This window comes from Streptococcaceae bacterium ESL0729 (genome assembly GCA_029391995.1).
GTDB lineage: Bacteria > Bacillota > Bacilli > Lactobacillales > Streptococcaceae > Floricoccus.
Map to the genome: position 1 here is coordinate 408,186 of CP113924.1, position 51,815 is coordinate 460,000.

The window sequence follows — 51,815 nt, forward strand, 5'->3', positions numbered from 1 at the left end:
TGGTAATGCCAAGTTTGGTTAATGGTTACGGGGTGGCAGAAGCTATCAGTAGTGGAACCATGCCCTACTGGGATGTCTTTGGTTTACAGGTAGCTCAAGCAGGTTACCAGGGTTCAGTTCTACCGATTGTTGCTGTAGCTTGGATTTTAGCCAAGCTTGAAAAATTCTTCCACAAGAAAATTCCAGCAGCCTTTGACTTCACCTTCACTCCCATGCTTGCCATTATTATTACAGGATTCTTAACCTTCATTCTTGTAGGGCCTGTCATGAGGACTGTATCTGATGCCCTAACTAATGGTCTTATCTGGCTTTATACAACAACTGGAGCCCTTGGATTATCAGTTTTTGGCTTCTTCTATTCACCAATTGTAATTACAGGCCTTCACCAAACATTTCCAGCCATTGAAACCACACTTTTAGCTGACATTGCTAAAACTGGTGGAAGCTTCATCTTCCCAGTTGCTTCTATGGCAAATATGGCTCAAGGAGCAGCAGCTCTAGCCATTGCAGTTATTAGTAAAAATAAAAAGCAAAAGAGTCTTGCTGGTTCAGCCAGTCTGTCAGCCCTTTTAGGGATTACAGAACCTGCCATCTTTGGGGTTAACCTAAAGCTTAAATTCCCCTTCATCTGTGCCATGATTGCAGCAGCAATTGGAAGCCTGATGCTTGGCTTCTTCAAGGTTTTAGCTGTAGCCCTAGGTGCCGCAAGTGTTATCGGCTTCATCTCCATTGCCCCTAAATCAATTCCTGAGTTTATCCTGTCAGGATTAGTGACAATAGTTGTAGCCTTTGTCCTTACATATATTTACGGGAAGAAAACCATGGACTTATCAGTGGCCGATACTGACGAAAAAGTTTCAGAAGCAGAAGCTAGTGTAGCCATCAATGAAGACCCACAAGTAGAAGCAGATGGCGTAAGTGATGAGCTTATCGCAGCACCAGTGAGTGGCTCTGTTATTCCCTTAAAAGATGTTAAAGATCCAGTCTTTGCCTCTGAAATGATGGGTAAAGGAGCAGCCATTAAACCCGAGGCTCATGAAGTTTACGCACCGGTTAGTGGTGAGTTGACCATCGTTTATGACTCAAAACATGCCTACGGCATAAAATCTGATGGAGGATCTGAAATCCTAATTCACATCGGTATCGACACCGTTAAGATGGACGGTCTGGGCTTTTCGACCAATAAAAAAGTTGGTGAGCATGTGGTTAAGGGAGAGCTTCTTGGAAGCTTTGATAGCCAAGTAATCAAAGAGGCCGGTTATGACGATACGGTAATGATGATTGTTACCAATACAGGGTCATATGCAGGAGTTGAAACTCTAGCTAGTGGTAATATTGCTGCTGGAGAAAAACTTCTAAGCCTGGAAAAAACTTATCAGTAAATTTAGCTAAATTTAGTTAATAAGACAAATTAAAAAACCAGCTAGAAAGCCTAGCTGGTTTTTTTAACTATTTTGCTGGAATTTAATGGGTAGTACAATTTCTAGGTCAAATTCCTTTTTGTTTATCTTGTTTAAAAGAGCTGTGATTAGAGCATCAGCAAGCTCTGATATGGGTTGGACAATGGTTGATAGCTTGGGATAAAGAGCCTGGATTAACTTGGTACCATCATAGCCTATGATATTAACATCTGTAAATTCCATGGCAAGGATGGCCGTTATATCATCAGTACAGAAGATTCCCTCAAAGTCATTGTCTTCAATGAAATTTTTGATCCGACTTTTTTTAATGTCAAGGATGACCTCTGGATCAAGCTCAAGGTGCTTGACAGGAATTCCCCTTTGATTGGCAAGCTGGATAAAGGCCTGTGACCTAAGGTCAGTCGGGCTTCCGCTGCTGCTTGCTCCTGATATAAGTCCTAGACTTTTAGCCCCACGCTCAATCAGGCTTTGAGCTGCCAATTGGCCTCCAGCCTGGTTGTTACTGGATACTGTAGCAATCTTTGGACTAAGCAGGCGGTCAAAACTTACGATAGGAAGGTCAATCCGCTCATATTCTTCAATACCCAGATTATGGCTACTTGAAATAATCCCATCTACCTGGTTGGCAGCAAGCATCTGTAGGTAAGTTTTTTCCTTAGCTGGATTACTCTGGCTATTGCAGATAATTACCTTGTAGCCAAGATTAAAGAGCTTTATTTCAAGCTCTTCAATGAGTTCGGCATAGAAGGGGTTTCTAATTGATGGGATAATTAGGCCGATAAGCATGGTCTTTTTACCTTGAAGGCTGCGGGCCAGATTATTGGGCTGATAATTTAGCTCCTCCATGGCCTTATGAACCTTATCAATTGTTTTTTGGCTGAGAGACCCATACTTATTAATCACCCGGCTGACTGTAGTGGGACTTACGCCAGCAAGTTTTGCGACATCAGTAAGTTTGGCCATTACATCTCATACAAGGCTACCTGAGTAGCTCCTTTCGCCTGGAATTTTGTTTGCCCCTCTTCTGGGAAAACGCGACTTGAAAGGACATATTCTCCGTCATTGATAAAGATTTCAATAATACTTGCATCAACGAAGGCATTGACCTTAACTTGGTCGCTTGAAATATTATTTATTGATCTAGTAACTCCGAAGTCTTGGGCAAAAACTTCTCCAAGCTTGCTACGATCAAGTTTAATTTCGCCATTTGCTATGGTAAGTTTTAAAGCTTCCTGGTTGTCATCACTAGCATAGAAGGAAATTTCAGCCCCTTCTTTCATGTCAACTGTAAATTCAGCCTCATAGGTATTTTTGTCAAATACATGCTCGCTTGCTTGAATCTCTTTTTTGCGAAGTTCTTTGATTTCCTCAACTGGATATTGGTATAAGTTTCCGTCCTTAAGGCTAAGTTCTTTAACCAGACTAAGTGAACCTTGGTAGCCAAGATCATTTGTTGGATAATCAATCTCAGGCAGTCCCAGCCAAGAAACTGATAAAACTCGTCCATCAGGTGCATTGAAGGCTTGAGTAGCATAGACATCAAAACCATAATCAAGGTTTTTAATGGCCCCTGGATTTGTAAGTTTAGCCTTTTTAGCATCAAAAGATTCAGCTAGGACATAACTTTGTGGATAGATATTGTCTGAGTCAGTTTCAGCCATTCCTTGAGGGCAGAAGAGGAGAACAGGATGCCCATCAACAAAGACAAGATTTGGACATTCAACCATGTAACCAAGATCAAGGTCACTAAAATGGAGTTCGTCGATTTTCTTCCAGTCTTCAAGATTGTTATCAACAGCCTCATAAAGGACAACCCGTCCCTTAAGGTCTAAATTTTGGGCCCCGATTACTGCATAAAATTGCCCCTTGTCCTTAAAAATCATCGGGTCACGGAAGTGGGCTGTATAACCTGCCTCATCAGAGATTACAGGTCGCTTGCTTTTGACAATCTCACCCTTCTTATTCATAAGGGCAGTCATCTGGTAGGCACTGCGGTTCCAGTCCTTGTCGCGGTAATTACCAGTGTAGAAAAGGAATAGGTCGTCCCCTACAGGATAAGCACTACCTGAGTAAACTCCGTGGCTATCAAATTCAGCTCCTGGTAAAAGCTTGATGTCATCAATTTCCCAATTTACTAGATCAGAGGATGTGGCATGTGACCATGATTTTAGGCCATGCACAGCTCCAAAGGGGAAGTGTTGGAAGAAGAGATGCCATTTTCCATCGAAGTAAGAAAAGCCATTGGGATCATTTAAGAGGCCACTTTGAGGTTCCAAGTGGAAGTGGTTTTTCCAAATTGAAGTTTCTTTTTTGTGGATTAAGTCCTTGATGTAATCTTTATCCCAGTCATTATAGTTTTTGTATCTTAATTCAGTTGTCCATTTCATTTGTGTTAAAAAACCTCCTTAGTTTGCCTTTATGTTATGATAAAAATGTTAGATTGTCAAACCCTATATCCCTTATAAAATGGCCGTTTTTCATAAAAATATTACAATTTATGGTAAACGTTTAACAAATTAAAAAAAACTTTATCAGATTGTAATAAAAACACCCCTAAATTTTATAAAAATACAATTGTCCCTGGCCTTTAATCGTGGTAGAATAGAAAAGGTTCTTAGGAAGACATTGCCTTGTGCAAATTTGATTTCTTAAGGTCTTGGGTTGTTAGTTGAATTTAATAGTTTAGGGGTTAAATTATTAGATTCCATTAATCATCTGAGGTAGAAAATATAAAAGTATAAAATAAGGAAGTGAAGTAAGTAATGAGATTATTTGGTAGTGTAGAAGCTGGTGGAACAAAGTTTATTTGTGCAGTCGGAAATGAAGATTTAGAGATTTTAGAAACCTATCAGTTCCCAACAAGTGGCCCAGATGATGCCCTTGAAAAAGTTATCGAATTCTTTAAGGATAAAAATATTGAAGCCCTAGCTCTTGGAAGCTTTGGACCAATTGATATTGATCGTGATAGTGAAACTTATGGCTATGTTTTAAGTACACCAAAAGCTGGTTGGTCTAAGGCTGACTTAGTATCACCAATTGAAAAGGCCTTAAATGTGCCGGTTTACTTCACTACAGATGTTAATTCAAGTGCTTATGGTGAAATGCTTTTAAATGACTGCAAAAACCTAACTTACTTTACAGTAGGTACAGGTATCGGTGCAGGCTCACTTCAAAATGGAGAATTCATCGGAGGTGTTGGTCACCCTGAAATGGGTCACCAACTTATGAAACGTCACAAGGATGACCTTGATTTTGCTGGAAACTGTCCCTTCCACGGCGACTGCCTAGAAGGTGTAGCAGCTGGACCAAGCCTTGAAGCTCGTCTTGGAATTCGCGGTGAACACATTCCTGCAGACCACGATGTATGGGATATCCAAGCCTACTACATTGCTCAAGCCCTTGTAAATGCAACCGTTTGCCTACGTCCTGACAAGATTGTTGTCGGTGGTGGAGTTATGGCTCAAGATCACATGCTTGACCGCATTAAAGAGAACTTTGTAAGCCTTTTAAATGGCTACCTGCCAGTACCATCTGTTGATGACTACATCTTTGCCCCAAGTGTTGAAAATAACGGTAGTGCAACCATTGGTAACTTTGCCCTAGCAAAAACTTTAGTTGACTAATTAAAGAGAGCTCCCAGAGCTCTTTTTTTATTCCATCTACTTGATGACAAGCCCATTATAAGTTTTCAGCCAAGCTGGACTGATTACCTTAGTAATTCGGGCCAATTTATTGTAAAATATAAGAACAAACTACTAAGAGGAGGTATAAGCATGCAGTGGGCTTTAAATGAAATAAAGAAAAGGGAAATCATTAACTTTGATGAAATCCTTAATTTAGAGGCTGGTTTAAAAAGACGCTTTGAAGAGATAATTGGTCTAACGCCAGTCCATGTGGTAGGTTTTGTATCCTATGAAGATGGTCTTTATCTACTTAACTACAAGGCCACTTACACCCTAAGCTACCCATCAACAAGAAGCCTTAAGGAGGTTGAGCTTAAGTCAAGTATTGATGTGGCTGAGGCCTTTACAACAGAGGCCTACATTCAAGAGGCACGCGATTTGGTAAGTGACGACAACATTTTTATCCTTGAAAAGGACATTATAAACCTTGACGAGTCTGTGGCTGATAATATTATCCTAAGCATCCCAACTCGTGTTTTAACTCCAGATGAGCTTGAAGCTGATAGCATGCCAAGTGGTCAAGGTTGGCAGATTATGTCAGAGACTGACTTTGAAAATCTCGAGCCAGAAGTTCCAGATGAGAAGAAGTCACCCTTTGCAGGACTTGACGGTCTCTTTGACTAAGAGGGTAGACCTCTTGCTAAATTGCTTTTTGACCCAAAAGTGCTATAATTTAAAGAATACTATAAAAAAATCTAATAACTAGGAGAATGTAGATGACACAAGCAAACTTTGGTGTAGTTGGTATGGCCGTTATGGGTCGTAACCTTGCCCTAAATATTGAATCACGTGGCTATAATGTTGCGATTTATAACCGTAGTAGCGAAAAAACTGAGGATGTGGTGAAGAGCTACCCTGAAAAAAACTTTGTACCGAGCTATGACATTGAGTCATTTGTAAATTCAATTGAAAAACCACGTCGCATCATGCTTATGGTGCAGGCAGGTTTTGCGACTGATGCAACTATCCAAAGCCTTCTGCCATTCTTAGACAAGGGAGATATCCTAATTGACGGTGGTAACACTTACTACAAGGATACAATCCGCCGTAATAATGAACTCGCTGATTCAGGTATCAACTTCATCGGTACAGGTGTATCTGGTGGGGAAAAAGGAGCCCTTGAAGGTCCTTCAATCATGCCAGGTGGACAACGTGAAGCTTATGATTTAATCGCTCCAGTCTTTGAAGAAATCTCAGCTAAGGCTCCTGAAGACGGAAAACCTTGTGTTACTTACATTGGCCCTGATGGAGCTGGTCACTATGTTAAGATGGTTCATAACGGAATCGAATACGGTGATATGCAGCTTATTGCTGAATCATATGATCTTATGAAACACCTACTAGATCTTGACGCTAGCCAAATGGCTGAAATCTTTACAGAGTGGAACAAGGGTGAGCTTGATTCATACCTAATTGAAATCACAGCTGACATTCTTACTCGTAAGGATGATGAAGGGGAGAAAGGTCCAGTTGTTGACTATATTCTTGATGCTGCAGGTAACAAGGGAACAGGTAAATGGACTAGCCAATCTGCTCTTGATTTAGGTGTTCCCCTACCACTAATCACAGAATCAGTATTTGCCCGTTACATCTCAGCTTATAAAGATGAGCGTGTTAAGGCAAGTGAAATCTTACCTAAGGCTGATGCTCCTAAGTTTTCTGGCGATGCGGCAGAGCTTGTTGAAAAAATTCGTCAAGCCCTTTACTTTTCAAAAATCATGAGCTACGCTCAAGGATTTGCTCAACTTAGATCAGCAAGTAAGGAATATGACTGGGATCTTCCATTTGGTGACATCGCAAGCATTTGGCGTGCTGGATGTATCATCCGTGCTCGTTTCCTACAAAAAATTACTGACGCATACGATCGTAAGGCTGACCTTGAAAACCTTCTTCTTGATGAATACTTCGTTGAAATCACTAAGAAATACCAACAGTCAGTTCGTGACGTTGTAGCCCTTGCTGTTCAAGCAGGAGTACCAGTACCAACCTTCTCAAGTGCTATCGCCTACTTTGATAGCTACAGAAGTGCAGTCCTTCCAGCCAACCTAATCCAGGCCCAGCGTGACTACTTCGGTGCCCACACCTACAAACGTACCGACCGCGAAGGAACCTTCCACTACGATTGGTATAGTGAAGATAAATAAGGAAGCAAGAAAAACCTAGGAGACTAGGTTTTTTTGCTCCTAGTCAATAACAAAGGCTAAGATTTACTGTTATAATTAAGGGAGAGATGTATATTTAGGATGGTATTATGAGATAGCGATACTTGAATGATACTTGATTTAATGTGATGAAGGAAGGGAGTTTGTGCGTGCTTAAAAATAAATTGGGTCTGACAAGTTCTGCTGAACTTGCCCAGGCAGAAGAGAAGTTAACAAAACAAAAAGCCAAGGAGCTATATGATTCAGGTTATATCGACCTTGTTGAAGTTGGCAATTTTAAGGGACTCTCAGCCATTCACAAGTATCTTTTTGAGGATATTTATGACTTTGCAGGTAAGTCTCGCGATGTTAACCTAGCCAAGGGTAATTTTCGCTTTGCTCCAGTCATGTATCTACAAAATTCCCTGGCCTTTATTGATGAAATGCCCCAGGAAACCTTTGATCAAATTGTTGAAAAATATGTTGAGATGAACGTGGCTCATCCCTTTCGTGAGGGTAATGGTCGAAGTATGCGAATTTGGCTTGACTTAATCTTTAAAAAAGAATTGCAGAAAGTTGTTGACTGGTCAAAGATTGATAAGGATGACTATCTACTTGCTATGGAGCGTAGCCCCATTCGGGATATTGAAATTAAATACCTCCTTGAAAGGTCTCTGGTGCAAGAAGTGGATAGTAGGGATATCTACATGAAGGGAATTGATCAATCTTACTACTATGAGGGTTATACGAGTTATCCGATAGATAGCCTAAACTCTGATGATTTTAAATAAAGAGCCCAGCTGGGCTTTTTTTGTGTTCATTTTAAAAATAAGGAATCATCTTCCCCCACTTTATACAAATATCCATTCAAACTTGGTATAATAGCTATAATAGAGAAGATATGTGAAGTTATTTTGAGAAAAAATCCTTGAGAGGAGCTAAATGGAAAAACAAGATAAAGGTAGTCCCTTTGAGGCTTTTACAGGGGCAGATATTTTAGAAAATGTTATAAGAGAGCAAATGCCTGAAATTTTAGATATTCTTTTGCTGGATAGGACGAAATCAACTGAGAAGACAGCCAAAAATATTATTTGGGCCAACGACAACTATATAAGATATAATCGTAAGCTTTATAATGCAGAAGCTCCCATTCAGGCAGAGTTAATTACAGGTCACATGGGTCAACTTATTAGACCACGAGCCCTAAAGTCTCGCGAGCTCCAAAAATCGCGTACTAAAGCCCGTGCGGAAGTTTTTACGCCCACATGGGTAGTCAAAAAGCAAAATGACCAGGTTGATAAAAATTATCAAAAAGATGATGTAGAAACTTATGTAAAAAGAAGCTGGCTTGAGATAACTTGTGGTGAAGCACCTTATATGGTCAGTCGTTATGATATGGAAACGGGGGATTTTATTCCCATTGACAAAAGGGTGGGATTTCTTGACCGCAAGCTAAAAAGGATTAATCTTGAGGTGGATGATAAGGCGGACTGGCAAAGGCTGGTCGAAGAAGCCTATAAGGCAAGTTATGGCTTTGAATGGAACGGGGACTCCCTCCTTTTGGCACGGGAAAATCTTCTTTATACCTACTGGGACTATTATTTTGACAAGTGGGGCGAGGCTCCCTTATATAGTTTATTTAAAGAAATTGCAAAAATCATAAGTTACAATGTTTTCCAGATGGATGGTCTTAAATATATTATCCCTTTGAGTGAAAAGAGGGAAAAATTAGAGACAGTTCAATTATCTTTTTCTCTTTTTGATGATGATGAAGAAGAGATTGAAGAGGAGTGGATTATAAAACCAGGACGTAGGGTAAAAATTATGAACTGGGAAATTGGTAAAATGGAGTTTTTTGATAAGGGATTAGGTTAGTAGTTGCTGCTAGGGAAAGTTGTGAAGCTTTTAAAAAATTAGAAGGGTTTATAAGGTATGTCGGAAAATTTTACATTTTTACAGGTTGAAAATGCAACAGCAAATCTTTTTACAACAGCCAATATGGCTGAGAAAAATTACACCCAGGAAGATTACGATGGAGTTCTAAGTAAGGGACGTAAATTAGCTGATACTACGGCTAGCCTGATTATAGAACGTGAAGGATTAGAGGAGCCTGCTAGAGCTACTTTTGATGACAAACTTAGGATTATTAAGAAAGTAGTTAATGAGAAGTATATTATTGATGCCTTTTATGATGTTAAGCGTTTGGGAAATCTTGCTAGCCATGAAATCAACTCAAAGGATGCTACCAAGAAAAATGCCCTTAATGTCCTCCATCAAGTTTTCGTTCTTCTAGTTTGGTTCATTAACAAGTATACAGATACAGATATTAAAAAATCTTACATTGATTTTTTAGAACCACAAGCTGAGAAGCTCTATCAGACAGCCGAAAGGAAGCTCATCTATATTCAAACAGCTCTAGCAAGTGAGCCCCATAAAAATACTCAAAAAATTGGTGATACAAGTGTTGCAGAAGATGATCTTGAGGCAGACTGGTCGCCTAACAGTGACTTTTTAAGGGCTACAGCAGCCAAAAGGATAAGCCAGTACATGACGACATCAGGCCTAGACTACGACCTTGGCTGGGCTGAACTTGCCTATAGGAAAGAAGATAAAAGCTGGTTTACAGATCATGAGGTTCACAGGGTCTTGAGAGCCTCAGGCTACAAGCAATCTGAAACACTCAAGGGTCAAGAATGGTATGATGTTGACCTTGAGACAGCAAAAAAGGCCATTCAAGCAGTCAAGGAGGGTCGTGAAACTCTTGAAGACGTTGGTCTTGAATTAGAGACAACAACCAATGGTAGTAGGGTTGAGGAAGCAAACACTAGTCTTACCAGTCCTACTATTAATGCTGCTAAAAATATAATCAAACTTAGGCCAGAACAAGAAGCAGCAGTCAAGCAAACTCAGAAGGTATTTCGTAGTAGCAAGTCTAAGAACAAGAAGCGAATGCTTTGGAATGCCAAGATGCGTTTTGGAAAGACCTTGACCTCCCTCCAACTTATAAAAGAAGAAGGCTATCAAAAGGTTCTTATTTTAAGCCATCGTCCAGTAGTATCCGACTCTTGGGGCAAGGATTTTGACAAGATGGATATGGCAGAAAAGGGCTATCGTTTTGGATCAAAAGATAGCGGAGCAAGCTTTGATGACTTGAAGTCAGGCAATTCCCCCTTTATTTACTTTGTATCTATGCAAAAGCTTCGCTACGGAAATGGTGAAACAAATCTGGAAGAATTTGCTGGTGTGGATTGGGACTTGATAATCATTGATGAAGCCCATGAAGGAACCCAGACTGACCTTGCAGGAACAGTTATGAATTCTCTAATTAAAGATAATACAAGAGTTTTAGAGCTTTCAGGCACTCCCTTTAATATTCTTGATCAGTATGAAGATGAGCAAGTTTATACTTGGGATTATACTATGGAACAAAGAGCTAAGCTTAAGTGGTCTTTAGAAAAGCCAGATTTACCAAATCCTTATGAGAGCCTACCTAAGGTTTCAATGTTTACCTTTGATATGAAAAACAAGGCTAAGTTTGCAACAGATACAAAATTCTTTAATTTCCGTGAATTTTTCAAGGTAGATGCTGATGGTGAGTTAGTCTATAAGGCTGATGTAAAAGCCTTCCTAGATAATATTACTAATAAGGATAGTCATACAAATTATCCCTTCTCGACTGAAGAATATAGAAACTCTCTCCGCCATACCCTTTGGATAATGCCAGGTGTTAAGGAGGCTAATGCCTTTGAAAAACTCCTAAAGGAACATAAAATTTTTGGTCAAGACTATAAGATTGTCAATGTGGTCAAAAATGATAAATCAGATGAGACCACAATAACTAGTGAGAGTGACCTTGAAAAAGTAAGAGAAGCCATTGGTGATCCTAGCCAGACCAAGACCATTACTCTGACTGTAAGAAAGCTTACAACGGGAGTAAATGTTCCAGAGTGGAATGCTGTCCTCTTCTTATCAAATATGAATTCACCCATGAATTACCTGCAAGCTGCCTTTAGGGCACAAACCCCTTTTTCTCACGAAAAATTAGGGGTCAAAAAAGAAGCCTATGTTTTCGACTTTGCACCAGACAGGGCTTTGACCATAATGGCTGAATCAGCTCAGATTAATTCAGGTGTTGGTAAAAAGAATACAGTCGAGCAAAAAGAAGCCATGATTAATCTTTTAAACTTCATGCCTATCCTTGGAACAAAGGATACTGGCATGGATGTGTTTGATGTCGATAAGATGCTTACCCAACTTAAGCGTGTCTATGCTGAGAAGGCTGTCCGGACTGGTTTTGACGATGAGTCCCTTTATAATGACAATCTGCTTACCCTAACGGAAGGTGATGCTACAACATTTAGGGAACTTGATGCCATTGTTGGGAAAACTCAAGGTAGTAAAAAAACTAAGATTATTATTTCAGATAATGGCTTGACTGACTTAGAATATGAGCTGGGCGAGCGTGCCAAGAAGAAGAAGAAAGGCGACCGTAGTAAGGAAGAAGAGGCAGCCCTTGAAAAGTCTAAGGAAGCCCAAAAGGAAAGAAAGGCTATGATTTCCATCCTTAGGGGAGTATCAATCAGGATTCCTATGATGATTTACGGGATGGATGTTGACCTGCAAAAGAATATCACCATTGATGATTTCATTAATCTTGTTGATGCTAAGTCCTGGGAGGAGTTCATGCCCAAGGGCTTCACTAAGCGTATGTTTAAAGATATTGCCAAGTATTATGATCCAGAGGTCTTTGTTGAGGCGGGACAAATTATTAGGGAACGAGCTAGATCTTATGATTACCTGGATTATGTTGACCGGGCTGAGAAGATAGCTGAGCTTTTTGCAAGCTTTAAAAATCCAGATAAGGAGACAGTCCTTACTCCTTGGAGGGTTGTTAATATGCAGCTGGTTAAAAGCCTAGGTGGATTAAACTTTTATGATGATGATTTTACAAGTCCTACAACAGGTGGGGTAAGTAATCTTCATTGGGTTGAAAATGACCGGACAGAGTCGGTATACTCAGGGGATAAAAAGTTCCTCGATATTAATGCAAAGACAGGACTCTACCCTCTTCATGTAGCTATGAGTCTTTACTATAAGGAGATGATGACGCGTGATGACAATCATTTTGATGCAAATCAAGTTTACAGGGATATCCTGAAAAATAATGTTCATGCTATAGCCAAAACACCTATGGCAAAGACTATTACTCAAAGAACTTTAGCTGGGTATAAAGATTATGAGACAAGTGTTGAGTATATTGATGGCCTGGTTGACGCCATGAAAGAAAGTACAGAACTTGGTGTACAAAAAGTTGAGGAGGCATTTAAAGACATGAAATTTGATGTTGTGGTGGGGAATCCGCCGTATCAGGAGAATAATGATTCTAAAAATAATCAATCTATGCCAATATATAATTATTTTTATGATTTAGCAGAAAAAGTTTCTGAAGAGTATATTTTAATTTCTCCAGCACGTTTTTTATCTAATCAAGGTGCTACCCCTAAGGCATGGAATAGAAAAATGCTTAGGGATAATCATATTGAAGTTATATATTTTAATCCTAAAAGTAGTGAAGTTTTTCCAAATACGGATATAAAGGGTGGAGTTATAATTCTCCACAGAGATGAGAATATATGTTTTGAAACTATTGATATTTTTATCCCATTTGGAGAATTAAGAAGTATTTATCAAAAAGTAAGTAGTGTTGACAAACATAATTTGAGTTCTCTAATTTATAGTCCAGATAGCTATAAGTTATCGAATTTATTATTTGAAGAGCATCCAGAGGTTATTGGTAGAACAGATGCATCACATGCTAAATCAATGGCATCTAGCGTCTTTAATAGGTATCCCGAAATATTTTTTGAAGATAAACCTACAGATAAATATGAATACATACAGATATATGGCCGTTTTGAGGGAGAAAGAACTTATAAATGGATTAAAAGAAAGTATGTTGCAGACCATCAAAATTTAGATAAATGGAAGGTATTTATTCCGGGTGCAAATGGATCTGGTGCAATTGGTGAGGTTCTATCTACACCCGTAACCGGGCACCCCGTAACCGGGCACCCCGTAACCGGGCACACTCAAACGTTTGTTTCCATTGGAAATTTTAGTACTCAATTTGAAGCAGAATCACTTCTAAAATATTTAAAAGGAAAATTTTCTAGAGCAATGCTAGGAATAATGAAAACGACTCAAAATAACCAATCAAAGGAAACCTGGTCTAAGGTTCCACTGCAAGATTTTACCCAAAATTCAGATATAGATTGGTCAAAATCCATTCCTGAAATTGACCAACAACTCTATAAAAAATATAACTTGAGCCAAGAAGAAATTGATTTTATCGAAGATAAAGTAAGGGCTATGGAATAGAATGATTTTATTCATTTACAACGTAAATAACACCAATGAAAAAGATTTTAATCTTTTTCATTGGTGTTATTTTTTAACTCGATGTGTGTTTCTTTAGCAACTTTATAGGATGTATATACAACAGTAAATATTATAATAGAGTATATACCATGGGTGCCTGTTACTTCTTCCAAAAATTTTTCTAAAAGAAAATTAAACATCAGTTGAAAAATTACATCATCCTTATAAATATTAAATACTTTATCTTTTATTATTGATAAGGTATTTATATGTTTATCGAGTTCTTTGTCTTTGCCTGTGCTTAATGAATCAATTTCCTCGAAATTTATACCTTCGCTACTAAAAATATTAGTATCAAAATCAAAAGTATATGACTTTTCTGATTCCGTCGTAGCCATACTGTACACATCTGAAGTTATGATATCAAGAATGGGTTTTATTGATTCTATTAGTGAATCAAAGTGATATATATTTAGCTTTAGGTCATTGATTTTAATAATATTAGCCATTGATTCTTTCAATAAATCAGAGTACTGTATATTTGATTCAAGGTTATTACTTTTAATAATATTAGTTATTGATTCTGTCAATGAATCAAAGTACTGCATATTTGGTCCAATATTATTACTTTTGATAACATTAGTTACTGATTCTGTCAATGAATCAAAGTACTGTATATTTAATTCAAGGTTATTACTTTTAATAATATTAGTTATTGATTCTGTCAATGAATCAAAGTACTGCATATTTGGTCCAATATTATTACTTTTGATAACATTAGTTACTGATTCTGTCAATGAATCAAAGTACTGCATATTTGGTCCAATATTATTACTTTTAATAATATTAGTTACTGATTCCGTTAATGAATCAAAGCGATGTGCGCTGGAGATAAGAAATTTATCGTCAATATCAAATATTAGTGTATCTGTCAAAATTCAATTACTTCCTTTATCATAATTTTTTATTATTATACCATAATTGAAGATTTTTTTTGCATATCAAACCACTATATATAGTGGCTTAATAGTTAAAAGATACCATATATTGTATCTTTTAACTATTAAATTAATATATAATATCTCTAAGGAGTAATATAAATGTCCAAATATCGGTCTCAGGTCTGATGTTCCAATTTTTGTTCTGGGGTATTATATACACATGGAAGCGGGTGATGGCTTTACGGTTTTACACTTAGTCAAAACCGTGATTCAATTATCCTCTTCCGTCGATAGTTTGTATTGACTGTCTTATTCCTAGCCTCATGTCGGGTGATATTTGGTTAGGGTGTAAAACTTTTTTCATAAAACTCCATAAGTTCTTAGAACTTATAAAAAACTCCTTAAAAATAAAAAAACTCCTAAAAAACCGAGACTCCACTCGGTTTTTTCTTGTTTATGAATGTTCATAGGTAATATTTATTTTTTAAAATCAATCTTCTTTTCCAGATAACTCGTTGTCCATTCTATCAACCAAAACAAGTTTTGGGATAGAAGTGGCACTTAGTTTTTTCTTGTCCATGAGGGTTTACAGGTAATGTTTATCTACTGGAATCAATATCCTTTTCCAAATAATCCGCTGTCGATTTCGCTAAGCAAACGAGTTTGCAAGCTCAAGTCGCACTCGGTTTTTTTCATGTTTATAGGTATTTTCAGATTGCATATACTTCCTGTTTAATCATCTTTTCCAGATACCTCGTTGTTCATTCCATCAACCAAAACAAGTTTTGGGATAGAAGTGGTACTTAGTTTTTTCTTGTCCATGAGGGTTTACAGGTAATGTTTATCTGCTGGAATCAATATCCTTTTCCAAATAACTCGCTGTCGATTTCGCTAGGCAAACGAGTTTGCAAGCTCAAGTCGCACTTGGTTTTTTCTTGTCCATGAGGGTTTACAGGTAATGTTTATCTGCTGGAATCAATATCCTTTTCCAAATAACTCGCTGTCGATTTCGCTAAGCAAACGAGTTTGCAAGCTCAAGTCGCACTTGGTTTTTTCTTGTCCATGAGGGTTTACAGGTAATGTTTATCTGCTGGAATCAATATCCTTTTCCAAATAACTCGCTGTCGATTTCGCTAGGCAAACGAGTTTGCAAGCTCAAGTCGCACTCGGTTTTATCCGTCCAACTTTTTTTCATATAATCCGCCACCCAACAAAAAAAGAAGGTCGCACCTTCTTTTTAAGCTTTGATGTATTTTTCAAGGGTCTTTTTGTCGATGTTTTCGTCAAAGATGTAGTCGTCCATGATGACGGTTGGGACAAAGAAGACATTGGCTTCGTCGGCTTCCTTGATAATGCTTGCGGCGTCTCTTTTGTCGTCATGGTAGGTCAGACCGAGCTCATTTTTGGCAAAGTCAGCAATCTCATCAAGCTTAAGTGGTTCCCAGGCTTCCTGGCTGGCAAAAACCTTGGCAATATCACTAAGGGCCTTTTGAGGGTCAAGGGGATCAATAAAGGCATGCATGACATTTCCCTTGACCAAGTGCCCCTTTTGCTTGTCGAAAAGCTTAATCAAACGCCTAACTTGTCCCTTTTCAACCTCTTCTCTTAGGAAGCTTTCAGACTCCTCAAACCACAGTCTACTAAAAGGGCAGGCCAGATTCATGAATTCCTTCATGAGTTTACCCTCAGAACCAATATGAATTCCATTGGTCGAGTTGGTCTTATCAGCCTTGATTACACTAATATCCATCGCGTGACTCCTTAATTATATTTTTTTATCATTTTACCATGAAGGAGCCTTTTCAGCAATTATGAGCACCAGTGATCTAATTTTCTAAAATGAAGTGAAAAAGCTAACAAGATATGCTATACTAGCCAAGGTTAGAATCTAGGACTAGATTTACCATCTTGATTATAAATCAATTAATAATAGGAGATTTTAGATGAATTCTTTACAGGAAAAATTTAAGAACCTAGGAGTTCAGGCACGTATTTTGCCAAAGAATCTAAAGATGATTTTTGATAAAGCCCGCAAGCTTGGGTTTGTAGGTATTATCAAATTAGTCTTTGCGGACATCTTTTTGGGTCGCAGCCTGCTTGGTTGGCTTTATTTGCTAGGCCTTTGTTCGGTTCAAATCATTGCCTACATCCTGCGTCCCGACTCACTTATGGGGATGATTGCAGGTCTTACAGGAATAATCTGCGTTATCTTTGTTAATGAGAAAAGAGCTAGTAACTACCTTTTTGGTTTTATCAATGCCTTAATTTACTTTTATATGAGCCTGCAGTCAAACTTTTATGGTGAGGTTCTTACAACAAGCTTCTTTACTATTATGCAGCCGATTGGGCTTTATATGTGGCTTGTGGCTGACCTTAAACCGCAGAGTGATTTTGAAGAGGCCCCTCTTGCCAACAAGTTAAGTCTTGCTGGTTGGCTCAAGAGTCTGGTTCTGATTTTCTTTGTCTGGCTGGGTATGGGTTATGCCAATAAGTCGATTGGAGCTAGTCGTCCCTTTAGGGATAGTGTCGCGGTCGGAAGTAATGTTACAGGGCAGGTCCTTATGAGTGGAGGATATGCTGAACAGTGGATTTTCTGGGGTCTGACCAATATTTTTTCAATCTACCTTTGGTGGGGTCAATCATTCGAGATTGTCATCATGTTCTGGGTTTACCTGCTAAATAGTGTGGTTGGTTGGGTCAACTGGACCATGGATGTCAAACACCTGAAAGGACGCCCTGTTAATGAGATTGTAAAAGGACTTTTTTCATAAAAAATTATTTTAGGAGTTTAGGAGTAGAGATATGAAGAAAAAATGGAATAGTTTAAGTAAGTGGAAGAGAGTAGGTCTCTTGTTTGCCCTTCTTTTTGTTACAGTTGCTGTAGTCCCAGGCTGTGGTTCTAACAGTAAGCAGGTTGCAGAATTAAAATCTGAGTTAAAGAAGGTATCAGAGGAAAAAGATGAGGCCCTAAAAAGTGCTCAGGCAGCGGAGAAAAGGGCTAGTGACGCCGAAGCTAAGTTAAAGGCAGCAGAGGAAGCTAAAAAAGCAGAAGAAGCCAAAAAAGCAGAGGAAGCCAAAAAAGCGGAAGAGGCTAAACAAGCTGAGGAGGCCAAGAAGGCAGAAGAAGCCAAGCAAGCCCAAGAAGCTGCTGCGGCACAAGCAGCTCAAGCCCAGGCTCAGCAAGCTCAACCTCAAGCACAAACACAAGCTCCAGCCTCTGCTGGCGGTTATACGAAAGATTCTAAAGGTAGGTGGCACAGGCCAAATGGGCAATATGCATCAAAAGCTGAAATTGCAGCAGCAGGTCTAGCCTGGTAGAATAAAGCCATCATAGATGGCTTTTTTTTACAGGTTAAATTCTTGTAAATTTACTAGCAAAAAAGATAAAATTCTGCTATAATTATTTCTTGTAGTGGATGGACCCCTTAGTTAAATGGATATAACAAGTTCCTCCTAAGAATTAGTTGCTGGTTCGATTCCGGCAGGGGTCATTTTGAAAGATTCAAAGAAAAATTAAAAACTGTCTAAACCTTATATTTAAAGGACTTAGGCAGTTTTTTTGTTTGTATAGATTTAGAGGAAAATATATTTTTTTGACCAAATTTTGACCAAATAATCTTTACCAGCTACAGCTAATAGTTGTTTAGTCAAATCTAAAATTATATAATTCGTGTAACTACAAAATATAAGGGAGACAAGATGGCAGCAAAAATAGATAATTTTTCTTCAACTGAATCAAAGATTGATGGTTTAAAAATCATAAAAACGAAGACTGCAAAAGATGAAAGAGGTACAGTCAGGGAACTTTATAGGGCAAGTGCCTATTCTGAGGTTTTACCTGAGACCTTAAGACCCTGGCAGCAGATTAATTTAACAAGGACTAAAAAGGGTGCCATTCGTGGACTCCACGGGGAAGCCATGGCTAAGTTGGTCACTGTGGCTTATGGTAGAGCCTTTGGAGTATATGTGGATACAAGACCAGCCAGTAAGACTCTTGGACAGGTTGAAACGGTTGAGCTTAAGCCAGGTGTACAAGTTTTTGTGCCTCAGGGTGTCTGTAACGGATTTCAAGCCCTAGATGATGAGACAGAATACCTGTACTTCTTTGACAATGAATGGAAGCCAGGTATGGAAGGAGTCGCCCTAACTCCTTTGGACAAGGACTTAAATATTGACTGGCCTATTCCAGTATCAATGGATAATTTTGAACAAGTATCGGAAAAAGATTTTAATGCTCCGACTTTGAAGGATATTTTAGGTTAAATTTAAAGGGTTAAGTAGTTAGCCCTTTTTTAATTTTCTAAAATTAATTAAACAAAAAAGAGGGAATTTCCCCTCTTTTACTTATTTTAAACAGATGGTGTTACGTTCATCGGAATGCTTTCGACGAGTTTTGGAGCCTCTTGTGGTGAGGATACATCATAAACATCCATAATCAGCTCAGTTCCACATTTAACAGTATATGAACCAGTTGTCCATTTTCGGTAGGCCTTACCATTTTCAAGGGTCCATTTGTTTTTAGCATCCCACTTATCTGGATCAGCCAGTGAGTTTTCAAAGCCAATTTGCTTGCTTATGGCTTCTGTAATCGGAGCTCTGTACACGGTATTGTCCTTAACCATATAGGCTATTCTGCTTGAGATCTCACTGGTTAGATTGGCAGTACCTGTTGCGACTCCAGTTTTTAAGACCCACTCGACCTTGTAGCTTTTTCCAGCTGGTACAGTTATTACCTGAGCAGGTACATTCCAAGTCTTTGTCGTAAAGCTTGTATTGGAGTGGGAGTTGTTATAGTTGTAGCTGGTTGTAACACTGGTTGAAGCCCCAGCTAGGAAGGGAATATTCAAGGCTACTGAGGCAGAAAGTTCAACCCCTACAGCATTGCTTGTCTGAGTTGTAACCATATCCTGTTGGGTATAGGTAAAGCTTGCCGTACTTAGATTAAGACTGGTTCCCGTCCTATTTCTTAAGGTTGCACTGTGGGCAGCTAGATCATCACCATCTGAGATTTTCATATCATTGTTTGGTTTGGCAACAGAACTTGATGAAAAGTTTATTGGAAAAAGGGGATCCACCATTAAGTTTCGATCAACCCTATGCTCAAAGTCAATTTTACCAGCCTTCCAAAGGTTTATTGATTCAGCCTTGGATAAGGCTCTAAGCTCAGGATCTAGTTTTTCTTTGATAGTCCCAGCCTGGATATCCACTTGACTTTCGCTCACCTGAGGGTTTTCCAGCACATCACTTGCCTGGACAATTTTTGCCAGGCAAAGACTTGAGCAGGTCAGAAGACCTAAGAGGGCAAACTTTTTGAAGCTTGTTTTCGACATATAAATTCTCCTATTTCTAGTCAATAAACTATTTATTGACTCTTTATTTCCCTTATTTTTATAAATAATTGCAATATATTTTAAATTTTCAAAAAACAAGGAAACTTAATTGTAGCATTATTTAATATCGATTAAAAGAATTTTGTAATATTTATCCCTAAATAAAGCAAAAACATTCACAAATGTTCGTAAAAAAAGAAGGTTGCCCTTTCTTTTTTATTTTTTATCAATAAATTTTTGATTTTTAAGCACCTTCTCACTGGTTGTTGTCAGACGTTTTAAATCTTTTTTCTCAATGGGATTAGATAGAAGGGTTAAAACGGTTCCCTCTTTTCCCATGCGGCCAGTTCGACCAGCACGGTGAACATAGGACTCCTCAGTTACTGGCACGTCAAAGTTAATGACATAATCCAGGTTTTCAATATCAATCCCGCGGGCCAAAAGATCAGTCGCAAGTAGAAGGGTGATATCGCCATTCTTAAATTTCTCTAAGAGAACCTTGCGGTATCTTCCACCGATATCACTGGCAAGGCTTGCGGCATTAATGCCCTGATACTGGAGTTTTTCCTCAGCATTTCCTAAATCATCAAGTCGATTGAAGAAGACAAGACCCCGCATACCTGGCAGGTGGGCCAGCTGGCGTAAAAAGTCAACCTTACGGCGGCGTTCAACCTCAGTGAAGATATGGTCAACCTGCGATTCAGTAGCCTGGATGTTGATTTCAAGTAGATTTTTGAGCTTTGAGCTTGCGATTTCTTGAATTTTATCCAGTTGTGAATTTGCTGTAGCTGAATAAAAGGCAAACTGATAATCCTTGGGAGTGCGGTTAATAATCGGCTTTACAAAGTTGAATTGCCCAGCCTCAACCAGCTGATCCACTTCATCAAGGACAATCATGTCAATGGCTGTCATCTTGATTTTTTTGTCCTTAACCAGCTCAAGAGCTCGTCCCGGTGTTGCCACAACAATCTCTGGAGCCTTTTTAAGGCGTTCAATCTGCCTTTTAAGGCTTGCTCCAGCAATAACAAGGCTTGACTTAAGACCAAGAGGTTCAGCCCAAGTCTTTGTTACCTCAAAGATTTGTCCTGCAAGTTCAGAGTTAGGTGCTAAAATTAGTAGCTGTTGCCCCCGTCCCTTTTGGACCTTTAAAAGCAGTGGAAGGAGGTAGGCCAAGGTTTTACCAGTCCCTGTAGGGCTTGTTGCCACCACATTTTGGCCATTACTTAAGGGCTCAAAGCTCTCTTCTTGAATTTGTGTAAAGTTTTCAAAGCCTAAGTCTGTCAGTTGTTTCTGCCAAACTTCGGGTAGTGTTTTTTTGTCAATCATGTATATCTGCCTCAAATTTTATTCCAGCAGCAAGCCTCATTTGGTAGCTAGTTTGGGCTACAATCTGGGCCAACTGCAGTAGTTTTTTATAGTTGTTGTTTTCTTGGATATTATTATCTAAAATAATCTGTGCAAAATCATAAGCCTCTTCAAGCATGGGATTTTCAGTGGAAGTTACCTCTAAATCAAGCCTTTGCCCCGTGTGATAAATAAATTCTGCCCTTCCTATGGCATTAACCCCGTCAAGAACAAGGGTTCCCTCACTGGTATAGATTTCGCTTGGAAGGTTGCTGGTGATATTTTTACCAGTCTTAAGGGCTAGCTTAAAGCCCTCATAGGACAAAATACCCACTCCATTTAGGTCAATTCCCTCTTCGGTGATTACTGCCTGATAGCTTGCTTGATTAGGAGGGCCAAAAAGGTAGCTAGCTGCATAAAGGAGGTAGACTCCAAGGTCTGCTAGAGCACCCCCTGAAAATTTACTGGAAAAGATATTGGGGACTTTCCCGCTAAGAAGTTCTGGCATCTTAGAAGAATACTTGGCATAGGTAAAGTCAGCTCCCCAAATTTCCTTGTCCTTTAAAAAGTCCTTGATTAGGGCTAGGGATTTTTCGTGGATATTTCTTGCTGCCTCAAATAAGAAGACATTGTAATCCTTAGAAAGTTTGATGAGTTCAGCAAGTTCATCTGGATTTGAGCAAGCTGGTTTTTCAAGGATAACATTCTTACGGGCTCTTATAGCTTCCTTGGCCTGGGGATAATGAAGGGAATTTGGGCTTGCAATGTAGACTGTATCAAAGTTAGCCGCGTAAAAATCAGCCAGACTATCAAAAAGTTCAACAGTCCCCTTAAAATCCTGGGTGAATTCTTGAGCTCTTGTTAGCTGCCTTGAGTAAAAGGCTGTAAATTCATATTTATTAGTGGCAAGGGCTGCATCAATGAATTGCCTACTAATCCAGCTACTACCGATAATACCAAGTTTTATCATATCACATCTTCTCCCGTCTAATTAAAAGCTACCTTATTATAACACAAGGCTTGGGCCTGGGCTTAAAAAAAACTGCCCGAAGGCAGTTCTTAGGCAAAGGGGTTATAAAAACGTCCGCCATTAACCTTAAATAATAGGACTGTGAGAACTAAAATAATAAGGGCAAGGCTTAAGACCAAATAATCAGAAGCCTTGAAGGGCTTGTAAGAATACCAGGTTCTTTTTTTCTGACTACCAAATCTTCTAAGTTCCATGGCTGTTGCTACCTTTTCAATCCTATCTAAGCTTGAGAAGATTAGGGGGAGGATTAATTGAACATTGACCTTAATTTTTTGGGTCAACCTAGCCTTTGATGACAGATCAACTCCTCGTGCCTGCTGGCTGATTTTAATATTGTTGAAGTCATTTTGGACATCAGGAATATATCTAAGAGCAAGACTTACAGCATAAGAAATCCGGTAGCCCACTCCGATTTTATTAAGGGAGCTTGCAAACTGGCTGGGGTCTGTTGTCATTAAAAAGATGAGGGCTAAAGGAACAGTACAGAAGTACTTAAGGGCTAGGTTTAGCAGGTAAAAAAGTTCCTCATAGCTCACAAAGGCAAAGATGATTGTCTTTGAACCATAAAGCCTAGGCCCGTAGTTTGGATCAAAGAGGAAGACGATGACCAAATTTAGGAGGGAGAAGACAATGATGAAATTCATGACAAATGAAATTTGCTTCCATTTGATATCAGACATCTTAAAGAGGATAAGGGAGCTAAGGCCCACAGCCAGTAAGAGTCTGGTATCATAAGAAATCATGCAGGCAACGGTTGTAATTACAAAAAAGAGTAATTTGGCCGTGGCATTTAGCTTGTGGATAAAGGTTTTTCCAGCCTTATATCCAATAATTTGTTGGTTGTTATTCATGGCTGACCCTCCTAGTTTTTTCAAGACTGATGAAGTTTTGAATGAAGGATTCAGCATCCGAAATATCAGCCATCTGGGCCAACTTAAAGAGGCTGGTTTTCTTTAGGTGAACCTTTTTGATTAATTCTTCACTTGTTAAAAGCTCTGCTGGCTTCTTATCTGCCAGAAGACCGTGATCTGCAATGACTAGGGTGCGGTCACTATATTCCATCATCTGGTGCATGTCATGGGTGATGGAGATGATAGTAGTACCCTTGCGGTTGAGGCGATCAAGAAAGTCCATGAATTCTGAATAGTGTTCAAAATCCTGCCCTGCCGTTGGCTCATCAAGAATGATTAGGCTTGGTTTTAAAACCAAGATGGAAGCGATAGTTACCCGTTTTTTCTGACCATAGCTAAGAGCTGAAATCGGCCAATTTCTAAACTGGTAGAGACCACAAATTTTAAGGGTTTCTTCAACCTGCTCCCTGATTTCTTGCTCAGGAAGCTTCCTTAATTTAAGACCCAGGGCAACCTCATCAAAAATCATTGATTGACTAATCATGTGATTAGGATTTTGCATGACAAAGCCGATTTTTTCGGCTCTTTCAGCAATATTTTCCTGGGTGATATTCTCTTTTTTCCAAAAAATATCCCCACTTGAATCAATAAAATTACAAATGGCTTTAACAAGGGTTGACTTGCCGGCCCCATTAGGACCAACGATTGAGATTCGCTCCCCTTGATTGATGACTAGATTAACATCCTTTAGGATTAAATCATCCCCGTAACCTGTAGATAGGTTTTCAAGTCTTAGGAGTTCTTCAAAGTGATTTACTTCCTTTTTAGGGCTAAGCTTATGGGCCCAGTCCCTGAGTTTTAGGGTGTCTTGGTCAGTAAGCTTGAGCTGGCTGATATTTTCAAGATTTGTGACCTTTCTAATGTCAATACCTGCGTATTTTAGGGCACTGACATAAAGGGGCTCACGCAGACCATTTTCTTCTAAGAGATCAGAGGTTAAAAGCTCATTTGCTCCGCCATCAAAGAGTATTTGCCCATTGTTGACAAGGATTATTCGGTCAAGGTCAGCTAAAAGAACATCCTCAAGACGGTGTTCAATGATGATACTTGTAGCACCAGTCTTTTTATGAATTTGGTCAATTAAGTTGATGGTGTCCTCGCCGGACCTTGGATCTAAATTGGCTAGAGGTTCATCAAAAAGGATGACGGGTGACTCATCAATCAAGACACCTGCTAGAGTAACCCTCTGCTTTTGACCACCTGATAATTCTTGCGGTTTTTTATTTAAGAATTTTTCAAGACCAACAGCATTAGCCCAGTAGTCGACAGCTTTTTTCATGGCCTCTTGCTTGATTTGATCATTTTCAAGGGCAAAGGCTATATCCTCACCAACTGTAAGGCCGATAAACTGATCATCAGTATCTTGGAGGACAGTGCTGATTGATTTTGAAAGATTAAAGATAGACGAGCCAAAAGGCAAGTTGTTAATTAACAAATTGCCTTTTGCTTCGCCCTTATGTAGGTTTGGGATAATCCCGTTTAATGTCTGTCCTAAGGTTGATTTACCAGAGCCAGAAGGTCCGATAATAAGAACTTTCTCCCCCTTTTTAATACCCAAGTTAATGTCCTTTAAAGTAGGCTCATTTTGGCTACTATAGCGGAAGGAAAAATCTTTTATATCTATAATTTTTTCTTGCATAAGATTTCCTAATCTTTTGTTAAGCTACCTTCTTTAGTGCGACTTTTGGCGTAAAGAACAAGTAGTAGTGTTCCACCAATTCCAATTGTAAGACTATTTGAAATGACAGCGATGATACCTTGGGTGAAAACTTTGTTGCTTGGTTCGCTGTAGATAAGGATGTCTCCTAGTGGTGCTAGAAGACCCCAGATGACAAGGTTTCCAAGAACTTGGATGATGTTGAAGCGGATAATTTGGGCACGGCCAAAGTTACCACCTTCAAGGTCGCGACTCTTAGCAGCATATCCAAGAACGATTCCTAAAAGTCCACTAGCAATAGACCAAGTCCACCAAGGGGCACCGTAGGCGATAGAGTCTTTTAAGGTATGACCGATAAATCCAATGAGAAAACCAGGAATTGGTCCAAAAAGGCCACTAAAGAGGGCTAAAACAGCATACTGCAATTGAACATCAGTATTGGGAAAGAGGGGGATACGGATGTATAAGGCCACGATAACAAAGAGAGCGGCACCGATACCAGTTGCTACGACACTTTTAATTGAGAGTTTTTTCATTGAATTTACCTCCTAATATTCAAAAATTACTTTGGGAGCCTTACGAATTTCAATAATCCAGTTGGTACCAGTTCCGATGTGGTAAAGGTCACTGAATGAATCTTGGTTTACGGCAATCCCAATGTTGACAAGGGAGTTGACATAGGCCAAGGGTTCACCGACATTTACATCAGCAAAGCTTCTAGCAAAGACCATTGTGTTTTGGTAGACTTTTCTGTTTTCATGGTAGATAGTTATCTGCACCTGGTCATCTTGGTCAATATTTTCTTCCTTAGCAAAGGTAAGTGGAATATTTGTCCATAAAGAACCAAAGCGAACATCTAAAACGTCGATTGATCCACGAAGGATATGATTTTCCTTAGTAGCATCGACAATGTCAAGTTTTTCAACGCTATCAAGGCTGATTACCTCACCAAGTTCTTCAAATGTTACCTCCTTACCTGCTAGGCGGGCACCGTTATAGGCATAGATATCACGCCCGTGGAAGGTGTGGCTTTCTTCAGAGTGAGGCAGGCGACTTTTAACCTCATCAATAGCACGGATTTCAGCGATTCCCTCATAGTGGGCAATGTGTGAAATAGACCCATTGTCAGGAGTGATGATGTAGTGGCCACTTAGGGTTTTAACAGCGATACTACGGCGGTCGCTTCCAACACCTGGGTCAACGACACTCACAAACACTGTTCCTTCTTTCCAGTATTTAACTGTTTGGTAAAGGCGGTAGCTTGCCACCCAGATATCATATGGCGGGATTTCGTGGGTTAGGTCAGCTACTGTAATGTCATCACTTACTGAGTATGCCACCCCACGCATGGCAGAAACTGCTCCATCACCAAGACCAAAGTCAGTTTGTAAAACTAAATATTTACTCATTTTTTCTCCTTAAAAATTCGTTATAGGGACAATTTTATCAAAAAATTTTACAGGTGAATATAAAAATTTTTTAATCTAGTCATAAAAATTTTAAATCATGTGTTAGAATAAGATGATATTAAATATTATGGAGCAGAAACTTACAATGAGTAAAAGACCAATCATAATCGGTGTAACTGGTGGAAGTGCCAGTGGTAAAACTAGTGTTTCAAGGGCAATCTTAGATAATTTTAAAAATGAAAAAATTGCCATGATTGAACACGATTCCTACTACAAAGATCAAGGTCATCTTGATTTTTCAGAGCGTTTGAATACCAACTATGACCACCCCCTAGCCTTTGATACAGACTTCTTAATTGAGCAGTTAAAGGAATTATCACAAGGACTTGCCGTTGATATTCCCATTTATGATTATGAAAAACACACCCGAAGTGATAAGACCTACCGTCAGGAGCCTCAAGATGTAATCATTGTTGAGGGAATCTTGGTTCTTGATGATGTTCGCCTGCGTGATATGATGGACATCAAAATTTTCGTTGATACAGATGATGATGTAAGGATTATCAGAAGGATTAAACGTGACATTGACGAGCGTGGTCGGACTCTTGATAGTGTAATTGATCAGTACCTGACAGCAGTTAAGCCCATGTACCACCAATTCATTGAGCCTACCAAAAGGTATGCGGATGTAATTATTCCTGAAGGAGTAAGCAATATAGTTGGTGTTGACATCATAAATACAAAGATTGCAAGTATTTTAGAAAATTCAACCGACAAGTAAGAGGTTAAGGCATGAAATTTCACGGAAGCTGGGAGCCCTTCTTTAATCAAGAGCGGGCCAAAGACTACTATAAAAAGCTTGAGCAGAGGGTAAAAAAAGCCTATGAAGAGGAGATAGTTTATCCAACCCTAAGTAATATATTTAGGGCCTATGATTTGACCGCACCTGATGAGGTCAAGGTGGTTATCTTGGGCCAAGACCCCTACCATAATGGTCAGGCAACAGGCCTTGCCTTCTCAGTTAATCAGGGCGAGAAGCTTCCGCCTAGTCTAAAGAATATCTTTAAGGAACTTTATGATGATTTGGGCATCATAAGGGATAACGGTGATTTGACTGATTGGGCTCGTCAGGGAGTTTTTTTACTGAATACATCCTTGACGGTTTTGGCCCATAAGCCTGCCAGCCATGCAGATATCGGCTGGACCCCCTTTGTCGAAAATACCATTAAGTACTTAAATAGTAGAAATAAAAATATTATTTGGGTTTTATGGGGGCGTCACGCTGAAAAATATGAGAGTCTAATGGACGGGGTAATTATAAAATCTGCCCACCCTAGCCCCTTTTCAGCCAGACGAGGTTTCTTTGGAAGCCGTCCCTTTTCACAAATTAATAATATCCTCAAAGCCAATAAATGTGAGGTAATTCACTTTTAGTAATCGTTTACATTTGTGAAATTATTCTATATAATGAACTTAAGATTATGGTTTGTAAAAATAGATGGAGGAAATGAAATGGATTTATTTGAATCACTAAAGAAAAAAGTTTATGGAAAAAATATTAAGATTGTTTTTCCAGAAGCTACTGACCCAAGGGTTTTGGGGGCTGTTAACCGCCTGAGGGCAGAAGGTCATATCGTTCCAGTTCTTGTTGGTAATAGGGAAGAGATTGCTGCAAACTTTGCGGACAGCGGGATTGTAAACGAGGGCTATGAAGCCTATGACCCAAGGAATTGTGGTCGCTTTGAAGAGTTTGTAAAGGCTCTTGTTGAACGTCGTAAGGGCAAGATTACAGAAGAGGAAGCAAGGGAGCTTTTGCTGGACGAAAACTATTTTGGAATCATGCTAGTCTACATGGGTGTAGCTGATGGTTTTGTTAGTGGTGCCATCCATTCAACAGCAGATACCGTACGTCCTGCCCTTCAAATCATCAAGACCAAGCCTGGTATTTCAAGGACAAGTGGTGCCTTTCTTCTTTTAAGGGGACGAGACCAAGAGAGATACGTTTTTAGTGATTGTGCCATTAACATCAATCCAGATGCCCAAACCCTAGCTGATATTGCTGTAGCGTCTGCTGAGACAGCAAAACTTTTTGACATTGATCCAGTGGTTGGCATGTTGTCATTTTCGACCAAGGGAAGTGCTAAGTCACCTGAAGTTGACAAGGTTGTTGAGGCAACAAGGCTAGCCCAAGAAGCTCGTCCAGATCTTGCCATTGACGGGGAGTTACAATTTGATGCAGCCTACGACGCAAGTGTTGGAAGCTTGAAGGCTCCAGACAGCAAGGTTGCAGGAAAGGCCACAGTCTTTGTCTTTCCAGACCTTGAATCAGGTAACATCGGCTACAAGATTGCCCAACGTCTGGGCAATTATGAGGCAGTAGGACCTATTTTACAGGGCTTAAACAAGCCAGTATCTGACCTTTCAAGGGGATGTTCAACGGATGAGGTTTATAAGCTTGCTTTAATCACGGCAGCTCAAACCTTAATGTAGAAAGCAGGGGAAACCCTGTTTTTTTGTGTCAAAAAGATTAAAAGTCGGTCATTTTTTTATCTTTTTAAAGATTTAACAGCCAAAAAGGTTAAAAAGTGATAGAATGTAGGAGATTGTTAATTATTTATTAACAACAACAATAATCCACTAGATTATAAAAAAAACTATAAAAAAAGAAAAAACCTCTAAGGGAGGAAATGAAATGAAAAAAACAATGGATGGGAATATGGCGGCAGCCCATATTGCCTATGCCTTCTCTGAAATATCAGCAATATATCCCATAACCCCAAGCTCGCCCATGGCCGAATATACTGACGAATGGTCAGCCAAGGGACTTAAAAATCTTTGGGGCCAGCCCGTTAAAATAACTGAAATGCAAAGTGAAGCGGGAGCCGCAGGAGCAGTCCACGGGGCCCTTAAAGCAGGAGCTCTTGCGACTACTTATACAGCCAGCCAGGGGCTTCTTCTAATGATTCCAAGCATGTTTAAGATAGCAGGGGAGCTTTTACCAAGCGTAATTCACGTGGCAGCACGTGCTGTAACGACCAATGCCCTAAATATCTTTGGAGACCATACAGACGTTATGGCAGCAAGGACTACAGGTTATGTCATGCTTGCTGAGTCAAGTGTTCAGGAAGTTATGGATTTATCAGCAGTAGCCCACCTTGCTACCCTTGAAGCAAGTGTGCCCTTTCTAAACTTCTTTGATGGCTTCAGGACCAGCCATGAGCTTCAAAAGATTGATGTCATTGACTACAAGGACTTAAAGGGTCTTATCAATCAAGATAAGCTCAATGAATTTAGACATCGTGCCATGAATCCAGATCACCCCTCTGTTTCAGGAAGTAATCAAAACCCCGATATCCACTTCCAGCAAAGGGAGACCATTAATAGCTACTATGAAAAAACACCAGCTATTGTTCAAAAGTATATGAAGAAAATCAATGAGCTCAGGGGAACTGATTATGACCTTGTAAATTATTACGGTCATCCAGATGCTACTGAAATCATTGTTTCCATCGGAAGCGTTGGTCAAACCATTGAAGAGACAGTTGACCATCTGAATGGTCAAGGACGCAAGGTAGGTTTCTTAAATATCCACCTTTACCGTCCCTTCCCAGTTGAAAATTTCCTTGAAAAGCTACCAAAAACAGCTACAAGTATCGCTGTTCTTGACCGTACTAAGGAACCAGGAAGTGGCGGGGAACCACTATTTTTAGATGTTCAGAATGCTTTGTTTAATCAAGGAATTAAGGTAATCGGGGGCCGTTATGGTATCGGAAGTAAGGATACAACTCCCCAGCAGATTGTTGCAGTCTTTAACGAACTTCAAAAAGATAACAGCAAAAAACAATTTACCATTGGGATAAAAGATGATGTAAGTAATTTATCCTTAGATTTAGGTGAGGTTCTTGATCTTACTCCTGAATCAACCTACCAGGCTAAATTCTGGGGCTTTGGTAGTGACGGAACAGTCGGGGCCAATAAATCAGCCATTAAGATTATTGGAAACAATACAAACAAGTATGTCCAGGGAGCCTTCTCCTATGACTCAAAAAAATCAGGTGGACTGACTGTAAGTCACCTGCGTTTTGGTGATACCCCGATAAAATCAACCTACCTAATCCAGGAGGCTGACTTTATCGCTGTCCACGCACCCAACTACCTCCATCAGTACGATGTCTTAAAGGGTCTTAAAAAAGGAGGAACCTTCCTTTTAAATACCCTTTGGGATGATAATCAACTCAATCAGCACCTACCAAGTAAGTTTAAAAAATATATCGCAGAAAATGATATTAAATTTTATACCTTAAATGCCGTTGATATTGCTCGCGAGGTAGGCCTTGGTCGAAGAATCAACACAGCCATGCAAGTTGCCTTCTTCAAGTTAACCAACATTATGCCTTTTGAGGAAGTCTTAGACATTCTTAAAAAAGATGCTCACAAGTCCTATGCTAGAAAATCAATGAAGATTGTTGAAAGTAATTTTAGGGCCATGAATCTTGCGGCTGAAAGGGTGCATAAGGTTGAAATTCCAGAAAGTTGGAAGGAGTCATCAGCACCTAAGAAGGAAGAAGCCCATAAGGGTGAAAATAGGTATGTCTTCCAAATCGTAAACCAGGTCAATGCCCAAGAAGGGGATGATCTATCTGTCGGTGATCTAGTAGCTAATAATATGACCGATGGACGCATTCCTCTAGGTACAGCTGCTTCTGAAAAGCGGGGAGTAGCCCTTGAGGTTCCCATCTGGAATAGTGAGGCCTGCATATCATGTAACCAATGTAGTTTTGTCTGCCCTCACGCGGCCATTAGACCATTTTTAGCCGATGATGCTGAGATGGATCAAGCTCCTGAAGGATTTATTACTAAGGATTTCAAAGGTGAAGATGGCCTAAAATACAGGATTCAGGTTTCTGTTGAAGACTGTACAGGTTGTGGACTTTGTGTGGAAGCCTGTCCTGCTAAGGATAAGGGAGCCCTTGTCATGAAACCTTATGAAAAAGTCCGGGAAGAAGCTGTTAATTGGGCCTTTGCCATGACCTTGCGTCACAAGGAAAACCCAGTTAAGGGAAGTTCTGTTTTAGCCAGCCAGTTTAATAAGCCCCTCCTTGAATTTTCAGGTGCTTGTTCAGGTTGCGGGGAAACTCCTTATGTTAAACTTCTAACTCAGATGTATGGCGACCGGATGATGATTGCTAACGCAACAGGATGTTCATCTATCTGGGGTGGGGCTGCTCCTGCTACCCCTTATACAACAAATGATCAAGGACAAGGACCAGCCTGGTCAAACTCCCTCTTAGAAGATAATGCGGAGTATGGTTATGGTATGTGGCTTGCAAGTGTTGCAAGACGTGACAAGCTTGCTGATCAAATGAAAGAAGTTCTTGATCAGGCACCAGAAGATTTAGCCCTTTTAATGAAGGACTGGATGGACCATCGTTTCGAGTCTGATGGGACCCGCCAGCGGGCTGAAAAATTGAAGGCAGCCCTTAATGATGTGGCAGACAATCCAAACTTTGCAAGTATCCTTGCAGCAAAAGATCAGTTTGTCAAACCAAGCCAGTGGATAATTGGTGGTGATGGTTGGGCCTATGACATTGGTTACGGAGGAATTGACCATGTTATCGCAAGTGGGGCTGATGTAAACCTTCTTGTTATGGATAATGAGGTTTATGCTAACACTGGTGGTCAGGTTTCAAAGGCAACTCCAGCAAGTGCCATTGAAAAATTCTCAGCAGCAGGTAAGGAAGCAGCCAAGAAGGACCTTGGTTTCATGGCCATGACCTACGGAAATGTCTATGTGGCCCAGATTGCAAGTGGGGCCAACCAAATGCAGACCATAAAAGCCTTTGAAGAGGCCGAGCGTCACAATGGGCCATCGATTATTATTGCCTACACACCATGTATCTCGCATGGTCTAAAAGGTGGTTTGAGTCAAAGTCTTAAAGAAGCTAAGGAAGCAGTAGAGTCAGGTTACTGGCAACTTTACCGCTATAATCCTGACCTTGAAGAGCGTGGAAAGAACCCCCTAACTCTTGACTTTAAGAAACCTAACTTTGATTCAATGGTTGACTTCATGCTTAAGCAGGTCAGATTTACAAGTCTTAAGGCAGTAAATCCAGACAAGGCTGATGAGCTTTTTGGTAAAACAAAGGCCGATGCCCGCCGTAAATTCTTACGCTATGCAAGAATGTCAGGAGATGCTGACAAGTTCCTTGCTAGGGAGGAGAAGGCCTTGGCTAAAGATTCGGATGCAGCAGCTGATAGTCAAGCACCCAAAAGACAAGTAAGAGAAAAACGCGAGCGTGTGGTTGATCCTGAGGCCGAAGCTAAAAAGGCTCAAAGGCGTGCAGAAAGAGCAGCTAAGAGAAAGCAAGCTCAAGAAGAACAAGTCCTTAAGTCTTCTAACTAGTAATTTGAGAGGGCTTTATGAATGAAATAAATCAAATATTTAATCCAGAATTTTGGCAGGAAATAATCCAGCTTAATATGACCCCTTGGCGACTGGCCATGTCCATCATTGATATTGCCCTTGTCACCTACTTTATCTACCGGATTATGCGTTATGTCCAAGGTAGCAAGGTAGTAACCCTTGTTCGAGGGGTCCTCCTCTTTGTCCTTATTAGATTTGTCAGTGAGATTTTAGGACTGACAACAGTAACCTGGCTCTTAAATCAGGTTATAACCTACGGGGTCATTGCAGGAATCATAATTTTCCAACCAGAAATTAGGCGGGCCCTTGAGCAGCTTGGTCGCACGACCAACCTCCTTCGGCCAAATACTACAGAAGAACCAACTAAAAATTATATTCAGGCCTATGAAAAAGCCTTAGATTATATGGCTAAAAGGAAAATAGGTGCCTTAATATCAATTGCTAAAAATCAAAATCTAGGTGAATTTTCAAGTACGGGAATTCCCCTTGATTCTGATATTTCAGCTGAACTTTTAATCAATATTTTTATACCCAATACCCCCCTTCATGACGGGGCAGTAATCATTGATGGAGATAAGATTGTAGCAGCTTGTGCCTACCTTCCTTTGACCGAAAAAAGCACCATCCCTAAATCCTTTGGAACCCGCCACCGGGCTGCCATTGGGATGAGTGAAGCAACAGACGCCATAACTTTGGTTGTTTCTGAGGAGACAGGTGGCATCAGCGTTACCTATAACGGTGAATTTTATGCCGATATTTCTAAGGATGAACTTGATGAAATCTTACAAAGGGAACTCTACCAAAAGAATCAGGCACCAAAAACCTTCCTTGAAAAAATAAAGCTACCATGGAGGAAAAAATGAAGAGACTAAAGAAAATGTCCTACAACAAAAGCTTTTATGTCCTTGTTAGCCTTCTTTTTGCCCTAATTTTATTTTTCAATGCAAGCTCCATTCAATTAAAAAATAATGGAAAAAACTTAACCAATATGAGGACCTATAGCGTAACTTTACAAGACGTTCCCATTCAGGTTAAGTATGACGCAGATAAGTATTTTATTAGTGGCTTTGATAATCTGGCGACAGTTTATTTAACCAGCTATAATCAGGTAAGGCTTGATGCTGAAAAATCAAAGGACACAAGATCATTTATCCTGGTCGCAGACCTTACCAATGCTGCTGAGGGTACTCTTGATGTTCCCATAAAGATTCAAGAATTAGCTAGTGGTGTAAATGGACAGGTCGATCCAGGTTCGGTGGCAATAACAATTGAAAAGAAGGCCTCAAAAAGCTTTCCTGTGACCGCAAAGATTGATGAAAAACTAATCCCTGATGGCTATAAGATAGCTAGCACAGAGATTGATAAGAGTCAGGTAACGGTCACAAGTGGTGCTGACACTCTAGCAAAGGTTGATAAGGTAGTGGCAGCTGTACCAAGTGATACCATCTTAAGTGAAAACTATAAGGATAAGGTTGTCCTTCAGGCCATTGATAAGAGCGGAAAAACCCTGCCAGCAACCATTAAACCAGACAGCGTAAATCTTAGCGTCAATATCAAAAAACCTAGTAAACAAGTACCTGTTGTAGGTAAAATTGTTGGAAGTTTTGAAAAACCAATCACAGGATTTACTTTTGAAATTATGGAAAAAAATGCTACAATATCCGGTGATAGCGACTACTTGAATACAATCACTCAAATTCCGATTTCAATTGATATTACAGGTATCACTAAGGAAAAAACACTTGAAATTCCATTATCAATGGATAATGTTTCAATCATACCTGAAAAAGTAAATGTTAAGGTAACCCCTATAAAAGATTAAGTAAAAAATTATTTAAATAAATTGTTCAAATTAAGGAGAATATTGTAAATGGGCAAGTATTTTGGGACCGATGGAGTCCGCGGAGAAGCAAATGTTGAGCTGACACCTGAATTAGCCTTTAAGTTAGGTCGTTTTGGCGGCTACGTTCTTAGCCAACATGAGGAAGGGACACCAAAAGTCTATGTGGCACGTGATACCAGGATTTCTGGTCAAATGCTTGAAAGTGCCCTTGTTGCGGGTCTTTTGAGCGTGGGTATCGAGGTTTATACCCTGGGTGTCATTGCAACGCCTGGTGTTGCCTACCTGGTTAAAAAGGAGGGGGCGAGTGCTGGAGTTATGATTTCAGCCAGCCATAACCCAGCCCTTGACAATGGGATTAAATTCTTTGGAGCTGATGGATTTAAGCTTGAAGATGAGCAGGAGCTTGAGATTGAAGCCTTACTTGATGCAGATCATGACAGCCTGCCTCGTCCTTCTGCTAAGGGCCTTGGAAAGCTTCATGATTACAGTGAAGCAGTCCGCAAGTATGATGAGTTTTTGGTTAAAACAGCTGAAGGCAGCTATACTGGCATTAAGGTGGCCCTCGATGCAGCAAATGGTGCCACATCAACAAGTGTCCGCAATGTCTTCTCAGACCTTGATACTGATTTTGTGGTCATTGGAGAAAGTCCAAATGGTCTAAACATCAATGATGGTGTTGGTTCAACCCACCCAGAAAAATTAGCTGAAAAAGTTCTTGAAACAAAGTCAGACCTAGGTCTTGCCTTTGATGGAGACGGGGATCGTTTGATTGCAGTTGATGAACTTGGTCAGATTGTTGACGGCGACAAGATTATGTACATTGTTGGTAAGTATCTTTTTGAGGCAGGAAGACTTGCTCAAGATACAATCGTTACCACAGTCATGAGTAATCTTGGCTTCCACAAGGCCCTTGAAAACAAAGGTATTACAAGTGTTATTACCTCAGTTGGGGATCGTTATGTGGTTGAGGAAATGAAGAAAAATGGCTACAACTTTGGTGGTGAACAAAGTGGTCATATGATCTTTTTAGACTATAATACGACAGGTGATGGCATGCTTTCAGCCATCCAGCTGATAAAGGTCATGCGAGAAACGGGCAAGACTCTTAGCCAGTTAGCTAGTGAGCTTGTTATCTACCCGCAAAAGTTAGTTAACATTCGTGTCGAAAATTCTATGAAAAATAAGGCCATGGATGTTCCAGCCATTGCTCAAATCATCACTCAGATGGAAGAGAAGATGGCAGGCAATGGTCGTATCCTAGTTCGTCCAAGTGGAACTGAACCCCTCCTTCGTGTTATGGCTGAAGCCCCAACTGATGAAGAGGTTGACTACTATGTTGATACAATTGCTCATGTAGTTAAAAAAGAGATTGGAATTTAAGCCAACCAAGTAGTAAAAGTTGATAAAAAGTCTGCCAGTCAAGCTAAAAGTTTTGACTGGCAGATTTTTTATGTTTTCGTGTATTCCTTTAGCAGGAGCTTGCTATTTCTTCTGATTGTCTGGGCTGAGAACTTGTAGAATTTATGGTATAATAAGGTAATTATAAGATTTAGAGGAAAATGTACATGTCAATGTTTTTAGATACAGCAAGAGTAGATGTAAAAGGTGGAAATGGTGGTAACGGGATGGTTGCCTTCCGCCGCGAAAAATACGTACCAGACGGGGGACCTGCTGGTGGTGACGGTGGTCACGGGGGAAATGTAATCTTTAAGGTAAATGAAGGTTTAAGAACCCTTATGGACTTTAGATACAACCGTAACTTCCGTGCCAAAGCCGGAGAAAATGGGATGAACAAGGGAATGCACGGACGCGGTTCTGCAGACCTCATCGTTTCAGTCCCTCAGGGTACAACAGTTAAGGACCCAGAAACTGGAAAAATCCTAGCCGACCTTCTTGAAAATGGCCAAGAGTTTGTAGCAGCAAAAGGAGGCCGCGGAGGCCGTGGGAATATCCGTTTTGCAACACCAAGAAATCCAGCACCAGAAGTTGCTGAAAATGGAGAGCCTGGTGAAGATAAAAGCCTACTTTTAGAGCTTCGTGTTCTTGCGGACGTAGGTCTTGTTGGTTTCCCATCAGTTGGTAAATCAACTTTATTATCGGTTATTTCAAATGCCCGTCCAAAAATTGGAGCCTACCACTTTACAACCCTTGTACCAAATATCGGTATGGTTCGTGTTGGTGACGGGGAAAGCTTCGTTGTGGCTGATATGCCAGGACTTATTGAAGGTGCCAGCCAGGGTGTTGGGCTAGGAACTCAGTTCCTTCGTCATATCGAAAGAACCCGTGTTCTCCTTCATGTCATTGATATGTCTGGAATGGAGGGACGTGACCCTTACGAAGATTACAAGGCCATCAATGAAGAACTTGAAACCTATAATCTTCGTCTTCTTGAACGCCCGCAAATTATTGTGGCCAACAAGATGGACATGCCAGACTCAGAAGAAAACCTTAAGGAATTTAAGGAAAAACTTTATGCTGAATTCGACGAGTTTGAAGATAAGCCAATGATCTTCCCAGTTTCAGGGATTACCCGTCAAGGTCTTCAGCCCATGCTTGAAGCAACGGCAGAACTTCTTGAAACAACGCCAGAGTTCCCAGTTTATGATGAAGCAGACTTTGCGGTTGAAGAAGAAGCTTACTACGGATTCAATGAAGATGAGCCAGAATTTGAGATTACACGTGATGATGATGCTTCATGGATTCTTTCAGGTGACAAGCTTGAAAAACTATTCCGTATGACCAACCTTGATCATGATGAATCAGTCATGAAATTTGCCCGTCAGCTGCGTGGTATGGGAATAGATGAAGCCCTTCGTGCCCGAGGTGCCCGCGATGGTGATATTGTTAGAATCGGTAAATTCGAGTTCGAATTTGTTGACTAAATTAGCTAAATTGATTAGGGTGAGGTAAGGCATGGCTTTTAAGATTATTTCTAATAGGGATAAGGATGGAAACTTCGTTGTAAGTAGTGACGCTTGGACCAAGGAAAAAATTGAAGAACTTTTCGATCGATATAACCCCAACCGCAAGTTAAGGTTAGAAAGAGAAGAAGCTTTAAAAAAGGAAGCAGATAAAAAATAACAAAGCTAATGGAGGTGAAAATGGAAGAAATCTCTTATGAAATTAATCTCAATCATCCAGATGAAGGTATGGTTCTCTCTGGAGCTCACGACAAGCATTTAAAATATCTTGAAGATTCATCTGGTGTAAAGATTCACTACCGGAGTGAAAAAATTCAGATTCTGGGTGAGGTTTTGGAAGTTGAAAATGTGGCCCACGCCATAGAGGCCCTTCTTGTTTTAGTAAGAAGGGGCATGCAGGTTCATACTCCAGATGTTATTATGGCTTATACCATGGCCAAAAATAATGAAATAAATAATTTCATCTCCCTTTATGAGGAAGAAATTATCAGGGATGCTCAAGGTAAGGCCATCCGTGTTAAAAATATGGGGCAAAAGATTTACCTTGAGGCTGTTAAAAATCATGATATCACCTTTGGAATTGGTCCAGCTGGAACGGGTAAGACCTTTCTGGCAGTTGTTTTGGCAGTCCAAGCCCTTAAACGGGGTCATGTTAAAAGGATTGTTTTGACTAGACCTGCAGTTGAAGCCGGGGAAAATTTAGGTTTTCTTCCAGGTGACTTGCAGGAAAAAGTTGATCCATACTTGCGTCCTGTTTACGATGCCCTTTACCAGATTTTAGGCAAGGAGACGACAACTAGGATGATGGACCGGGGTACCATTGAGATTGCTCCCTTGGCCTACATGAGGGGTCGGACCCTGGATGATGCCTTTGTCATTCTCGACGAGGCCCAGAACACGACTGTCATGCAGATGAAGATGTTTTTAACCCGTTTGGGATTTAATTCAAAAATGATTGTCAATGGGGATGTCAGCCAGATTGACCTACCAAGAAACGCTAAGTCGGGTCTAATTGATGCAGAAGGTAAGTTAGGAAAAATTAGGGCTATTGACTTTGTTTACTTTACGGCTAAAGATGTGGTAAGGCATCCTGTAGTAGCAAAAATTATTGAAGCCTATGAAGAACCTCAAGGGGAAATCTAAGGCTTCAAAGAGTTGACATGTCCTTAATTTACGGGGATATAGACGAGATAGAAAGAAATGAAGATGTACGTTGAAATGCTTGATGAAACTGGACAAGTTTCAAAAGAGATGCAAGAAGATATTGTAAAATTACTGGCAAGTGCAGCCCAAAAACTTGACCTTTCCGAGGAAAAGGAAATGATGATAACATTTGTTGATAATGAAAAAATTAGAGAAATCAACCGTTATTACCGGGATAAGGATGCACCAACTGATGTGGTAAGCTTGGAATACAAGCCAGAGGAAATTTCCTTCGGGGAAGATTTTGACCTGGGAGCTTTCGAAGACTTTGACAGTTCTGAGCTGATGAATGAATTTGATTCATACATTGGAGAGTTATACATTTCTATTGACAAGGCCCATGAGCAGGCAGAAGAGTATGGGCATAGCTTCGAAAGGGAGATGGGATTTTTAGCCGTTCATGGTTTCTTACACATAAATGGCTATGACCACTATACTCCAGAAGAAGAAGAGGAGATGTTTGGTCTTCAGGAGGAGATTTTAAGGGCCCATGGCCTTAAAAGATAAGAGACGCTGGAAAAATGTTACCTTCATCAATTCCCTAGAATTTGCCTGGTCAGGTATCCTGACAGCCTTCAAGGAGGAGAGAAATTTTAAGAGTCATATCTTCTCTGGGCTTCTGGTGCTTCTTTTGGGTATTCTTCTAGGGATATCGAAATTTGAGTGGTTGTTCATTTTTCTAAGTATCTTTCTAGTAATTGCAGCTGAGTTAATCAATTCTGCCATTGAAAATGTTGTAGACTTGGCCAGTGATTATCACTTTAATATGCTGGCCAAAAAATCAAAGGATATGGCAGCAGGAGCGGTTTTAGTTTTGTCGATATTTGCTATGATAGTTGGCTTGTTTGTTTTTTTACCTAAGTTGCTTCAACTTCTGGCAAACACTTTTTAAAATTTTTTTAAAAGATAAAGGAGATTTATTATGTCAAACTACAATAAATTTAGTGACCAAGAACTACGTGATAGACTAACCAAGGAAGAATACGAAGTAACTCAAAACTCTGCTACAGAAAGAGCCTTTACAGGAAAATATGATGACTTTTTTGACAAGGGTCTCTATGTTGATATTGTAAGTGGTGAACCCCTCTTCACATCAGAAGACAAGTACAACTCAGGTTGCGGTTGGCCAGCCTTTACTAAACCTGTTGAAAAAGCAAGTGTCAAAGAAAAAAGAGATAGGTCTTATGGTATGGAACGCGTTGAGGTTAGAAGTAGCGAAGGCGACTCTCACCTAGGCCATGTCTTTACTGATGGCCCAAGGGACCGCGGTGGTCTAAGATATTGCATTAATTCAGCAGCCCTAAAATTTATCCCCTATGATGAATTGGACCAAGAAGGTTACGGGGACTACAAGAAACTTTTTAAAGATTAAAGCAAAATTATTAAAGAAGGAGATTTATGACATTTAAATCAGGATTTGTTGCAATTGTTGGTCGTCCAAATGTTGGTAAGTCAACATTTATGAACCATGTAATGGGTCAAAAAATTGCAATCATGAGCGACAAGGCTCAAACAACAAGAAATAAAATCCAAGGTATTTATACAACAGATAAGGAGCAGATTGTTTTTATTGATACTCCAGGTATCCATAAGCCTAAAACTGCCCTTGGAGATTACATGGTTGAGGCAGCTTACAGTGCCCTGCGTGAAGTTGATGTGATTATTTTCATGGTTGCAGCTGACGAAGAGCGTGGTAAGGGTGATGATATGATTATTGAACGCCTAAAACAAAGTAAGACCCCAGTTGTACTTGTTATTAATAAGATTGATAAAATTCATCCTGATCAATTATTTAAGGTGATTGAGGACTATTCTAGTCAGATGGATTTTGCGGATGTCATTCCAATTTCAGCCCTACAAGGAAATAACACAAGCCGCCTCCTCGACCTTCTTTCTGACAAGCTTGATGAAGGACCTCAGTACTTCCCAGAAGACATGATTACTGACCATCCTGAACGCTTTTTGGTCAGTGAGATGATTCGTGAGAAGGTGCTCCAACTTACCCGTGAGGAAGTACCCCACTCAGTAGCCGTTGTGACTGATTCCATGCGTCATGAGGAAGAGGGAGCAAAACTTCATATCATGGCAACAGTTGTTGTTGAAAGAAAAAGCCAAAAGGGCATTATCATTGGGAAAAATGGTTCCATGCTTAAAAAAGTGGGAACTTTAGCCCGTAAGGATATTGAGGCCATGCTTGGTGAAAAAGTCTACCTTGAACTTTGGGTAAAGGTTAAGAAGGACTGGCGTGACAAACGTTTTGACCTCCAAGACTTTGGATATAGAAATGATGACTATTAAATTCTAGGTTTCCTAGAATTTTTTCTATTAGCATAAATAATCAGGGAGGAAAGAGTAGGATGCCAGAATTACCAGAAGTTGAAAATGTACGCAGGGGGCTTGAAAGACTTGTCAGAGGGAAGAAAATAACCTCGGTTAGCCTTGCCTACCCCAGGATGATTCTCACAGGGGCAGAAGAGTTTGAAGAGGCCTTGATTGGTCAAGTCGTTGAGTCAGTCGGTCGTAGGGGAAAATACCTTATCCTAAGACTAAGTAACAATGTTGTTATCAGCCACCTAAGGATGGAAGGCAAATACAATTTATACCAAGGTGAGGTGCCCTTCAACAAGCACTACCATGTCTTTATTGGCTTTGATGATGGGTCAACCCTGGTTTACCAGGACGTAAGGAAGTTTGGTACCATGGAACTTATGGATGAAGGGGCTTTAGGTAATTACTTTTTAGCCAAAAAAATTGGACCAGAACCTACTCCAAATGATTTTAAACTCGATGATTTTTACCACAAGCTCCATAAGTCAAAAAAAATCATCAAACCCTATTTGTTAGACCAAACTCTTGTAGCAGGTCTTGGAAATATCTATGTGGATGAAGTTCTTTGGCTGGCCAAAATTTTCCCAGGTGACCCAGCTAACATCATTCCTCGTGAAAAAATTGCTGCCCTTCGAGAGGCCATTATTGAAGTTTTAGAGGAATCAATTAGGCTTGGGGGAAGTAGCATTAGGACCTATAAGAATGCCTTGGGTGACGAGGGAAGCTACCAGGACAAGCTGCAGGTTTACGGAAAAGTCGGCCTTCCCTGCCCTAGGTGTGGCACGCCCATTGAAAAATTCAAGCTTTCAGGCCGGGGGACCCACTTTTGTCCCCACTGCCAGCCCAGTCTAAGGGAGTTGAGTACAAATGACTAAGGTTATCGGTTTGACAGGTGGGATAGCTTGTGGAAAATCAACAGTGGATTGTTTTTTACGGGAGTTGGGCTATGAGGTAATTGACGCCGATCAGGTGGTCCATGACCTGCAAAAACAGGGCCAAGCCCTTTATCAGGTGATAAAAAAAGAGCTAGGTCCATCTTTTATCCAGGAAGACGGAGAGCTTGATCGTAAGAAGATATCCGACTATGTTTTTGCGGATAAAAAAAGACTAGAAAAAATATCCCTAATCCAAAATAAGATTATAAGGGAAAATCTGTCCCAAAGAAGGCAGGAACTTTTAGAAGCAGATCTGATAAATAATAAGGGTCAGGGTATCATTTTTATGGATATTCCCTTGCTTTTTGAAGGCAAATACGACTATTTTAATCAAGTTTGGTTGGTTTATGTTCCTAAAGATATCCAACTTGCAAGACTTATGAAAAGAAATAATTTGAGTGCAAAAGAAGCCCAAAAAAGAATTGATAGTCAAATGCCCCTTGAAGAAAAAAGGAAGCTTGCTGACAGGATTATAGACAACTCAGCTTCTGTAGACATGACCAAGGTGCAGGTCGAAAATCTCTTGAAATCCTTGTGACTAGCCTTGACAAGACGGAGCTTTAAAAGTATAGTAGCTGGGTTGGCTGATTATCAGTTGGTTAATCTAAGTATAAGTAATATTGGAAAAAGAGATTTTAGATGCGTGTAAAGATAAACTTAAGATGTAGTGAATGTGCTAGTAAAAACTATATTACTAGTAAAAATAAGAGTAGCCATCCTGAAAAAGTTAAGGTATTAAAGTATTGCCCCAAGGAAAGAAAGGTGACCATTCACGAGGAAGCCTAAAAAACTTAAGGTCAATAAGTAAAAAGAAGCTCAGTTAGCTTCTTTTTTTTAGCCCTGAAAAGTGGTACAATTGGAGACAGTTATTTTATTAAGATATAAACCGAGGTTCCGATGAAAACCGTACTAAAAAAAAGAAATTTTGTAAATTATTCAATCCTAATCCCCTATTTCGTTCTATCGATTATTGGATTAGTTGTTGTCTACTCAACGACTGCCCCCTTGCAGGTTGACGCTGGGGGAAATCCAGCTGCACAGGTCATCTCCCAGACCATATTTTGGATACTGAGTCTGATTATAATCTATATTCTTTATCATTTGAAATTAAGCTTTTTGCGTAATACTGGCCTGATAAAATTTATCATGTGGGCTGAAATTGGTCTCTTGATAGTTGCCAGGTTCTTTGCACCAGAAGTTAACGGGGCCCATGGGTGGATTCTTATTGGTAAGTTTTCTGTCCAGCCCGTTGAGTATTTGAAGATACTAATTGTCTGGCAGTTGGCAGCAACTTTTGCCAAAAACCAGGATGAAATTTACCAGGAAGATATTAAAGGTGCCTTTAAAGGTGGCTGGTTGGGTCAATTTTTACTGAGTGCCATTTTGATTGGGATGATGCCTGATATGGGGAATCTAATCTTGATTTTTGGAATTGTGGCTGTTATGATTTTTTCAAGTGGTATAAGTAAGGGTTGGTTTAATATGGCCTTCTTACTTGGATCTTGTGGCCTCTTCTTTGGTTATTTGATTCTTAAGCTTACAGGTGGGAATCTATTTGGTGGTCCCCTTAGCCGTTTTGCCTATATCAATAAGCGGTTAATCGCCTTCTTAAATCCCTTTGAAGACGTGAGCGATGCTGGTCACCAGATGGCAAATAGCTATTATGCCATCAGTAATGGTGGTTGGTTTGGTCGAGGTTTAGGAAACAGCGTCCAAAAGAAAGGTTATCTACCGGAAGCCTCAACGGACTTTGTTTACTCAATTGTCATCGAAGAATTTGGTCTCATCCTAGCCCTTGTCATCCTAGCCCTCCTCTTCTTCCTAATCCTAAGAATCATGCAGGTGGGTATTAAATCTAAGGACCCCTTTAATTCAATGATGTGTATTGGAGTAGCAGCACTCTTCCTCATGCAGGTCTTTGTTAATGTTGGTGGTTTGTCTGGCTTGATTCCAGAAACAGGAGTGACCTTCCCCTTTTTATCTCAGGGAGGAAACAGTCTTTTGATTTTATCAGTTGGTGTTGGTTTTGTTTTAAACATAAGTGCTGATGAAAAAAGACGGGAACTGGTTACCTTGGCTGAACAATACGAGATGCAAGAAGAGTTACTAAGTGAAATAGAATTTGAAGAAAGAGAATCTTAATTATAGGTTTTCTTTTTTATTGCAAGTGAAAGTTCTTGAATTTTTAGCCAATAATGGCTAAAATGGGCTTTTCAAACATAAGAGGAATGAAGATGAAAATTAAACATATAACCCCCATGGGATATTGCTACGGGGTGATTGACGCCATGGTTATTGCAAAAAATGTGGCCATGGATGAATCCCTACCAAGGCCTATTTATATTCTTGGAATGATTGTTCATAATGCCCATGTGACAAGTGCCTTTGAAAGTATTGGCATTAAGACTGTTGACGGTCACAATCGCTTGGAGATAATTGATAAAATTGACTCAGGAACAGTTATTTTTACGGCCCACGGTATAAGTGATCAGGTCAGAAAGAAGGCTGATGAAAAGGGGCTTGTAACCATCGATGCCAGCTGTCCTGATGTCTTAATAACCCATGAAATTGTTCGCAAGAAGATTGAAGATGGAAAGACGGTCATCTATATTGGTAAGGAAGGCCACCCAGAACCTGAAGGAGTTCTTGGGATTTCAGACACAAAGATTCATCTAATCTCAAAGGAAGCTCAAATTGCTGATTTGGAGATTGAAGGTGATATTTTTGTAACCAATCAGACAACCATGAGCATGTGGGATGTTGAAGATATTATGAATGCCACCTTAAAGAAATACCCGCAAGCAGAAATTCATAGGGATATCTGTCAGGCGACCAATGAACGTCAAAGGGCTGTAGCCGAGCAGGCTGTGGGTTGCGATTTAACCATAGTTGTTGGTGACCCAAGAAGTAATAATAGTAACCGCCTGGCTCAAGTTTCCAAGGAGCAGGCAGGCGTTCCTGCCTACCGAGTGGCTGATGTCAGTGAAATTGAGCCTGAATGGCTTGAAGGTGTGGAAACAATAGCAGTAACGGCTGGGGCTTCGACTCCGACAGCGGTGGTGCGTGAGGTCATTAATTTCCTTGAAACTTACGAGGGGCAAAAGGAAGAAAGTAAGGTTGAATCTGAAGACATTCTGCCCCGTGGTGGCGTTAGGGACCTTACCAAAAAAAGACAAAGAAGGCTTGAAAAATTAAGGGAGCAAAATCAATAAATTATTTGGGTCAATCCTTTAGCTTAGGGGATTGACTTTTTTCCTTCGACGAGGCTCAAGATGTTTTTCCTTTACTAACTTTAATTTTGTGGTATAATAGAATTTGGTTATTTGTGCCCTTTTTTGGTTAGGAGGTGATAAATATGGCAAAACTTGACCGAGAAGAGATTGCGGTCATTAAATCGAGTGTTAATATTGTAGATGTTATTTCTCAATACGTAGCCCTGACCAAGACAGGTAGGAATTATTTAGGTCTTTGTCCCTTCCACGGTGAAAAAACCCCGAGTTTTAATGTAAATTCAGACAAGCAGTTCTATCACTGCTTTGGTTGTGGTAAGTCAGGAGATGTCATAAAATTCCTTGAGGACTACAAGCAGATAAGTTTTTTAGACAGCGTTAAGGAAGTAGCAGCATACGCTGGAATAAATTTGGAGTTTGAAGAAGAAACTAGACGGGAAAATCCCCATCAAAGTCTCCTTGATATTCACGCCCAGGCCAGCAAATTTTACCACATGGTTCTCACCTCTACTGAGGCTGGAAAAAAGGCCAAGGAGTATCTTTATGCCAGAGGAATTGATGACCAGATAATAGAACAATTTGGAATCGGTCTGGCTCCAAATGAAGCTGATCTTTTATATCAGTTTTTGTCCAATAAGTTTGAAGAGAAGGTCTTATCTGAGTCAGGTCTTTTTACTTTTACGGAGAATAAAATATTTGATTCCTTTCGTAATAGGATAATGTTTCCCCTGGCCAATGATTACAATCATATTATTGCCTTTTCTGGTCGTATTTGGACGGAGCAGGCAGCTGACAAGAAGGAAGCCAAGTATAAGAATTCCCCAGCAACCCCTATTTTTAACAAAAGTTATGAACTTTATAATTTAAATAGGGCCAAGGCATCTATTAGTAAATCTAGGGAAGTCTATCTGATGGAAGGTTTTATGGATGTTATAGCTGCTTATAAGACTGGCGTAGCTAATGTGGTAGCAACCATGGGTACAGCCCTTACAAGTCATCATGTTAAAAAACTCGAAAGAACTGCCAGTAATTTTATCCTTCTTTATGACGGGGATAAGGCAGGACAGAATGCAGCCTACAAATCACTTTCCCTTTTGGCTGGTAAAAAGGTTCAGATTGTACAGATTCCTGACAATCTAGACCCCGATGAGTATGAAAAAAGATATCCAGGTGCCCTTAAAAATCTTATGGAAAGGGGAAAGGTGAGTGAGGTTGAATTTTTAATCGACTACCTAAAACCTTTACCCCAGGCAAGCCTTGATGAAGAGAGTAATTTTTTAGATAAGATTATTCCTTTGATTGCTAGTGAATTAAGTACAGCCAAGCAGAGTGCCTACCTTAATAAACTGGAAGGTCTTCTACCAACTTTTAACTACCAAAAACTTGAGGAATTAGTTAGAAGGCAGGAGAATGCAAATCAAATTAATGGTGGAGCCCAGCAGAACTGGCCACAAAATGTTAAGAGACAAGCGATAAGTCGTCCGGCTAATCTTGTTGAAGGAGACCAGACTTCAAGGCTTACTCGTTTAGAAAGAACAGAGCAATACCTGCTTCAAAGGTTGATCTCCCATCCTTATTTGCTTAACGAAATAATGGATGATGAGGATTTTTCCTTTAGGCATAAAAATTACCAGAAGCTCTTTGAGGCAGTAATCCTTCAGTATATGTCTTTGGAAAGAATCGATGAAACCCAGTTGGTCCACAGCCTACCAGAGGACTTATCCAATCTGTGGTATCAGATGAAGTCCCTTAATTTACCCAAGCAGCTAGCCAAGGAAGAGATAAAAGATGTTCTTAAAACATTTATTAGGGAAAATAAACTTTTAAAGCTTGAGGACTTGAAAAGACAGCTGGATGTAGCCAAAAAGGCTGGTAATTTAGAAAAAGAAATGGAACTTACCCTAGAGTTTATAAAACAAAAGAAACTTTTAGATTAAGGAGATAAATTTGACAACTAAGAAAAATGTAAAAAAAGATGTAACAAGTGTTGATATTGCTATCGCAAACTTTATCCGTGCCCACAAGGCTGAAGGAATTGTTGTTGATGATGTCCTAACTAAAGATTTAGTGGCAAGTTTAGAGCTTGAAGCTGATAAGATTGATGATGTCCTTCAAAGGGTTCAAGATGCTGGAATTTCAATTGTCGATAAGGACGGTAATCCAAGCTCAATGGCCCTTAAGGATGATCCAAAACTTGGCCAAGAGTCAGATGAGGATTTAACAGCTGCAGCTGGTGTTAAGATTGATGATCCAGTTCGTATGTACCTTAAGGAAATTGGCCGTGTTTCTCTTTTAACCATGGAAGAAGAAACAGCTCTTGCTGAGGCTATTGTAGCTGGTGATGAATTTGCCAAGCAAAGTCTAGCTGAAGCCAACCTTCGTTTGGTTGTAAGTATTGCTAAGCGTTATGTGGGCCGTGGCATGCAGTTTCTTGATTTGATTCAAGAAGGTAACATGGGTCTTATGAAGGCTGTTGAAAAATTTGACCATACTAAAGGTTTCAAATTCTCAACCTATGCGACTTGGTGGATTCGTCAGGCCATCACTCGTGCCATCGCAGACCAGGCTCGTACCATTCGTATCCCGGTCCACATGGTTGAAACCATCAACAAATTGATCCGCATCCAACGTCAACTACTTCAAGACTTGGGCCGCGAACCAACCCCAGAAGAAATCGGGGAAAAGATGGATATGGCACCAGACAAGGTGCGTGAAATTCTTAAAATTGCTCAAGAACCCGTAAGTCTTGAAACACCAATTGGAGAAGAAGATGATAGCCGCCTTGGTGACTTCATTGAAGATGAGGTTATTGAAAATCCCGTTGACCACACAACTCGTGTTATCTTGCGTGAGCAACTTGACGAAGTCTTAGATACCTTGACTGACCGTGAGGAAAATGTTCTTCGCCTGCGTTTTGGTATTGATGACGGAAAAATGCGTACCCTTGAAGAAGTAGGTAAGGTCTTTGACGTTACCCGCGAGCGTATCCGCCAAATCGAAGCTAAAGCCCTTCGTAAATTACGCCACCCAAGCCGCAGCAAACGTCTTAAGGACTTCCTATAATTTTTACCTGATAAAGGCTATAATCCAAAGGAGAAAATAAAATGGCTGATAAATATACTACAGAAGAAGTTGAAGCAATCAAGGATAAAATCCTTACTGCCCTTGAATCAGTGATTGACCCAGAGCTTGGGGTTGATATTATCAATCTCGGCCTTGTATATGAAATTTCTTTTGAAGACAACGGCTTCACAGAAATTAAGATGACCCTAACAACTATGGGTTGCCCTCTGGCTGATATTCTAACTGATCAGATTCATGACGCCCTAAAAGAAGTTCCAGAAGTTACCGAATCAGAAGTAAAACTAGTTTGGTATCCAGCCTGGACTGTTGACAAGATGAGCCGCTACGCTCGTATTGCTCTAGGGATTAGATAAATAAGAATCCACCCTTACAGAACAGAAGTAGGGGTGGATTTTTGATAATATGCATCTATTCTGTAACCAAAAAGTAACTTACGAGGAAAATTTTTTTATGATAGACTGGCAAGGTTGTTTAAAATAATAAAAATTTTAAGGAGTTATTACATGCCAGAAAATAAAAAACAAGGAATCTTTTTTACAGTTATTATGTGCTTTTTAATGGTCACAGGAATGAGCATCTACAACCTATCCTTACACAATGATTTGACCATGGGCAATTTTTTCGTGGGTCTTGTCCCAGGTTTTATTGTGGCCTTTTTCTTAGATGTGGTAGTTGTAGGACCTATTGCTAAAAAAGTAGCCTTCAATTTACCTTTTGTTAATAAAAATAAAAAAATCCAACTTATCCTTTCAATCTCAACCTGTATGGTTCTTGGAATGGTATCTTTCATGTCGATTTTTGGCCTAGTCCTTGAAGCAGGCCTTTCATCTCTTAATATTCACAGCTACCTCAAGGCTTGGATTATGAATTTCATCATGGCCTTGCCCCTACAATTAGTAGTGGTCGGTCCCATCTCGCGCACCCTGCTTACTGGTCTTAAAAAACAAGGAATCTTATAGAAGGATCGATGATCCTTTTTTTCTTATAAAAAAATCTAATTAAATATTTTACAAATTTAAGTTAATCGGTTGACATATAACCTGGATTAGTATATTCTATATTTAAAGAAAACGTTTTCTAAAAAAATAATCAACTAGATTAATATTTTTTTGGCCTATATATTAACCGGTTGACATACGTGAGGAAGTTTATTTATTATGAAAGTGTCGAAAAGTTTTAATCAATTAAAAAATCCATCTTATTTACAGAGTTCGACTACCATGTTCCTATTCTTTGCATCATGGGGAATCTGGTGGAGTTTTTTCCAACTATGGTTAACATCTAAGAGTAACGGTCTCGGGCTATCTGGAAGTCAGGTTGGTAGCATTTTCTCAATCAACTCAGTTGCTAGTCTAACCCTTATGTTCATCTACGGGACAATCCAGGACAAGCTCTTTATTAAAAGGCATCTACTCATCTTTAATGCCGTTTTATCAGCTCTTATAGCACCATTTTTCATCTATGTCTATACCCCTTTGATTCAAAATCATTTCATGATTGGAGCTTGGGTAGGAGCAATCTTCCTATCAGCAGCCTACCTTTCTGCAGTAGGTATTTTAGAGGCAACGACCGAGCGATTCTCTAGGGTCTTTGGTTTTGCCTATGGTCAAGCACGGGCTTGGGGGTCATTTGGATATGCCGTATCAGCCCTAGTTGCCGGTTTCTTATTTGTAAAAAATCCCCAACTTAACTTCTGGGGTGGGTCAATCATTGGAGTTGGACTTTTACTTGATTTAATCTTTTGGCGACCAAAGGAAGAAAGAGAAGCAGTCAAAGCCGTTGATGAATTAAAAAATGACAATTCATCACCAAAACTTAAAGATACATTTGGACTTTTAAAAATTCCTATGCTTTGGCAGGTCATTTTCTTTGTAATGTTCTCATGGACCTTCTACAATGTATTCGACCAGCAGATGTTCCCTGATTTCTACACCAATCTATTTTCTACAGATGCCATTGGTCAAAAAACCTACGGAACCCTTAATAGTGTCCAAGTTTTCGTTGAAGCCATCATGCTAGGTCTTGTGCCAATCCTTATGAAAAAAATTGGGGTAAGAAAAACTCTCCTTTTAGGAACTACAATCATGTTCCTACGTATCGGTCTTTGTGGATTTGTAACTAATCCCATTGCCGTGTCAGGAATCAAAATGCTTCACTCCTTAGAAGTACCTTTATTTACCCTATCTATCTTTAGATATTTCACCCTTCATTTCAATACAAAACTATCAGCAACTCTTTATATGATTGGTTTCCAAGTGGCAGCCCAAATTGGACAGGTAATCCTATCAACTCCACTAGGTATGCTTAGAGACCACATCGGTTACAGTGGAACCTTTAAAATTATCTCACTAATTGTTTTAGTAGCAGCTGTTTACGGATTCTTCATCCTAAAAGGTGATAATGAAGACGTTAATGGTCAACCTTTAGCAGATTAAAAATTATAAGAAAAGAAAGAGGAAAAAGATGACAACAACTACAACAACGCAAGAATTTGTACAAATTACTGACGAACGTTTCCGCTTGGGTTACCACGTAGCCGCAGCAAATGGCTGGATTAATGATCCAAATGGATTCTGCTACTTTAAAGGTTACTACCACATTTTCTACCAACACCACCCATACTCAGAAAACTGGGGACCAATGCACTGGGGACATGCAAGAAGTCGTGATTTAATCCACTGGGAAACTCTTCCAATTGCATTAGCTCCAGATACTGAAGGAATTGACGAAGGTGGATGCTTCTCAGGTTCAGCAATCGTTAAAGACGATAAACTTTACCTAGTTTACACTGGTCACCACTACTACGGAGACGGAGACCCTGAACACTTCTGGGAAAACCAAAACGTAGCCGTGTCTGAAGACGGAATTAAATTTGAAAAAATTGCCCAAAATCCAGTAATCTCATCAGCACCAGAAGATAGCACTCACCACTTCCGTGACCCTAAAGTTTGGCAAGAGGGCGAAGACTTCTACATGGTTCTTGGAAACCAAAACAAAGAAGGTCTTGGACGAGTAATCATCTACAAATCACAAGATTTAATCGACTGGACTTACCTAACAGACATTAGCTATGCTGAAAGTGTTGAAAAAGAAGGATTTATGTGGGAATGTCCTGACTTCTTTACAATTGACGGTAAAGACATCCTTCTAACATCGCCTCAAGGAATTAAGGCTCAGGATGAAAAATACCGTAACCTTTTCCAAACAGGATACTTCGTTGGTAAAATGGATGAAAACCACAAGTTTAACCGTGGTGAATTCAAAGAACTTGATTTTGGTCACGACTTCTATGCAACTCAAACTGCCCTTGCACCTGATGGACGCCGTTTAGTCTTTGCTTGGATGGCTATGTGGGAAAGTGATATGCCAGAAAAAGCTGACGGATGGGCTGGAGCTCTAACCTTCCCAAGGGAATTAAGCCTCCACGGGGACAGACTATTCATGAAACCTGTTCGAGAAATTAAAGACCTAAGAACTGAAGAATTAGTTAAGGCTTCAATTAACTCAACAGAAGTTAACCTCCTTGAGGGACAAACAAACACAGCTGAAATTAGGGCTGACTTTAAAACAGAAGGATCATTTGAGCTTAATTTACAGGATGA

At 39.9% G+C, this 51,815-nt stretch carries 46 protein-coding genes and 1 tRNA gene (2 of these 47 cut by a window edge); 36 read left to right on the forward strand and 11 right to left on the reverse strand.

Annotated elements, in window-relative coordinates; genetic code table 11:
* Positions 1–1,382 carry the 3' portion of a sucrose-specific PTS transporter subunit IIBC gene (locus tag OZX68_02095; GenBank protein ID WEV61059.1) on the forward strand. Its footprint begins 583 nt before the window's first position, so only the last 1,382 of its 1,965 coding nucleotides appear in the window; its start codon lies off the left edge, out of view; it ends in the stop codon at positions 1,380–1,382.
* A gap of 63 nt (positions 1,383–1,445) precedes the next feature.
* Here OZX68_02095 and OZX68_02100 read toward each other — a convergent pair whose 3' ends face one another.
* Together OZX68_02100 and OZX68_02105 are read right to left on the reverse strand one after the other, a co-directional pair.
* Positions 1,446–2,384, reverse strand: coding sequence for a LacI family DNA-binding transcriptional regulator (locus OZX68_02100; protein WEV61060.1), 939 nt, complete (start codon positions 2,382–2,384; stop codon positions 1,446–1,448).
* Positions 2,384–3,808, reverse strand: coding sequence for a sucrose-6-phosphate hydrolase (locus tag OZX68_02105; GenBank protein WEV61061.1), 1,425 nt, complete (start codon positions 3,806–3,808; stop codon positions 2,384–2,386). Before OZX68_02105 ends, OZX68_02100 begins: the two co-directional genes overlap by 1 nt.
* A 375-nt stretch (positions 3,809–4,183) precedes the next feature.
* Here OZX68_02105 and OZX68_02110 point away from each other — a divergent pair, with 375 nt between their 5' ends.
* The 6 genes from OZX68_02110 (at position 4,184) to OZX68_02135 (ending at position 13,623) form a co-directional block, all read left to right on the forward strand.
* The gene (locus OZX68_02110) at positions 4,184–5,044 is read left to right on the forward strand and encodes an ROK family protein (GenBank protein WEV61062.1); all 861 of its coding nucleotides are present in this window, start codon (positions 4,184–4,186) and stop codon (positions 5,042–5,044) included.
* A gap of 150 nt (positions 5,045–5,194) precedes the next feature.
* On the forward strand, positions 5,195–5,728 hold the full coding sequence (locus OZX68_02115; GenBank protein WEV61063.1) for a YceD family protein: 534 nt from the start codon (positions 5,195–5,197) through the stop codon (positions 5,726–5,728).
* A 92-nt stretch (positions 5,729–5,820) separates the two neighbouring features.
* Positions 5,821–7,248: an NADP-dependent phosphogluconate dehydrogenase gene (gndA, locus tag OZX68_02120; GenBank protein ID WEV61064.1), complete on the forward strand. Its 1,428-nt coding sequence runs from the start codon at positions 5,821–5,823 to the stop codon at positions 7,246–7,248.
* 146 nt (positions 7,249–7,394) lie between these two features.
* Complete coding sequence (locus OZX68_02125; GenBank protein WEV61065.1) at positions 7,395–8,036, forward strand: Fic family protein; 642 nt, start codon at positions 7,395–7,397, stop codon at positions 8,034–8,036.
* 151 nt (positions 8,037–8,187) lie between these two features.
* Positions 8,188–9,120: a restriction endonuclease gene (locus OZX68_02130; GenBank protein ID WEV61066.1), complete on the forward strand. Its 933-nt coding sequence runs from the start codon at positions 8,188–8,190 to the stop codon at positions 9,118–9,120.
* Between the two features lie 57 nt (positions 9,121–9,177).
* Complete coding sequence (locus OZX68_02135) at positions 9,178–13,623, forward strand: Eco57I restriction-modification methylase domain-containing protein (protein WEV61067.1); 4,446 nt, start codon at positions 9,178–9,180, stop codon at positions 13,621–13,623.
* 47 nt (positions 13,624–13,670) lie between these two features.
* On the opposite strand, the gene OZX68_02140 is transcribed toward OZX68_02135, so the two are convergent.
* Both OZX68_02140 and OZX68_02145 read right to left on the reverse strand, forming a co-directional pair.
* Positions 13,671–14,558, reverse strand: a complete 888-nt coding sequence (locus OZX68_02140) for a hypothetical protein (GenBank protein WEV61068.1) — start codon at positions 14,556–14,558, stop codon at positions 13,671–13,673.
* A 1,243-nt stretch (positions 14,559–15,801) separates the two neighbouring features.
* A complete protein-coding gene (locus tag OZX68_02145; GenBank protein WEV61069.1) occupies positions 15,802–16,314 on the reverse strand; it encodes a thioredoxin domain-containing protein in 513 nt (170 codons plus the stop codon).
* 193 nt (positions 16,315–16,507) lie between these two features.
* Between OZX68_02145 and pnuC the strand changes: the two genes are divergently transcribed.
* The 4 genes from pnuC to OZX68_02165 all read left to right on the forward strand — a co-directional run bounded on the left by pnuC (position 16,508) and on the right by OZX68_02165 (position 18,827).
* Positions 16,508–17,335 carry a nicotinamide riboside transporter PnuC gene (pnuC, locus tag OZX68_02150; GenBank protein WEV61070.1) on the forward strand — a complete coding sequence of 276 codons (828 nt, stop codon included), beginning with the start codon at positions 16,508–16,510 and terminating at the stop codon, positions 17,333–17,335.
* A 31-nt stretch (positions 17,336–17,366) separates the two neighbouring features.
* Positions 17,367–17,882 carry a hypothetical protein gene (locus tag OZX68_02155; GenBank protein ID WEV61071.1) on the forward strand — a complete coding sequence of 172 codons (516 nt, stop codon included), beginning with the start codon at positions 17,367–17,369 and terminating at the stop codon, positions 17,880–17,882.
* A 101-nt stretch (positions 17,883–17,983) separates the two neighbouring features.
* Positions 17,984–18,055, forward strand: a tRNA-Arg gene (locus OZX68_02160).
* Positions 18,056–18,263: 208 nt separating this feature from the next.
* Complete coding sequence (locus OZX68_02165; GenBank protein WEV61072.1) at positions 18,264–18,827, forward strand: dTDP-4-dehydrorhamnose 3,5-epimerase; 564 nt, start codon at positions 18,264–18,266, stop codon at positions 18,825–18,827.
* A gap of 86 nt (positions 18,828–18,913) precedes the next feature.
* On the opposite strand, the gene OZX68_02170 is transcribed toward OZX68_02165, so the two are convergent.
* From OZX68_02170 to OZX68_02200, 7 genes are all read right to left on the reverse strand, one after another.
* Positions 18,914–19,894 (reverse strand): ETX/MTX2 family pore-forming toxin, encoded by a 981-nt coding sequence (locus tag OZX68_02170; GenBank protein ID WEV61073.1) that lies wholly within the window; start codon positions 19,892–19,894, stop codon positions 18,914–18,916.
* Between the two features lie 216 nt (positions 19,895–20,110).
* Positions 20,111–21,220, reverse strand: a complete 1,110-nt coding sequence (locus tag OZX68_02175) for a DEAD/DEAH box helicase (protein ID WEV61074.1) — start codon at positions 21,218–21,220, stop codon at positions 20,111–20,113.
* Positions 21,213–22,208: a Gfo/Idh/MocA family oxidoreductase gene (locus OZX68_02180; GenBank protein ID WEV61075.1), complete on the reverse strand. Its 996-nt coding sequence runs from the start codon at positions 22,206–22,208 to the stop codon at positions 21,213–21,215. The genes OZX68_02175 and OZX68_02180 overlap by 8 nt, the downstream gene beginning before the upstream one ends.
* A gap of 89 nt (positions 22,209–22,297) precedes the next feature.
* Positions 22,298–23,119 carry an energy-coupling factor transporter transmembrane component T gene (locus tag OZX68_02185; protein ID WEV61076.1) on the reverse strand — a complete coding sequence of 274 codons (822 nt, stop codon included), beginning with the start codon at positions 23,117–23,119 and terminating at the stop codon, positions 22,298–22,300.
* Complete coding sequence (locus OZX68_02190) at positions 23,112–24,818, reverse strand: ABC transporter ATP-binding protein (GenBank protein ID WEV61077.1); 1,707 nt, start codon at positions 24,816–24,818, stop codon at positions 23,112–23,114. The genes OZX68_02185 and OZX68_02190 overlap by 8 nt, the downstream gene beginning before the upstream one ends.
* Before the next feature lie 8 nt (positions 24,819–24,826).
* Entirely contained in the window at positions 24,827–25,372 is a 546-nt protein-coding gene (locus OZX68_02195; protein ID WEV61078.1) for an ECF-type riboflavin transporter substrate-binding protein, read from the reverse strand.
* A gap of 12 nt (positions 25,373–25,384) precedes the next feature.
* The gene (locus OZX68_02200; protein ID WEV61079.1) at positions 25,385–26,245 is read right to left on the reverse strand and encodes an S-adenosyl-l-methionine hydroxide adenosyltransferase family protein; all 861 of its coding nucleotides are present in this window, start codon (positions 26,243–26,245) and stop codon (positions 25,385–25,387) included.
* A gap of 145 nt (positions 26,246–26,390) precedes the next feature.
* On the opposite strand from OZX68_02200, the gene udk reads away from it, so the two are divergent.
* From udk to OZX68_02325, 25 genes are all read left to right on the forward strand, one after another.
* Positions 26,391–27,026, forward strand: coding sequence for a uridine kinase (gene udk / locus OZX68_02205; GenBank protein ID WEV61080.1), 636 nt, complete (start codon positions 26,391–26,393; stop codon positions 27,024–27,026).
* Positions 27,027–27,037: 11 nt separating this feature from the next.
* On the forward strand, positions 27,038–27,679 hold the full coding sequence (locus OZX68_02210; protein ID WEV61081.1) for a uracil-DNA glycosylase: 642 nt from the start codon (positions 27,038–27,040) through the stop codon (positions 27,677–27,679).
* A gap of 78 nt (positions 27,680–27,757) precedes the next feature.
* The gene (gene pta / locus OZX68_02215) at positions 27,758–28,735 is read left to right on the forward strand and encodes a phosphate acetyltransferase (protein ID WEV61082.1); all 978 of its coding nucleotides are present in this window, start codon (positions 27,758–27,760) and stop codon (positions 28,733–28,735) included.
* A gap of 202 nt (positions 28,736–28,937) precedes the next feature.
* A complete protein-coding gene (gene nifJ / locus OZX68_02220; GenBank protein WEV61083.1) occupies positions 28,938–32,648 on the forward strand; it encodes a pyruvate:ferredoxin (flavodoxin) oxidoreductase in 3,711 nt (1,236 codons plus the stop codon).
* A gap of 77 nt (positions 32,649–32,725) precedes the next feature.
* The gene (cdaA, locus tag OZX68_02225) at positions 32,726–33,532 is read left to right on the forward strand and encodes a diadenylate cyclase CdaA (GenBank protein ID WEV61358.1); all 807 of its coding nucleotides are present in this window, start codon (positions 32,726–32,728) and stop codon (positions 33,530–33,532) included.
* A complete protein-coding gene (locus OZX68_02230) occupies positions 33,529–34,491 on the forward strand; it encodes a CdaR family protein (protein ID WEV61084.1) in 963 nt (320 codons plus the stop codon). The genes cdaA and OZX68_02230 overlap by 4 nt, the downstream gene beginning before the upstream one ends.
* A gap of 48 nt (positions 34,492–34,539) precedes the next feature.
* The gene (gene glmM, locus OZX68_02235; GenBank protein ID WEV61085.1) at positions 34,540–35,892 is read left to right on the forward strand and encodes a phosphoglucosamine mutase; all 1,353 of its coding nucleotides are present in this window, start codon (positions 34,540–34,542) and stop codon (positions 35,890–35,892) included.
* A gap of 185 nt (positions 35,893–36,077) precedes the next feature.
* Complete coding sequence (obgE, locus tag OZX68_02240; GenBank protein WEV61086.1) at positions 36,078–37,394, forward strand: GTPase ObgE; 1,317 nt, start codon at positions 36,078–36,080, stop codon at positions 37,392–37,394.
* 31 nt (positions 37,395–37,425) lie between these two features.
* Positions 37,426–37,593: a hypothetical protein gene (locus OZX68_02245; GenBank protein WEV61087.1), complete on the forward strand. Its 168-nt coding sequence runs from the start codon at positions 37,426–37,428 to the stop codon at positions 37,591–37,593.
* 20 nt (positions 37,594–37,613) lie between these two features.
* Complete coding sequence (locus OZX68_02250; GenBank protein ID WEV61088.1) at positions 37,614–38,576, forward strand: PhoH family protein; 963 nt, start codon at positions 37,614–37,616, stop codon at positions 38,574–38,576.
* 63 nt (positions 38,577–38,639) lie between these two features.
* Positions 38,640–39,143 (forward strand): rRNA maturation RNase YbeY, encoded by a 504-nt coding sequence (gene ybeY, locus OZX68_02255; protein ID WEV61359.1) that lies wholly within the window; start codon positions 38,640–38,642, stop codon positions 39,141–39,143.
* Positions 39,127–39,528 (forward strand): diacylglycerol kinase family protein, encoded by a 402-nt coding sequence (locus OZX68_02260; GenBank protein ID WEV61089.1) that lies wholly within the window; start codon positions 39,127–39,129, stop codon positions 39,526–39,528. Before ybeY ends, OZX68_02260 begins: the two co-directional genes overlap by 17 nt.
* Positions 39,529–39,558: 30 nt before the next feature.
* The gene (gene msrB, locus OZX68_02265; protein ID WEV61090.1) at positions 39,559–40,008 is read left to right on the forward strand and encodes a peptide-methionine (R)-S-oxide reductase MsrB; all 450 of its coding nucleotides are present in this window, start codon (positions 39,559–39,561) and stop codon (positions 40,006–40,008) included.
* Positions 40,009–40,034: 26 nt separating this feature from the next.
* The gene (gene era / locus OZX68_02270; GenBank protein WEV61091.1) at positions 40,035–40,934 is read left to right on the forward strand and encodes a GTPase Era; all 900 of its coding nucleotides are present in this window, start codon (positions 40,035–40,037) and stop codon (positions 40,932–40,934) included.
* 59 nt (positions 40,935–40,993) lie between these two features.
* Positions 40,994–41,839, forward strand: a complete 846-nt coding sequence (mutM, locus tag OZX68_02275; protein WEV61092.1) for a DNA-formamidopyrimidine glycosylase — start codon at positions 40,994–40,996, stop codon at positions 41,837–41,839.
* Complete coding sequence (coaE, locus tag OZX68_02280) at positions 41,832–42,437, forward strand: dephospho-CoA kinase (GenBank protein WEV61093.1); 606 nt, start codon at positions 41,832–41,834, stop codon at positions 42,435–42,437. Before mutM ends, coaE begins: the two co-directional genes overlap by 8 nt.
* A gap of 101 nt (positions 42,438–42,538) precedes the next feature.
* Entirely contained in the window at positions 42,539–42,685 is a 147-nt protein-coding gene (rpmG, locus tag OZX68_02285) for a 50S ribosomal protein L33 (GenBank protein WEV61094.1), read from the forward strand.
* 111 nt (positions 42,686–42,796) lie between these two features.
* Entirely contained in the window at positions 42,797–44,041 is a 1,245-nt protein-coding gene (locus OZX68_02290) for an FtsW/RodA/SpoVE family cell cycle protein (protein WEV61095.1), read from the forward strand.
* 92 nt (positions 44,042–44,133) lie between these two features.
* On the forward strand, positions 44,134–45,111 hold the full coding sequence (locus OZX68_02295; GenBank protein ID WEV61096.1) for a 4-hydroxy-3-methylbut-2-enyl diphosphate reductase: 978 nt from the start codon (positions 44,134–44,136) through the stop codon (positions 45,109–45,111).
* 143 nt (positions 45,112–45,254) lie between these two features.
* Complete coding sequence (dnaG, locus tag OZX68_02300; GenBank protein ID WEV61097.1) at positions 45,255–47,066, forward strand: DNA primase; 1,812 nt, start codon at positions 45,255–45,257, stop codon at positions 47,064–47,066.
* A gap of 10 nt (positions 47,067–47,076) precedes the next feature.
* A complete protein-coding gene (gene rpoD / locus OZX68_02305) occupies positions 47,077–48,192 on the forward strand; it encodes an RNA polymerase sigma factor RpoD (GenBank protein ID WEV61098.1) in 1,116 nt (371 codons plus the stop codon).
* A 41-nt stretch (positions 48,193–48,233) separates the two neighbouring features.
* Complete coding sequence (locus OZX68_02310; GenBank protein ID WEV61099.1) at positions 48,234–48,566, forward strand: metal-sulfur cluster assembly factor; 333 nt, start codon at positions 48,234–48,236, stop codon at positions 48,564–48,566.
* A 150-nt stretch (positions 48,567–48,716) separates the two neighbouring features.
* Entirely contained in the window at positions 48,717–49,172 is a 456-nt protein-coding gene (locus OZX68_02315) for a DUF2798 domain-containing protein (protein ID WEV61100.1), read from the forward strand.
* 198 nt (positions 49,173–49,370) lie between these two features.
* Positions 49,371–50,648, forward strand: coding sequence for an MFS transporter (locus tag OZX68_02320; protein ID WEV61101.1), 1,278 nt, complete (start codon positions 49,371–49,373; stop codon positions 50,646–50,648).
* Positions 50,649–50,676: 28 nt separating this feature from the next.
* Positions 50,677–51,815 carry the 5' portion of a sucrose-6-phosphate hydrolase gene (locus OZX68_02325; protein ID WEV61102.1) on the forward strand. 307 nt of this gene lie beyond the right edge of the window, so the window shows 1,139 of its 1,446 coding nt (coding positions 1–1,139); it begins with the start codon at positions 50,677–50,679; its stop codon lies off the right edge, out of view.

Bases quoted from the DNA above. Each gene is read 5' to 3' on its own strand.
- OZX68_02100 (WEV61060.1), bottom strand. From the start codon at position 2,384: ATGGCCAAACTTACTGATGTCGCAAAACTTGCTGGCGTAAGTCCCACT.
- OZX68_02105 (WEV61061.1), bottom strand. From the start codon at position 3,808: ATGAAATGGACAACTGAATTAAGATACAAAAACTATAATGACTGGGAT.
- OZX68_02110 (WEV61062.1), top strand. From the start codon at position 4,184: ATGAGATTATTTGGTAGTGTAGAAGCTGGTGGAACAAAGTTTATTTGT.
- OZX68_02115 (WEV61063.1), top strand. From the start codon at position 5,195: ATGCAGTGGGCTTTAAATGAAATAAAGAAAAGGGAAATCATTAACTTT.
- gndA (WEV61064.1), top strand. From the start codon at position 5,821: ATGACACAAGCAAACTTTGGTGTAGTTGGTATGGCCGTTATGGGTCGT.
- OZX68_02125 (WEV61065.1), top strand. From the start codon at position 7,395: ATGAAGGAAGGGAGTTTGTGCGTGCTTAAAAATAAATTGGGTCTGACA.
- OZX68_02130 (WEV61066.1), top strand. From the start codon at position 8,188: ATGGAAAAACAAGATAAAGGTAGTCCCTTTGAGGCTTTTACAGGGGCA.
- OZX68_02135 (WEV61067.1), top strand. From the start codon at position 9,178: ATGTCGGAAAATTTTACATTTTTACAGGTTGAAAATGCAACAGCAAAT.
- OZX68_02145 (WEV61069.1), bottom strand. From the start codon at position 16,314: ATGGATATTAGTGTAATCAAGGCTGATAAGACCAACTCGACCAATGGA.
- pnuC (WEV61070.1), top strand. From the start codon at position 16,508: ATGAATTCTTTACAGGAAAAATTTAAGAACCTAGGAGTTCAGGCACGT.
- OZX68_02155 (WEV61071.1), top strand. From the start codon at position 17,367: ATGAAGAAAAAATGGAATAGTTTAAGTAAGTGGAAGAGAGTAGGTCTC.
- OZX68_02165 (WEV61072.1), top strand. From the start codon at position 18,264: ATGGCAGCAAAAATAGATAATTTTTCTTCAACTGAATCAAAGATTGAT.
- OZX68_02170 (WEV61073.1), bottom strand. From the start codon at position 19,894: ATGTCGAAAACAAGCTTCAAAAAGTTTGCCCTCTTAGGTCTTCTGACC.
- OZX68_02175 (WEV61074.1), bottom strand. From the start codon at position 21,220: ATGATTGACAAAAAAACACTACCCGAAGTTTGGCAGAAACAACTGACA.
- OZX68_02180 (WEV61075.1), bottom strand. From the start codon at position 22,208: ATGATAAAACTTGGTATTATCGGTAGTAGCTGGATTAGTAGGCAATTC.
- OZX68_02185 (WEV61076.1), bottom strand. From the start codon at position 23,119: ATGAATAACAACCAACAAATTATTGGATATAAGGCTGGAAAAACCTTT.
- OZX68_02190 (WEV61077.1), bottom strand. From the start codon at position 24,818: ATGCAAGAAAAAATTATAGATATAAAAGATTTTTCCTTCCGCTATAGT.
- OZX68_02195 (WEV61078.1), bottom strand. From the start codon at position 25,372: ATGAAAAAACTCTCAATTAAAAGTGTCGTAGCAACTGGTATCGGTGCC.
- OZX68_02200 (WEV61079.1), bottom strand. From the start codon at position 26,245: ATGAGTAAATATTTAGTTTTACAAACTGACTTTGGTCTTGGTGATGGA.
- udk (WEV61080.1), top strand. From the start codon at position 26,391: ATGAGTAAAAGACCAATCATAATCGGTGTAACTGGTGGAAGTGCCAGT.
- OZX68_02210 (WEV61081.1), top strand. From the start codon at position 27,038: ATGAAATTTCACGGAAGCTGGGAGCCCTTCTTTAATCAAGAGCGGGCC.
- pta (WEV61082.1), top strand. From the start codon at position 27,758: ATGGATTTATTTGAATCACTAAAGAAAAAAGTTTATGGAAAAAATATT.
- nifJ (WEV61083.1), top strand. From the start codon at position 28,938: ATGAAAAAAACAATGGATGGGAATATGGCGGCAGCCCATATTGCCTAT.
- cdaA (WEV61358.1), top strand. From the start codon at position 32,726: ATGACCCCTTGGCGACTGGCCATGTCCATCATTGATATTGCCCTTGTC.
- OZX68_02230 (WEV61084.1), top strand. From the start codon at position 33,529: ATGAAGAGACTAAAGAAAATGTCCTACAACAAAAGCTTTTATGTCCTT.
- glmM (WEV61085.1), top strand. From the start codon at position 34,540: ATGGGCAAGTATTTTGGGACCGATGGAGTCCGCGGAGAAGCAAATGTT.
- obgE (WEV61086.1), top strand. From the start codon at position 36,078: ATGTCAATGTTTTTAGATACAGCAAGAGTAGATGTAAAAGGTGGAAAT.
- OZX68_02245 (WEV61087.1), top strand. From the start codon at position 37,426: ATGGCTTTTAAGATTATTTCTAATAGGGATAAGGATGGAAACTTCGTT.
- OZX68_02250 (WEV61088.1), top strand. From the start codon at position 37,614: ATGGAAGAAATCTCTTATGAAATTAATCTCAATCATCCAGATGAAGGT.
- ybeY (WEV61359.1), top strand. From the start codon at position 38,640: ATGTACGTTGAAATGCTTGATGAAACTGGACAAGTTTCAAAAGAGATG.
- OZX68_02260 (WEV61089.1), top strand. From the start codon at position 39,127: ATGGCCTTAAAAGATAAGAGACGCTGGAAAAATGTTACCTTCATCAAT.
- msrB (WEV61090.1), top strand. From the start codon at position 39,559: ATGTCAAACTACAATAAATTTAGTGACCAAGAACTACGTGATAGACTA.
- era (WEV61091.1), top strand. From the start codon at position 40,035: ATGACATTTAAATCAGGATTTGTTGCAATTGTTGGTCGTCCAAATGTT.
- mutM (WEV61092.1), top strand. From the start codon at position 40,994: ATGCCAGAATTACCAGAAGTTGAAAATGTACGCAGGGGGCTTGAAAGA.
- coaE (WEV61093.1), top strand. From the start codon at position 41,832: ATGACTAAGGTTATCGGTTTGACAGGTGGGATAGCTTGTGGAAAATCA.
- rpmG (WEV61094.1), top strand. From the start codon at position 42,539: ATGCGTGTAAAGATAAACTTAAGATGTAGTGAATGTGCTAGTAAAAAC.
- OZX68_02290 (WEV61095.1), top strand. From the start codon at position 42,797: ATGAAAACCGTACTAAAAAAAAGAAATTTTGTAAATTATTCAATCCTA.
- OZX68_02295 (WEV61096.1), top strand. From the start codon at position 44,134: ATGAAAATTAAACATATAACCCCCATGGGATATTGCTACGGGGTGATT.
- dnaG (WEV61097.1), top strand. From the start codon at position 45,255: ATGGCAAAACTTGACCGAGAAGAGATTGCGGTCATTAAATCGAGTGTT.
- OZX68_02310 (WEV61099.1), top strand. From the start codon at position 48,234: ATGGCTGATAAATATACTACAGAAGAAGTTGAAGCAATCAAGGATAAA.
- OZX68_02315 (WEV61100.1), top strand. From the start codon at position 48,717: ATGCCAGAAAATAAAAAACAAGGAATCTTTTTTACAGTTATTATGTGC.
- OZX68_02320 (WEV61101.1), top strand. From the start codon at position 49,371: ATGAAAGTGTCGAAAAGTTTTAATCAATTAAAAAATCCATCTTATTTA.